Annotated in this window: 57 protein-coding genes (1 of these 57 only partly in view); 39 read left to right on the forward strand and 18 right to left on the reverse strand. The window is 64.0% G+C overall.

Annotated features, from left to right (window positions below; translation table 11 throughout):
• Positions 1–210: 210 nt before the first annotated feature.
• A complete protein-coding gene (locus DH08_RS32640) occupies positions 211–1,341 on the reverse strand; it encodes a hypothetical protein (protein ID WP_345892483.1) in 1,131 nt (376 codons plus the stop codon).
• A 472-nt stretch (positions 1,342–1,813) separates the two neighbouring features.
• Here DH08_RS32640 and DH08_RS37555 point away from each other — a divergent pair, with 472 nt between their 5' ends.
• A complete protein-coding gene (locus DH08_RS37555) occupies positions 1,814–1,948 on the forward strand; it encodes a YjiS-like domain-containing protein (RefSeq protein ID WP_428339707.1) in 135 nt (44 codons plus the stop codon).
• 217 nt (positions 1,949–2,165) lie between these two features.
• On the opposite strand, the gene DH08_RS32650 is transcribed toward DH08_RS37555, so the two are convergent.
• Both DH08_RS32650 and DH08_RS32655 read right to left on the reverse strand, forming a co-directional pair.
• Positions 2,166–2,600 carry a hypothetical protein gene (locus tag DH08_RS32650; protein ID WP_192183339.1) on the reverse strand — a complete coding sequence of 145 codons (435 nt, stop codon included), beginning with the start codon at positions 2,598–2,600 and terminating at the stop codon, positions 2,166–2,168.
• A 163-nt stretch (positions 2,601–2,763) separates the two neighbouring features.
• On the reverse strand, positions 2,764–3,948 hold the full coding sequence (locus DH08_RS32655; protein WP_192183340.1) for a Gfo/Idh/MocA family protein: 1,185 nt from the start codon (positions 3,946–3,948) through the stop codon (positions 2,764–2,766).
• Between the two features lie 121 nt (positions 3,949–4,069).
• On the opposite strand from DH08_RS32655, the gene DH08_RS32660 reads away from it, so the two are divergent.
• From DH08_RS32660 to DH08_RS32700, 9 genes are all read left to right on the forward strand, one after another.
• Positions 4,070–4,960, forward strand: a complete 891-nt coding sequence (locus tag DH08_RS32660; protein WP_192183341.1) for a MurR/RpiR family transcriptional regulator — start codon at positions 4,070–4,072, stop codon at positions 4,958–4,960.
• A 71-nt stretch (positions 4,961–5,031) separates the two neighbouring features.
• Complete coding sequence (locus DH08_RS32665) at positions 5,032–5,814, forward strand: SDR family oxidoreductase (protein WP_192183342.1); 783 nt, start codon at positions 5,032–5,034, stop codon at positions 5,812–5,814.
• Entirely contained in the window at positions 5,811–7,352 is a 1,542-nt protein-coding gene (locus DH08_RS32670; protein ID WP_345892484.1) for a mannitol dehydrogenase family protein, read from the forward strand. The genes DH08_RS32665 and DH08_RS32670 overlap by 4 nt, the downstream gene beginning before the upstream one ends.
• 39 nt (positions 7,353–7,391) lie before the next feature.
• Positions 7,392–8,306: a sugar phosphate isomerase/epimerase family protein gene (locus tag DH08_RS32675; protein WP_192183343.1), complete on the forward strand. Its 915-nt coding sequence runs from the start codon at positions 7,392–7,394 to the stop codon at positions 8,304–8,306.
• Positions 8,307–8,358: 52 nt separating this feature from the next.
• Entirely contained in the window at positions 8,359–9,393 is a 1,035-nt protein-coding gene (locus DH08_RS32680; protein WP_192183344.1) for an ABC transporter substrate-binding protein, read from the forward strand.
• 278 nt (positions 9,394–9,671) lie between these two features.
• Positions 9,672–11,222 carry a sugar ABC transporter ATP-binding protein gene (locus DH08_RS32685; protein ID WP_192183345.1) on the forward strand — a complete coding sequence of 517 codons (1,551 nt, stop codon included), beginning with the start codon at positions 9,672–9,674 and terminating at the stop codon, positions 11,220–11,222.
• On the forward strand, positions 11,219–12,205 hold the full coding sequence (locus DH08_RS32690; protein WP_192183346.1) for an ABC transporter permease: 987 nt from the start codon (positions 11,219–11,221) through the stop codon (positions 12,203–12,205). Before DH08_RS32685 ends, DH08_RS32690 begins: the two co-directional genes overlap by 4 nt.
• Entirely contained in the window at positions 12,202–13,188 is a 987-nt protein-coding gene (locus DH08_RS32695; RefSeq protein ID WP_192183347.1) for an ABC transporter permease, read from the forward strand. Before DH08_RS32690 ends, DH08_RS32695 begins: the two co-directional genes overlap by 4 nt.
• A gap of 130 nt (positions 13,189–13,318) precedes the next feature.
• A complete protein-coding gene (locus DH08_RS32700; protein WP_192183348.1) occupies positions 13,319–14,278 on the forward strand; it encodes a DMT family transporter in 960 nt (319 codons plus the stop codon).
• A gap of 588 nt (positions 14,279–14,866) precedes the next feature.
• Here DH08_RS32700 and DH08_RS32705 read toward each other — a convergent pair.
• The 3 genes from DH08_RS32705 to DH08_RS32715 all read right to left on the reverse strand — a co-directional run bounded on the left by DH08_RS32705 (position 14,867) and on the right by DH08_RS32715 (position 18,844).
• A complete protein-coding gene (locus DH08_RS32705) occupies positions 14,867–16,015 on the reverse strand; it encodes an amidohydrolase (RefSeq protein WP_192183349.1) in 1,149 nt (382 codons plus the stop codon).
• 249 nt (positions 16,016–16,264) lie between these two features.
• Positions 16,265–17,236, reverse strand: a complete 972-nt coding sequence (locus DH08_RS32710) for a hypothetical protein (RefSeq protein WP_192183350.1) — start codon at positions 17,234–17,236, stop codon at positions 16,265–16,267.
• A 105-nt stretch (positions 17,237–17,341) separates the two neighbouring features.
• A complete protein-coding gene (locus tag DH08_RS32715; RefSeq protein ID WP_192183351.1) occupies positions 17,342–18,844 on the reverse strand; it encodes a helicase HerA domain-containing protein in 1,503 nt (500 codons plus the stop codon).
• Between the two features lie 347 nt (positions 18,845–19,191).
• Between DH08_RS32715 and DH08_RS32720 the strand changes: the two genes are divergently transcribed.
• From DH08_RS32720 to DH08_RS32730, 3 genes are all read left to right on the forward strand, one after another.
• A complete protein-coding gene (locus tag DH08_RS32720) occupies positions 19,192–19,422 on the forward strand; it encodes a hypothetical protein (RefSeq protein WP_192183352.1) in 231 nt (76 codons plus the stop codon).
• 136 nt (positions 19,423–19,558) lie between these two features.
• A complete protein-coding gene (locus tag DH08_RS32725) occupies positions 19,559–19,819 on the forward strand; it encodes a DUF982 domain-containing protein (protein WP_192183353.1) in 261 nt (86 codons plus the stop codon).
• Between the two features lie 75 nt (positions 19,820–19,894).
• Complete coding sequence (locus DH08_RS32730; RefSeq protein ID WP_192183354.1) at positions 19,895–20,083, forward strand: DUF3606 domain-containing protein; 189 nt, start codon at positions 19,895–19,897, stop codon at positions 20,081–20,083.
• Between the two features lie 84 nt (positions 20,084–20,167).
• On the opposite strand, the gene DH08_RS32735 is transcribed toward DH08_RS32730, so the two are convergent.
• On the reverse strand, positions 20,168–20,653 hold the full coding sequence (locus DH08_RS32735; RefSeq protein WP_192183355.1) for a hypothetical protein: 486 nt from the start codon (positions 20,651–20,653) through the stop codon (positions 20,168–20,170).
• A gap of 231 nt (positions 20,654–20,884) precedes the next feature.
• On the opposite strand from DH08_RS32735, the gene DH08_RS32740 reads away from it, so the two are divergent.
• The gene (locus DH08_RS32740) at positions 20,885–21,250 is read left to right on the forward strand and encodes a RidA family protein (RefSeq protein WP_192183356.1); all 366 of its coding nucleotides are present in this window, start codon (positions 20,885–20,887) and stop codon (positions 21,248–21,250) included.
• Positions 21,251–21,281: 31 nt separating this feature from the next.
• Entirely contained in the window at positions 21,282–22,517 is a 1,236-nt protein-coding gene (locus DH08_RS32745) for an amidohydrolase/deacetylase family metallohydrolase (RefSeq protein ID WP_192183357.1), read from the forward strand.
• A gap of 18 nt (positions 22,518–22,535) precedes the next feature.
• Here DH08_RS32745 and DH08_RS32750 read toward each other — a convergent pair whose 3' ends face one another.
• Positions 22,536–24,326, reverse strand: a complete 1,791-nt coding sequence (locus DH08_RS32750) for an NAD(P)/FAD-dependent oxidoreductase (protein WP_192183358.1) — start codon at positions 24,324–24,326, stop codon at positions 22,536–22,538.
• 305 nt (positions 24,327–24,631) lie between these two features.
• Positions 24,632–24,814: a hypothetical protein gene (locus DH08_RS35920; protein WP_210328989.1), complete on the reverse strand. Its 183-nt coding sequence runs from the start codon at positions 24,812–24,814 to the stop codon at positions 24,632–24,634.
• Between DH08_RS35920 and DH08_RS32755 the strand changes: the two genes are divergently transcribed.
• The 7 genes from DH08_RS32755 to DH08_RS32785 all read left to right on the forward strand — a co-directional run bounded on the left by DH08_RS32755 (position 24,813) and on the right by DH08_RS32785 (position 33,116).
• Complete coding sequence (locus tag DH08_RS32755; protein ID WP_064992041.1) at positions 24,813–24,902, forward strand: K(+)-transporting ATPase subunit F; 90 nt, start codon at positions 24,813–24,815, stop codon at positions 24,900–24,902. The genes DH08_RS35920 and DH08_RS32755 overlap by 2 nt on opposite strands.
• A gap of 34 nt (positions 24,903–24,936) precedes the next feature.
• Positions 24,937–26,640 carry a potassium-transporting ATPase subunit KdpA gene (kdpA, locus tag DH08_RS32760; RefSeq protein WP_192183359.1) on the forward strand — a complete coding sequence of 568 codons (1,704 nt, stop codon included), beginning with the start codon at positions 24,937–24,939 and terminating at the stop codon, positions 26,638–26,640.
• Positions 26,641–26,647: 7 nt separating this feature from the next.
• Positions 26,648–26,863: a hypothetical protein gene (locus DH08_RS32765; protein ID WP_192183360.1), complete on the forward strand. Its 216-nt coding sequence runs from the start codon at positions 26,648–26,650 to the stop codon at positions 26,861–26,863.
• On the forward strand, positions 26,860–28,953 hold the full coding sequence (gene kdpB / locus DH08_RS32770) for a potassium-transporting ATPase subunit KdpB (protein ID WP_192183361.1): 2,094 nt from the start codon (positions 26,860–26,862) through the stop codon (positions 28,951–28,953). Before DH08_RS32765 ends, kdpB begins: the two co-directional genes overlap by 4 nt.
• A gap of 12 nt (positions 28,954–28,965) precedes the next feature.
• A complete protein-coding gene (gene kdpC / locus DH08_RS32775) occupies positions 28,966–29,535 on the forward strand; it encodes a potassium-transporting ATPase subunit KdpC (RefSeq protein WP_192183362.1) in 570 nt (189 codons plus the stop codon).
• Positions 29,536–29,691: 156 nt separating this feature from the next.
• Positions 29,692–32,427: a sensor histidine kinase gene (locus DH08_RS32780; protein ID WP_192183363.1), complete on the forward strand. Its 2,736-nt coding sequence runs from the start codon at positions 29,692–29,694 to the stop codon at positions 32,425–32,427.
• Entirely contained in the window at positions 32,424–33,116 is a 693-nt protein-coding gene (locus DH08_RS32785) for a response regulator transcription factor (protein WP_192183364.1), read from the forward strand. Before DH08_RS32780 ends, DH08_RS32785 begins: the two co-directional genes overlap by 4 nt.
• A 39-nt stretch (positions 33,117–33,155) precedes the next feature.
• Here DH08_RS32785 and DH08_RS32790 read toward each other — a convergent pair whose 3' ends face one another.
• Positions 33,156–33,404 carry an invasion associated locus B family protein gene (locus DH08_RS32790; protein ID WP_192183365.1) on the reverse strand — a complete coding sequence of 83 codons (249 nt, stop codon included), beginning with the start codon at positions 33,402–33,404 and terminating at the stop codon, positions 33,156–33,158.
• Here DH08_RS32790 and DH08_RS32795 point away from each other — a divergent pair.
• Together DH08_RS32795 and DH08_RS32800 are read left to right on the forward strand one after the other, a co-directional pair.
• Positions 33,403–33,672, forward strand: a complete 270-nt coding sequence (locus tag DH08_RS32795) for a hypothetical protein (RefSeq protein ID WP_246801174.1) — start codon at positions 33,403–33,405, stop codon at positions 33,670–33,672. The genes DH08_RS32790 and DH08_RS32795 overlap by 2 nt on opposite strands.
• 134 nt (positions 33,673–33,806) lie before the next feature.
• A complete protein-coding gene (locus DH08_RS32800) occupies positions 33,807–34,283 on the forward strand; it encodes an NUDIX hydrolase (RefSeq protein WP_192183367.1) in 477 nt (158 codons plus the stop codon).
• A 9-nt stretch (positions 34,284–34,292) separates the two neighbouring features.
• Here DH08_RS32800 and DH08_RS32805 read toward each other — a convergent pair whose 3' ends face one another.
• The 5 genes from DH08_RS32805 to DH08_RS32825 all read right to left on the reverse strand — a co-directional run bounded on the left by DH08_RS32805 (position 34,293) and on the right by DH08_RS32825 (position 39,513).
• Complete coding sequence (locus DH08_RS32805) at positions 34,293–35,144, reverse strand: citryl-CoA lyase (protein WP_192183368.1); 852 nt, start codon at positions 35,142–35,144, stop codon at positions 34,293–34,295.
• Positions 35,141–36,325: a CaiB/BaiF CoA transferase family protein gene (locus DH08_RS32810; RefSeq protein WP_192183369.1), complete on the reverse strand. Its 1,185-nt coding sequence runs from the start codon at positions 36,323–36,325 to the stop codon at positions 35,141–35,143. The genes DH08_RS32805 and DH08_RS32810 overlap by 4 nt, the downstream gene beginning before the upstream one ends.
• Positions 36,326–36,340: 15 nt before the next feature.
• Entirely contained in the window at positions 36,341–37,864 is a 1,524-nt protein-coding gene (locus tag DH08_RS32815; protein ID WP_192183370.1) for a tripartite tricarboxylate transporter permease, read from the reverse strand.
• 4 nt (positions 37,865–37,868) lie between these two features.
• Complete coding sequence (locus tag DH08_RS32820) at positions 37,869–38,405, reverse strand: tripartite tricarboxylate transporter TctB family protein (RefSeq protein ID WP_192183371.1); 537 nt, start codon at positions 38,403–38,405, stop codon at positions 37,869–37,871.
• 130 nt (positions 38,406–38,535) lie between these two features.
• The gene (locus tag DH08_RS32825; protein ID WP_192183372.1) at positions 38,536–39,513 is read right to left on the reverse strand and encodes a Bug family tripartite tricarboxylate transporter substrate binding protein; all 978 of its coding nucleotides are present in this window, start codon (positions 39,511–39,513) and stop codon (positions 38,536–38,538) included.
• Between the two features lie 204 nt (positions 39,514–39,717).
• On the opposite strand from DH08_RS32825, the gene DH08_RS32830 reads away from it, so the two are divergent.
• Positions 39,718–40,449: an IclR family transcriptional regulator gene (locus tag DH08_RS32830; protein WP_192183373.1), complete on the forward strand. Its 732-nt coding sequence runs from the start codon at positions 39,718–39,720 to the stop codon at positions 40,447–40,449.
• Between the two features lie 349 nt (positions 40,450–40,798).
• Positions 40,799–43,279, forward strand: a complete 2,481-nt coding sequence (locus DH08_RS32835) for an EAL domain-containing protein (protein WP_192183374.1) — start codon at positions 40,799–40,801, stop codon at positions 43,277–43,279.
• A gap of 31 nt (positions 43,280–43,310) precedes the next feature.
• Here DH08_RS32835 and DH08_RS32840 read toward each other — a convergent pair whose 3' ends face one another.
• Positions 43,311–43,850: a GNAT family N-acetyltransferase gene (locus DH08_RS32840; RefSeq protein WP_192183375.1), complete on the reverse strand. Its 540-nt coding sequence runs from the start codon at positions 43,848–43,850 to the stop codon at positions 43,311–43,313.
• A 231-nt stretch (positions 43,851–44,081) separates the two neighbouring features.
• On the opposite strand from DH08_RS32840, the gene DH08_RS32845 reads away from it, so the two are divergent.
• From DH08_RS32845 to DH08_RS32860, 4 genes are all read left to right on the forward strand, one after another.
• On the forward strand, positions 44,082–44,537 hold the full coding sequence (locus DH08_RS32845) for a DUF2214 family protein (RefSeq protein WP_192183376.1): 456 nt from the start codon (positions 44,082–44,084) through the stop codon (positions 44,535–44,537).
• Positions 44,538–44,721: 184 nt separating this feature from the next.
• Complete coding sequence (locus tag DH08_RS32850; RefSeq protein ID WP_192183377.1) at positions 44,722–45,699, forward strand: tripartite tricarboxylate transporter substrate-binding protein; 978 nt, start codon at positions 44,722–44,724, stop codon at positions 45,697–45,699.
• Between the two features lie 97 nt (positions 45,700–45,796).
• Positions 45,797–46,258, forward strand: coding sequence for a tripartite tricarboxylate transporter TctB family protein (locus DH08_RS32855; RefSeq protein WP_192183378.1), 462 nt, complete (start codon positions 45,797–45,799; stop codon positions 46,256–46,258).
• 10 nt (positions 46,259–46,268) lie between these two features.
• A complete protein-coding gene (locus DH08_RS32860) occupies positions 46,269–47,777 on the forward strand; it encodes a tripartite tricarboxylate transporter permease (protein ID WP_192183379.1) in 1,509 nt (502 codons plus the stop codon).
• Here DH08_RS32860 and nth read toward each other — a convergent pair.
• The gene (nth, locus tag DH08_RS32865) at positions 47,774–48,595 is read right to left on the reverse strand and encodes an endonuclease III (RefSeq protein WP_192183380.1); all 822 of its coding nucleotides are present in this window, start codon (positions 48,593–48,595) and stop codon (positions 47,774–47,776) included. The two genes, DH08_RS32860 and nth, sit on opposite strands and share 4 nt — an antisense overlap.
• A gap of 22 nt (positions 48,596–48,617) precedes the next feature.
• Here nth and DH08_RS32870 point away from each other — a divergent pair, with 22 nt between their 5' ends.
• Complete coding sequence (locus DH08_RS32870; protein ID WP_192183381.1) at positions 48,618–49,112, forward strand: DUF2244 domain-containing protein; 495 nt, start codon at positions 48,618–48,620, stop codon at positions 49,110–49,112.
• Between the two features lie 9 nt (positions 49,113–49,121).
• On the opposite strand, the gene DH08_RS32875 is transcribed toward DH08_RS32870, so the two are convergent.
• Entirely contained in the window at positions 49,122–49,484 is a 363-nt protein-coding gene (locus DH08_RS32875; protein WP_192183382.1) for a hypothetical protein, read from the reverse strand.
• A 114-nt stretch (positions 49,485–49,598) separates the two neighbouring features.
• Between DH08_RS32875 and DH08_RS32880 the strand changes: the two genes are divergently transcribed.
• The 8 genes from DH08_RS32880 to DH08_RS32915 all read left to right on the forward strand — a co-directional run.
• Positions 49,599–50,504, forward strand: coding sequence for a methylated-DNA--[protein]-cysteine S-methyltransferase (locus DH08_RS32880; protein ID WP_192183383.1), 906 nt, complete (start codon positions 49,599–49,601; stop codon positions 50,502–50,504).
• A gap of 233 nt (positions 50,505–50,737) precedes the next feature.
• Positions 50,738–51,208, forward strand: a complete 471-nt coding sequence (locus DH08_RS32885) for a hypothetical protein (protein ID WP_192183384.1) — start codon at positions 50,738–50,740, stop codon at positions 51,206–51,208.
• 22 nt (positions 51,209–51,230) lie between these two features.
• Complete coding sequence (locus DH08_RS32890) at positions 51,231–51,623, forward strand: PDZ domain-containing protein (RefSeq protein ID WP_192183385.1); 393 nt, start codon at positions 51,231–51,233, stop codon at positions 51,621–51,623.
• A complete protein-coding gene (locus DH08_RS32895; protein WP_192183386.1) occupies positions 51,590–52,102 on the forward strand; it encodes a hypothetical protein in 513 nt (170 codons plus the stop codon). The genes DH08_RS32890 and DH08_RS32895 overlap by 34 nt, the downstream gene beginning before the upstream one ends.
• Positions 52,077–52,559, forward strand: coding sequence for a hypothetical protein (locus DH08_RS32900; protein ID WP_192183387.1), 483 nt, complete (start codon positions 52,077–52,079; stop codon positions 52,557–52,559). Before DH08_RS32895 ends, DH08_RS32900 begins: the two co-directional genes overlap by 26 nt.
• Positions 52,560–52,637: 78 nt before the next feature.
• Positions 52,638–53,543, forward strand: coding sequence for a ribokinase (locus DH08_RS32905; protein ID WP_192183388.1), 906 nt, complete (start codon positions 52,638–52,640; stop codon positions 53,541–53,543).
• Positions 53,540–55,000, forward strand: coding sequence for an amidase (locus DH08_RS32910; RefSeq protein WP_192183389.1), 1,461 nt, complete (start codon positions 53,540–53,542; stop codon positions 54,998–55,000). Before DH08_RS32905 ends, DH08_RS32910 begins: the two co-directional genes overlap by 4 nt.
• Before the next feature lie 111 nt (positions 55,001–55,111).
• Positions 55,112–55,614, forward strand: the 5' portion of a protein-coding gene (locus DH08_RS32915; RefSeq protein ID WP_006200381.1) for a LysE family translocator. Its footprint extends 112 nt past the window's final position; only the first 503 of its 615 coding nucleotides appear in the window; it begins with the start codon at positions 55,112–55,114; its stop codon lies beyond the right edge, outside the window.

Genomic DNA, 55,614 nt, shown 5'->3' on the forward strand with positions numbered 1-55,614 from the left:
AGGGAACTAAAAAACACAAATATTTTCAATGCGTTGGCTAGGGATTCGAAAGACGCTCTCTCCGCCAACCCATCGACGTCGCATTTGCCGACGAGCGTAGCCGTGAGAGGCGAGCCCTTCACCTTCTCCTTCCGGAGAACTGGGGTACCTCAGGGACTCGGATAGCTAGCGCCAAACGAAGGTCCGAACCCAAGTCCCTTCGGCGTGCACCTAATTGCAGCAGACTTTGCGGATGTAGGTGTTGCCATTGGTCGCGTAGGAGTCACTAGGAATTGCGCCCCTCGCCTTCATCTCTGCGGCTAGGCTTTTGGCCATCGCATCGTCGTATGTGTCCTTGAGCGCAATTGCGAACCATCCATTGGTGACAAGGTACGCCGAAAGCGGAATTGACGCAGATCGCACATACGATTCCGCCTCTACTAGATTGTCAAAGCTCTTTACCTGGATGTGGAGCTTTCCGAAAGTGCCACTTTCATACTGGTCAACGTGGACCCAAGTGTCATGCATGTAGCCCACGTAGTTTCCCGTCTGGATACGATACCAGCGACCGGCCTTGCCTAGAATAGCAACGGCACTTCCATTCCTAAGCACCGCGACATTCGCCGTCTTTCCATCCGGCAGTGCCTTGACGGGGGCAGAGCCCCTAGGATGCACGATCCGACCGGACTGAGCCTCTGGGACCGCGAGCGATGGATTCGCTGCGGCGGGCGGTGTGGCCGCTAGGGATGGCTGCGACGGCGCTTGCTGAGGCGATGGCGTCGAAGACGGCTCCTGGTTTGCCAATGGCGGCGGGCTTGCCTGAGGCTCCAAAGTAACGACCCTGTATTTCGTCATCTCGCTCTTGGAGAGATATCGAATGTCGTCACTGTCGTATTGCAGCGAAAGCTGTAGCAAGGCGGGATCAACGCCCATCTCGATCATGTATGTGATTATGTCGGCGGTCATCTGCTGAACACCGGAAACTGCGTCCTTGGTGTTCAAGCCAATGTCATCGCTAAACGACGATTTATGTACACCGATGGACCCTGCTTCGGCGATGCGCATGACACCGCCCAAGAAGGCCAGCGAGCATGCCGAAGAGCACTCCACAGCTCTGAACTGGATCGTGGTGAGGCCTAGCCTGCGAATGAGCCGGCCAAGGTCCATTGCCTTCTGGATATTGCCGCCGGGCGACTGGAAGGTGACTGCGACTGAGGCGTTAGATCGCGCCAAAGCCTCGAATGTCGACAAGTCATCCTGATAGGCGAAATCACCTGAAACGACGATATAGCGGATGCCGGCATCAGTCTGTCCCGCCTGGAACTGCAAACCAGCACGAGCCGCAGGAGCTTCGAACAGCACCCACGCGATACACATAAGGACGCGGACGAAAGAGACGCGAGACATGGCCCAAATACAACCCCAAGCGAAGTCTAGCGTCACTCGGCCAAATCGTCGAATCAATTGTTTACGAAATTTATCAGCGCTCGGCTGTTTTGATGGCTACACTGGCAGCCGAATGCCGATAACCTCTCGCGACGATTGCCTCATGGTGTCCTCCGCCTGATTGAGCGCACGTTGAAGCCTGCAACATCTTGACCGCGCATCAATCGAAACACCACGAATTCTACGCCAGTTCCGACGGAGGCTCCCACGCTCCCTCCCTCGGTCGTCCTTCATTGTCCTCCTATCGATGGCGCGAATGGTCGCGTCGCAAGGGATGGAGACGACAATGACGACGATGGATCATGGACGTTACGAAACCGGCCGGAGGAAGTTCGACCTTCTCGGCTTTGCCGGCCGCGCTCTGGGCCTGGCCTATCATGCCATGAAGATGCGCAGCGAGCGCGCCGCGCTGCATGAAATGCCGGACTATATGCTCAAGGATCTCGGCATCAGCCGCTCGGACATCGACCGTTACACCTCCGTGCGCTACGCCCTTCCCCATGGCGAGAGGTTCGATGCCTGAAGGACCCGCTCCCTCGTCTATCTCTGCCTCGATCGCCTGCGTCTGTCGGCGGCACGCCGGGCAGCACCCACTGTGCAAACAGCCGGGATTGGCTCCAACGCGGACTTGATGGTGCCGGATATTCCTTGACGATTGCGCTCATCTGCCCCGTGAGGCGGTGAACTGTATCCATCGCCTCACGGATATGACCCCTTGCCGCTGCGCAAGAACCTGTTCGTCAAAGCATGAATACTCCCCGCAGCCAGGCGAAGAAACCGAACTTCCCGGACACTGCCGCGCGGACGCGCGTCGCCGCCCATCGAGCCGGCATCGTCGCGCCGACATGGCAATGGCAGACGATTTCGTGCAACTGCCAATCGGTCAGTTCGAAGAAGCGCTTGGCTTCACCGTAAGTATCCTCCTTCAGGCCTTGCGCGCGAAAGATCGGATCCTCGAATGCCACGGTGATGGGTGAGCCCGCGGAACGCATTCTGTCGCGGACCTCCGCGCTTATGTATTCGGTGCCGGCAAGCGCCCCAAGGCACCGGTCGGGATTTTGCTCCAGAAGTTGCGCCCAGCGCTCGAGGCGCTGGCCTCGAGTGGCAATCAGATGCGTTGCTTCGGCGTGAACGTCGGCAACGCTTTGCAGTTCGTCAAGTGTTTGGTGTTTCACGGCCGCCTCCTACCAGCAGGTGATTCACCCCAACCCCAGAATGGAATTATGGCACTCCGCGAGGTCGGCAAGACCCGGCATGCGCGATGCAAAAAGGATCATCGGATCAGGCCATGGAACCGTGCAGCCGACGCCTTCGAAACATGGCGATCGAGGGACAGATTTACCCAAACCGCGCTGGCGTCCACGCCCCGCCGCCGGCGTTCGATTCAACGGCCGCCGCGACGAACTTCACGCCACGCGCACCATCGACGACATCGGGCACCTGCGCCGCCCTCGCCGCATCGACGGCGGCACCCGAACGGTGGGCGCGGATGATGTCGGCGGCATCGCGGTAGAAGTTGGCGAAGGCCTCGATGTAGCCTTCCGGGTGGGCGGCCGGCATGCGCGACACACGGCAGCTTTCCTCGGTCGAGCCATGGCCGCCGCGCACCAGCGTGCGCGTCTCTTCGCCATAGCGCGAGAAACGCAGCTCCTCCGGCCGCGTGCCCGACCATTCGAGCCCGGCCTTGTCGCCATAGATGCGCACGGAAAGATCGTTGTAATGGCCGGGCGAAGTCTGGCTGGCGAGGATCGTGCCGCGCGCGCCGCCTGTCCAGCGCACCAGCACATGCGCATTGTCGTCGAGCCGTCGCCCAGGCACGGCGGTGAACAGATCGGCCGAAACCGCCTCGGCCTCGCAGCCCGAAATGAAGCTCGCCAGGTTGAAGGCGTGCACACCAATATCGGCGAGCACCGCGGACTGCCCTGCCCGCGCTGGATCGGTGCGCCATTCGGCCTGCTTCTGGCCCTGCGCGTCGATCGGCTGCGTCAGCCAGTCCTGGATATAGGCGCCATGCACGGAAACGATGCGTCCAAGCTCGCCCGCCGCCACCATCTCGCGCGCCTGCCTGACCATCGCGTAGCCGGTGTTGTTGAGGGTGACGACGAAGCGGCGGTTTTTCGCCCGCGCCAGCGCCACAAGCGCCTTGGCGTCGGCCAGCGTTGTCGACAGCGGCTTGTCGCAGGTGACGTCGATGCCGGCCTCGAGGAAAGCGGTCGCGATCGGCGCATGCAGATGGTTGGGCGTGACGATGACCACGGCCTCGATGCCGTCCGGCCGCGCTGCTTCCGCCTTGGCCATGGCACAATAATCGGCATAGCTCCGCTCCGGCGGGATGCCGATCTCTGCCGCGGACGCTGCTGCATTCCCGGGATCCGAGGACAGCGCGCCGGCAACCAGCGCGATCTGGTCGTCGAGGCGCATGGCGAGGCGATGCACCGCGCCGATGAAGGCATTGCGGCCGCCGCCCACCATCCCGACCCTAAGGCGTTGGCGCGTCGATCCGTCCGATGTTGCATAGACCATGACTTTTCAAACTCCTCCCGGATTTTCGATGGCGTGCACAGCCTGAAATGCCGCTAGCATTTTCGAACATGATTTCCAATTTCCATTTTGTAAAACGATCGTGCCGCGCTAGCGTGAAGCCATGAGCGGAGCGCAAAAATCATCGGAACGGTCCAGCATTGACGAGGCCGCGACCCGTAAGCGCGGACGCTCGCTTGCCGCGCTCGGCTACACCAAGCCGCAAACCTACGAGGAATTGCGCGCCGTGCTGTCCTCCGGCACCGTGCATTTCCCGAAGCGGCTGCGCCAGGTTGCGATCTTCCTGTGGCAGCATCCGAGCGATGTCGCGTTGGGCACCATCGCGCAAGTCGCCGAGCAGGCCGGCGTGCAGCCTTCGACGCTGGTGCGCTTCGCGCAGATCTTCGGCTATGCCGGCTTTTCCGATTTCCAGGGCCTGTTCAAGGATCATATGAAAGGCTCCTGGCCGGAGCGCGCGGGCGCCGAACGTACGGCCGAGCCCAACGCCAATCTGCATTTTCTAAACGGCATGGTCGGGGCGTCGCAGGCCTCGCTCGGCCGCATCGACAATAGCTTCGACATAGAGAGCTTCGACAGGATGGTCGCGCTGCTCGCCGAGGCCGAGCTGATCTATGTCATCGGCAGCAAACGCGCCTTTCCGGTCACCACCTATCTTTCGCTTACACTCTCGCAGCAGGGCGTGCGCAACGTGCTGGTCGACAATGTCGGTTCCACCGCGCTCGATCAGGTCGGTTGCATCGGCAAGCGCGATGCGGTGCTGGCGGTGAGTTTCAGCCCTTACAATTCGATCACGCCGGATCTGGTCGCTGTTGCGCATGAGCGCAAGGCGCGCATCGTCACCATCACCGACAGCACCTTCTCGCCGCTGGTCAAGCTGTCGGACATCTGGCTGGAAGTCGTCGAGTCAGACTTCGCCGGCTTCCGCTCGCTGGCCGCCTCGCTGGCGGTCGGCATGGCATTGGTCCACGGCGTCGTCGCGCGCCGGACAGAATGACCGGAACGATTGACTGAAAGGAATTGTCGTTCCATATTTGAAAAAATAGAAACCTTGTTCCGGGAGGAGGAATGGAGGTTCGGCTCGACGGCAAGGTGGTGCTGGTCACAGGTGCGACGCAGGGCATCGGCCTGGCGATATCAGAAACGCTGGCGCGTTCCGGCGCCGAAGGCCTGCTGATCACCGGCCGTGAGCCTACGCGCGGCAAGGCCGCGGCGGGATTGCTCTGCGAAATGGGCACGCCGACGGAATTCGTCGCCGCCGATCTCGCGGACCCCGAGGCGCCGGCTCAACTGGTCGCGGCATGCCTTTCCCGCTTCGAGCGAATCGACGGGCTGGTCAACGCCGCCGGCCTCACCGACCGCGCCTCTTTCGTCGATGCCGGCCTCGACGACTGGGAAGCGCTGTTTGCCGTCAACGCCCGCGCGCCGTTCTTTCTGATGCAGGCAGCCATCGCCGACATGATCAAGCGCGGACAGGGCGGCGCCATCGTCAACATCCTGTCGATCAACGCGCATTGCGGCTCGCCCGAGCTTGCCGTCTATTCCGCCACCAAGGGCGCGCTGGCGACGCTGACCAGGAATGCGGCCAACGCCCACCGCTTCGACTGCATCCGCGTCAACGGCATCAATGTCGGCTGGACCGACACGCCCGCCGAGCGCATCATGCAGGCGCAGACGCTCGGCCATGGTCCGGGCTGGCTCGATGCCGCCAATGCCGCGCAGCCTTTCGGCCGGCTGCTGACGCCGAACGACATCGCCAACCTCGCCGTCTTCCTGCTTTCCGATGCCGCTGGGCCGATGACCGGCGCGGTGATCGACCAGGAACAGTCGGTGATCGGGGCGAACCGGTGAGCGCCGCTTCCGCATCGCCGGAAATCCTTGGCCCGGACATGCTTAGCCGGCTTCCGACCTCCGTCCAGCGGCCATCCTATAACCGTGCTGCCCTGATGCCGGGCATGGCGCATATCGGCGTCGGCGCCTTCCACCGTTGCCACCAGGCCGAATACACCGACGATCTTTTGTCCCGCCATTTCTTCCGCTGGGGCGTGGTCGGCATCAACATCCGCCCGCCTTTGCTTGCCAAAACGCTCGGCAGCCAGGGCGGCCTCTACACGCGGCTCATCCGAAAGGACGACGAGGTCGAGCCGCGCGTCATCGGCAGCATCATCCGCGTTCTCGACAGCCAGCACAGCGCCGTGCCGGCGTTGGAGGTGCTGGCCTCGGCCGACATCGAAATGGTCACCATGACGGTCACTGAGAAGGGCTATTGCCACATCCCGTCGACCGGCGTGCTCGACCTCGATCACCCTGATATCGTCCACGATCTCGCCAACCCGCATGTACCGCGCAGCGCGCCCGGTATCCTGGCGCGGGCGCTGGAACTGCGCAGGACCTCGCATGGGCGGCCTGTGACGCTGCTCTCCTGCGACAACATCCCGGCCAATGGCGTTAGCCTCGGGAATGTCGTGCGGGCGATGGCCGAGCGGAGTGGCAACGGGCTTGCGGACTGGATCGCCGCCAATGTCGCCTTTCCTTCGGCCATGGTCGACCGCATCGCACCGGCGACCACACAGGCCGACCTTGACACCGTCGATCAGCGCTTCGGCTATCGCGATGCCGCCGTGGTCGTCGGCGAACCGTTCCGGCAATGGGTGATCGAGCAAAAATTCGCCGGTCGCGTGCCGCGCTGGGATCTTGTCGGCGCGAGTTTCGTCGACGACGTCACGCCCTTCGAACATCTCAAGATGCGGGTGCTGAACGGTGCGCAGACGACGCTTGCCCAGATTGGTGTGCTCTGCGGCTTCGAGCACACGTCGGATGCCATCGCCGACCCGCTGCTCTCCACCTTTGTCCGCCGCATGCTGACCGAGGAGACGCTGCCGACGCTCAAGGCAGTGCCGGGCATTTCTGCACCTGCCTATATCAAGCAAAGCCTGGCGCGCCTCACCAACACCGCGATCCGCCATCGCAACCACCAGATCGCCACCGACGGCTCGCAGAAGATCGTGCAGCGTCTGCTCAACCCGATCCGCGACCGGTTGCGGCACGGTGGGAGTATCGCGCTGCTGTCGGTCCCCGTCGCCGGCTGGATGGCCTATCTGATCAAGGCCGCCCCGCGCTTCGGCAAGTGCTGGCAGGTGTCCGACCCGTTTGCCGGTAGGATCTCGGCCGTCGCCGACCGCATCGGCGCCGACACCAAGGGGCTCGCCGACGCCATTCTTGCGATAGACGCGATTTTCGATCCGTCGCTGGCCGCCAACACTATGTTCCGCGCAAATGTCATCGCCGGCCTCGATGGTCTGCTGTCAGACAATCCGCTGGCCTTTGTCAGACATGCCTGCACTGAGCCAATAGATGCACGGTTGAAGCGACCGACACGATCTGCATAGTAACGCTATGTCGTGAGGTTCACGACCAGGGGAAGCATCATGAAGCTTGGACTGCTCACAGCACCATTTCCGGATACTCCACTCGCCGAAGTCACCGACTGGGCAAGCTCGGCCGGCTTCGAGGCGCTGGAGATTGCCTGCTGGCCGAAATCCTCGGGCGACAGTCGCCGCTATGCCGGCACCAGCCATGTCGACGCCGCCGCGACCTCGGCCTCGCAAGCCAAGGAGATCGCCGCCGCGCTCGCCGAGAAAAAACTGTCTATCTCGGCGCTCGGCTACTATCCCAACCCGTTGCACCCCGATGCGGCGCACCGCGAGGCTGTGATCGATCATCTGAAGAAGGTGATCGTGCTGGCCGGGCGGATGGGCGTTTCGCTGGTCAACACCTTCTGCGGCGGTGATGCCTCCAAGCCCGTCGACGTCAATTGGGAAGCGGCGCTCAAGGTCTGGCCCGACATCATCGCCCATGCGCGCGACCACGGTGTCAGGCTCGCCTTCGAGAACTGCCCGATGATCTTCAGCTACGACGAATGGCCGGGCGGCCACAACATCGCCTATTCGCCGCAGGTCTGGCGCCGCATCCTCGAAGCCTTCGGCGGCGATATCGGCATGAACTTCGACCCGTCGCACCTGGTCTGGCAGATGATCGACCAGGGGCGTTTCATCCGGGAGTTCGGCCCCTACATGCTGCATGTCCATGCGAAGGACCTGATGATCGATCATGATGGACTCTATGAGCGCGGAGTCCTCTCGGCCGGCATAGGCTGGCAGGTGCCGCGCATGCCGGGGCTCGGCGATGTCGACTGGAAGGTGATCTTTTCCGGCCTCTACCGCGCCGGCTACGACGGACCCGTCATCATCGAGCACGAGGACCGGCGGTTCGAGGGCAGCGACGACAAGGTCAAGCGGGGCTTCCTGCTTGCGCGCGACGTGCTGCGCCCCTTCGTGAAGTGAGGGACAAACGGCTTTAAGACTGAACCAAAAATCAATGTGGAGGAGTACTGAAATGAAGAAATACCTGACCATGGTCCCGTTGCTCGCCAGCGCGGCCTTCCTGGCCTCGGTGGGCGTATCGTTCGCCGAGGGCAAATACACGATCGGCATCTCCAACACCGTGCAGGGCAATGGCTGGCGCGAGGAGATGATCTGCGCGATGAAGGCGCAGGCGCTGGCATCCGGCGAGGTGACGAAACTCAACATCGCTCACCGCAACACCGACGCCGCCGGCCAGTTGGAAGACATCCGCAACCTGATCAGCGCCAAGGTCAACGCCATCGTCGTCAACCCGGCCGACCCGGCCGGCATCAAGGCTGGCCTGGAGGAGGCCACCAAGGCCGGCATCGTCGTCGTCGCCGTCGACCAGGCGGTCACCGAACCGTCCGCCTACATCATCTCCAACAACCAGGAACAATACGCCTATCTCGGCGCGAAATGGCTGTTCCAGCAGATGGGCGGCAAGGGCGAGGTGGTCTATATGCGCGGTGCCGCCGGCGCTTCCGCCGACAGCGACCGCGACAAGGGCTTCAAGAAGGCGCTTGCCGAATTCCCCGATGTAAAGGTCGCGCAGGAGGTGTTCACCGGCTGGCAGCAGGACCAGGGCAAGCAGCAGATCCTCTCCTTCCTTGCCACGGGCGCACCCTTCAACGGCATCTGGACCTCAGGCATCGACAACGTCATCGTCGACGCACTGGTCGAATCGCAGGCACCGCTGGTGCCGGTGGTCGGCGCCGACAATGCCGGCTTCGTTGGCCAGCTCAGCTCGGTCAAGGGTCTCGTTGGTGCCGCGGTCACCAACCCCGGCTCGATCGGCGGCGCCGGTGTCACGCTGGCCCTGCAGATCCTCAACGGCAAGAAGCCGGCGCAGCAGACCGTGCTGGTCGAGCCGCAGCTGTGGGAGAATGCCACCGAGGAAGGCAAGGCCAAGCTCAAGGCCGCCGCCGATCCGTCGCTCAGCCCGGAATGGCCGGTCTCGATCTCGATCCCGGACTGGACGACCTACACGAAAGAGCAGATCGTCGCCTGCAAGGGTCCGGGCGAGTAGGCGCTGATGCGAATTGCATAGCGAGGATGGCAGGCTGCCGTCCTCGCTATGCCAGGTTTGATAGATTTGCGCTCTACGGCGCCCCCCTCTGTCCTGCCGGACATCTCCCCCACAAGGGGGGAGATTGGATGTCGCGACCGCTTCGCCAATTTTCAGCGTTGCAAGACGAGAGCCGGCGCCGCAACTGCCAATCTCCCCCCTCGTAGGGGAGATGTCCGGCAGGACAGAGGGGGGCGCCGTAGAGTGCCAGCAAGAGAATTTCTGATGCGGACAGCGATTTGACCACCAACCCGCTCCTTGACGCCACCGGCGTCGCCAAGAATTACGGTGCGGTTGCAGCACTTCGCAACGCTTCGCTGTCGGTGCTGCCGGGCGAGGTGCACGCGCTGATGGGCGCCAACGGCGCCGGCAAGTCGACGCTGGTGAACATCCTGACCGGCGCCATCCACGCGGACGCCGGCCGCGTCCTGATCCGCGGCGAGACGCGCGACATACGCTCGCCCGCCGCCGCGCGCCGCGCCGGCCTGCTTCCCGTCTACCAGGAGCCGTCGCTGATCCCCGATCTCGACGTCCTCTCCAACCTTCGTCTCACTGGCACGCCGGTCGAACCGTTCCGCGCCTGGGTGCGCGAGCTCGGCATTCCCGACCTCGACCTGCGCGACACCGCGCGCGACATCCCGCTCGCGGTTTTGCGCGTGCTCGACCTGGCGCGCGCGCTGGCCGTCGAACCCGACGTGCTGCTGCTCGATGAGATGACGGCGGCGCTGCCCGCCAACCTCGCCGAAAAAGTGCTGGAGGTGGTGCGCCGGCAGGGCGACAGCGGCCGCTCGGTGATCTTCATCTCCCACCGCTTCGTCGAGATCTCGGCGCTGTGCGACCGCGCCACCGTGCTGCGCGACGGCGAGACCGTCGGCGTCGTCGACATCGTGCCCGGTGTCGAGGAGAAGATCGTCGAGCTGATGCTCGGCGCCAGGATCGTCAAGACCCAGATGACAGCGCGCCCCGCCGGTCAGGCCGCTTCGACCGCGGCAAGCCGTCCGCGGCTGAGCGTGCGCAATCTGCGCGTCGGCACCAAGCTCAACGACGTCTCCTTCGACCTCGCCAATGGCGAAGTCGTGGGCGTCGTTGCGCTCGAGGGCCAGGGCCAGGACGAACTCTTTGCCGCGCTGGCCGGCTCGATCCGCCCCTCCGGCGGCACGATCGAAGTGGACGGCCAGGGCGTAAAATTTACCCACCCGAGCGACGCCATTCGCGCCGGCATCGCCTATGTGCCGGGCGACCGCACCGAGGCGCTCGCGATGCAGCGCTCGGTGCACGAGAATATTGCGCTGCCCTTCAGCGCGGCACTGCGCAAGTGGGGACCGATCCGGGTGCACAAGGAGCGTACGGTGGTCGCCAGCGCCATTGCCCGCCTGCAGATCGACACCCGCGCGCAAGGCGAGGTGCAGCGCCTCTCCGGCGGCAACCAGCAGAAGGTGACGATCGCCCGCTGGATTGCCGCCAACGCCCGCACCATCCTGTGCTTCGACCCGACGCGCGGCATCGATGTCGGCACCAAGCAGGAGATCTACAAATTGCTGCGCGAGCTCGCCGGCCTGGACAAGTCGGTGCTGTTCTACACCTCCGAACTGGAAGAGGTGCAGCGCGTCTGCGACCGCGTCATCGTCATCTTCGGCGGGCAGGTTGTCGACATCTTCCCGGTCGAGGAGGCCGACGAGCCGGCGCTGATGCGCGCCGCCTACGGCCTGCCGCGCGGCGTCACTGTCGATGTCGGCATCATGGCCGACCCGACGTCGCATCCGTCACAGACCCCGGAGGCGGCCCCTTGACCCGCTTCTTCCGCAACCAGGGCTGGGTCGCCGGCCTGTTCGCCCTCTTCGTGCTGCTGTTCGTGCTCACCAAGCTGATCCAGCCGGGCTATGGCAGCGGCGATTTCGGCTCGCTGGTGCGAGCCGTGCTGCCCTACGCCTTCGCTGTGGCTGCCCAGACCGTTGTCGTCATCGCCGGCGGCATCGACCTTTCGGTCGCCGCCATGATGGCGCTGACCAGCGTCACCGCCGCCTCGATGATGAACGGCGCCAGCGAGGAATATGCGCTGTTCGTGGTGCCCTTCGTGCTGGCCATGGGCCTGGTGCTCGGCGCGCTGAACGGCATCCTGATCGTCGTCACCCGCGTGCCCGACATCGTCGTCACATTGGCGACGCTGTTCGTGCTGCAGGGCGCGGCGCTGCTGGTGCTCGGCGCACCTGGGGGTGCTGCCGCCGATTGGCTGAAGGCCAGTATCGTCGGCACGCTGCCGATCCCTGGCCTGCCCGACAGCATTGACGCCTGGGTGCCGAAGGCGCTGGTGCTGCTGGTCGTCTGCCTCTGCATCATCTGGATACCGCTCAGGCGCTCGAAGCTCGGCCTTTCCATCTACGCCATCGGCTCGAGCGAGCTGGCCGCCTTCCGCAGCGGCGTGCCTGTCGCGCGCACCCGCATCATCGCCTACGCGCTGTCGGGTCTGTTCGCAGCCATGGGCGGGTTGACGCTGACGATGAGCACCGGCATCGGCGCCCCCATCCCCGGCCCCTATCTGCTGGCCAGCGTCGCCGCGGTGGTGCTGGGCGGCGTAGCCCTTGGCGGCGGCAAGGGCGGCCTGCTCGGCCCGATCGTCGCCGTCTTCGTGCTGCGGCTGGTGCGCACCGATCTGACGCTGCTCGCCATCGATCCCAACGTCACCGCCATCATCGAGGGCGCCATCATGGTCGCCGTGGTGATGTTCGGCGCCTTCATCACGATAAGAGGCCGCCCGGCAGGAGCAATGCCATGAGCAGCAGCGCGACAATGCCCCAGCCGGTGTCGCTCGGCCGCCGCGTAAAACGCTTCATGGCCGACCGGCCGCTGGTGCCGCTGATCATCCTGCTCGTCATCCTGGTGGTGATCCTGCAGATCCTGCGGCCCGGCATCGTCAACGAGCGCTGGCTCGCCAACACGGTGAAATTCGCCATCCCGCTGGCGATCCTCGCCGGCTGCCAGACCATGACCATGTTGACCGGCGGCATCGATCTCTCGGTCGGCACGGTGGCGACGATGAGCGCCTTTATCATGGCCACGCAGATCGTCAGCCAGGACCCGGCGGTGGCCTTTCTGCTGGCGATGATGCCGGCGATACTGATCGGCCTGATCAACGGCATCGGCGTCGGCGTCTTCCGTGTCCATCCGCTGATCATGACGCTCGGCACCAGCCTGATCGGCACCGGCTGCCTGCAGGTCTACCAGCGCACGGTGATCGCTTCCGGGGCCAAGATCCCGGATTTCCTGAACTGGCTGGGCACCGGCCTGACCTACGGCTTCCCCAACGCGCTGCTTTTGTTCGTGCCGCTGGCGGTGCTGATCGTCTTCACGCTGCGCCGCACCGGCTTCGGCCGCCTGCTCTACGCCGTCGGCGACAATGAACGCGCGGCGCGCTTGTCGGGCGTCCGCTACTGGCAGGTTATCACCGCGCTCTACGTCATCTCCAGCCTGCTCGCCGGCATCACCGGCCTGCTCTATATCGGCCTGATCAAGGCGCCGTCCCTGTCGCTCGCCGAACCGCTGGTGCTGCCTTCGGTGGCGGCCGCCGTGATCGGCGGCACCTCGATCTTCGGCGGCCGCGGCGGCTACACCGGCACCATCATCGGCGCGCTTATCCTCACCGTGCTGACAACACTGCTGACCATCCTGCAGATGCCCGAGGGGGCAAGGCGGATCTTGTTCGGGCTGATCGTGCTGTTTGTGACGGCGGCTTATTTGCGGATTGTGGAAGAGAGGTAGGGGAAGCGCTGACGCGGCATTCAGCGGGGTTATTCTTCCGGCCTCACGATTTTCAGAACCGGATGTATCCAACACGGGGATATTGCGGGCACGTCCTTGGGCACCGTTCACTGAAGAGAGGGGGCATGACATGCAGGCAATGCCGATAGCACATCACGCGGAGCAAGCTGCCGCTGGCCCTATGTCCTCTATGACCGGTTATCCGGCCGCCGTCCTATGCTGGCTTCTTTCGGCTGGTGTGTATATCGCGGCCAAATGGGTTGCGCCTGAAATGCCGCCCTGGGGCCTCTGCTTCTGGCGGTTGACCCTGGCCTGCGCCATCCTGCTGCCGATCGTGCACCGTCATCACGACGCGATGATAGGGCTTGTACGATCCCGGGCCGTGGAAATCGTCGCCGTCGGAGCGATCGGCCTCACGCTGTGCCAGGGCATGATCTACCACGGCCTCAGTGACACTGACGCAACCACGGCGGGCATCATCATGGCGCTATCCCCTGTCATGACGATGGTGCTCGCGCGTTTTGTGCTTGGCGAGCCGCTCGGGCTTTGGAAGTCGCTTGGCGCGCTGCTCGCTTTGGCCGGGATGATGATCATCGTCGCGCACGGGAACCTGACGGCGCTCCTTCAACTCCGGTTCAATCCCGGCGAGTTGTGGATTGTCGGCAGCGCCTTCTGCTGGGGTCTGTACACCGTGCTTTTGCGCCGTTCCAAATTCGGCCTCGAACTCCTGCCCCTGGTCGTGCTCCTGCTCGGAGCCGGCGCGCTGGTCGCTTTGCCTTTCCACCTGTGGGAACTGTTCAACGACGAACGCTCCGCCATGAACATCAATGGCTTGCTCGCGCTCGCCTATCTAGCAGGCCCGGGCGGCGCCTTGATGTACTACCTCTACAACCGAAGCGTGGAAACGCTTGGCGCGAGCAGGGCCAGCATGCTGCTCTATCTGCAAACGATGTTCGTCGCCATACTCGCCTATCTGTTGCTCGGAGAGAGCTTGCACGATTACGATCTGATTGGCGCTGCCTTTATCGTTGCGGGAATCGTGCTCGCCACTGTGCTCAAACCTAAGGCGAGTCACGCCCGCATCTCTTGAAGCGGTGGCGCAGGGCCGCAGGAATTGTGACGGCGTGGAAGTTGCGCGGCCCGGTCGACGGGTCAATACAGCTATACAGATACGGAAAGCCCCATGCTCCTGAAAAACCAGATCGCGGGCTCGGCAAACATCAAGGCTGTTACGACAATCAGCGAAATCCAACAGAAGGTCATAAGTGACGTCACGGGTATCTGAAGGTGCTGCGTGCCCCTGGGGCGAAAGATCGCGCGACCAGTCCACAAGAACATCCGCCATATATCGAACAAGCCCGGAATGATCTTGTACGCGAGGACTATCGAAAACAAGATGCTGAAAATCAGCCCGAAAATTGTCTCCGGGGCGCCAACAGGCCCTCGCCAAACGACCACGGCGACCATCGTGGCAAGCGTTGTCCCTACAGTCTTGAAGATGAGGGCCTTGGCAAGACTCAGAAGCCGCTGCGTTCGGTTGTTGTGCCACTTTACTGTTTCGGGAAATCTCTGGCACTGCGAAGGCGCCCACGCAATGCTCAGATGCAGGTTGGACCAGCTTGTTTCAGTTTGGCTGCCGAACCTGCGCCAAGGTGTCGTGAGGCACCCGCGTCCGGGTTCAGCCCAGAAGATTGCGCGCCGTGCGCATGAATATTCTGGATCCGATCGGGATCAAATCGTCTGGAAAGTCGTAGTCGGGATTGTGCAGCGCCGGGTAGCGCTCGCCGGCACCGAGGAAGAACATCGCCGACTTGGCCTTGTGGCCAAAGATGCCGAAATCTTCCGAAGCGCGCATCGGCAGGGCTTCCTCCGTGCGCGGCACGCCTTCCTCATCCAGCGCGCGCTGCAGATGGTCCACGGCATCCGGCGCGTTGACGCTGGCAACGAAGATCTCGTGATAGTCGTAGCGGGCCGAAAGGCGATGCTCTCCCGCGATCCTTGCGGCCAGCGCTTGCGCGGCGGCGCACAGGTCCGCCATGCGCTCGTCGCGCTTTGTGCGCAGCGTCGCCCACACTTCTGCATTTCCCGGCGCAATGCCGAACACGGCTTCGCCCATCAGCGCATGGGTGACGGTCACCATGCTGAAGTCGTTGTCGGCAAAGGTTCCGTGCCCGAGCACAGGCAGCGCCGGCATCAACTGGCTGACCGCCAGCACTGGCGAGACGCCCGTTTCGGGCATCGACGAATGCGCGGTCTTGCCTTCCAGCACGATCCGCATGCCGCGTGAAGCACAGTTGACCACGCCGGGCTTAATACGCACCTCGCCGAACGGCACACCGGGCAGATTGTGCAGCGAGAAGGCGAAATCCGGCGCGATCTCGGAAAAGCGCGGATCGGCGACGACGCCGGCCGCGCCATTGCCGGTTTCTTCGGCCGGCTGGAACATCAGCACGACGCGGCCGCGGGCCGGTCTCTCGCGCCCGAACTGGCGGCCAAGTGCGGCGAGGATCGCGGTATGTCCGTCATGGCCGCACATATGCGACTTTCCCGGCACCAGCGATGCATGAGAAACGCCTGAAAGCTCGTAGATCGGCAGCGCATCGAGTTCCGACCGGAACAGGACTGTCGGGCCGGCCTTGCCGCTTTCGTAGACTGCCGCCACACCGTGGCCGCCCAATCCGGTCAGCACTTTGTCTGGCCCTGTGTCGGCAAGGAAGTCGACAACCTCGCTCGCGGTCTTCTCTTCCTCGTTGGAGATTTCCGGATGCTGGTGCAGCCTGCGGCGCCATGCCGTCAGCTCGACAATGTCTCGATTGGTCAAGGTCATTTTTTCCTGCTCCGCTTGGCGCAATTCCAGGAAAAGCGCGTAGCGGTTTTCCGTCCGGAATTGCTTCAAAACAAATAGTTAGAGCGGGTCGGCGATTCTATCAAAGCTGAACCGCTCCAGCGCTGCCGTCTCCATAGTATGCGCAACTTGACAGTGCGCCGGAACACACGATGCCATCAACGGCAATCTCGAACCAGGAGGGCAGCCCCATCCGCCTGTCGGCCATGCCGGCAGGCAAGCGGCAAAAAATCACGGCCCCTTGCAGATCGGCAGCGGCTGCGGCGGCGGTGCCGGATGGTCCTTCCTGTATTGGGCGATGATCGGCTCGAGGGTTTTCCGCGGCCAGAATTTCGGCGTGCCGATGTCCTTCAGGCAGGATGCATTCCAATAGGCGCCTGCTTTCGCGACGGCGGCGATGTCGCGCGATTCTGGGTAGATGTAGAGCGTCGTCGGGTTGTTCTTCACCATCGCGATGATCTGCTGGGCATCCGCCGGCGACCAGCTGGTGCAGCCATTGCTGCGGCCCCCGGCGTAATCCACCAGCTTGCCGAACGGCACGAAGCCGTCATGGTCGGCGTAGGAACTGGTCGGGTTCTTGCGAAGACACATTCCCCTCAGCAGCCGCGCCGCGTGCCCGCCGATCACCCGCTGCCTGGCGTTGGCGGCCTCGCCTTCGCCGTCGAATTGTATGAAGGTGCGCAGCAACACCGCATCCTGTTTCGCGCCGACGCGGTAATAACCTTTGAACGAGGTTTTCGCCTCGCCGGTCATGTAGGCGCCGCCGGCCGTCAATGACGAGTCCAGCGCATTGCCGAAGTTTTTCGCACAGCGTTTTCCGTTCGAGAAATTCACGACGCCCTTCAAATTGCGGCCGCTGCCGTGACCCGACGAAATCGCCCGAAACGACTGCTCGGCTTCGCAGATGACGTAGTACCGGCGCCCCAGCACGCCGTTGCCCATATCGCCAGGGCGCGTCGCATCCATGGCGAAGTAGCAGGGGTTCTTGACGGCGCCCTGGCCCACCTTCTTCAGGTAGAGCGCGCGGGCCCGCTCCAAGACCACTTGTGAGATTTGCCCGTCGCCGGCGCCGACATGGGCCTGCAGCCAGGCGGGAACATCGGATCGCGCGGCGAAAGACCGGGCCGACGCGGTCAAGCCGATGACGGCGACGAGGAGGCCGAGGATACTGACGACACCCAGCGGAATAGATCTCAACCGCACCGGATCAATTCTCCTGCCAAAACCGCTCTGCGAATCATCGCGGTGTTAGCATAAAAGGCCTCACGCCAATCGGCGAAACACTTCTGGTTTAGCGCGCGTCACCGATCACAGCGCCAGGCTTCCCTGCTCCGCCTCCTCGGCATTGGGGTCGCCCGGCGCCGTGGCCCAGGCGAGTTCAACCAGCGTCACCGTGCGCCGGCCAGTGCCGTCGAGCTGGCAGACGATGAGGCCCTGCTCCTCAATATAGGTCAGCAGCCGCCGGGCGCGGCGCAGCGAGTGCGAGCCATAGGCGCGGGCGATCGCGGCGTCGCTGGGACAAGGCCAGCCCTCTTTCGCCGCACGCGCGATCATCATGAACACGCCCTGCATATCCTCTGGCAGCAGCGAGGCGCGGACCGAGACGTCCTGCCAGGCGTCATCCTGCGCCACATCCGAGCCGAGCCCGGCGCGGGCGCGCGTCAGCATGCGGCGGAACGCCGGCAGATCGGGCACGACCGAGGCGAGGCCCTCGATGCGGCAACGGACGACGAACTCCTGATAAAGCACGCCGATCACGCGAAAACCCGCATCAGGCTCCGCCAGCACGGCACGCAGAACCCGGTCCACCCGCTCGCGGCGCTCCGCCAAATCCTCGGCGCTGATCGGCGCCTCCGCCGGTTCGGGACGGATGTCCAGCGCCGCCGACTTCGCCGCCATCAGCTGGTCGAGCAGGTCCGGCGACGCCGCCCGGCGCTGCGGCCGCACAGGCTCGGGCGGCGGGGCCGCCAGGATAATGGCGCGGGCGTCCTCAAGGGCTGCCTCCGGTAGCGGCATCAGGCGCGGCGTGCCATTGCGCGGGCTTGTATCGGTCGGGCCGATACGCAAGCCCAGCGGCCGGCGCGACAGCGCCGGGCCGAGCGCCATGAACTGCCCGCGCTCCAGGTCGCGAAACGCCTCCGCCTGGCGCCGCTCCATGCCGAGAAGATCGGCCGCGCGCGCCATGTCGATATCGAGGAAGGTGCGGCCCATGAGGAAATTAGAAGCCTCGGCCGCGACGTTCTTGGCGAGCTTGGCCAGCCGCTGGGTGGCGATGATGCCGGCAAGCCCGCGCTTGCGGCCGCGGCACATCAAATTGGTCATGGCGCCGAGCGAGAGTTTGCGCGCCTCGTCCGAAACCTCGCCGGCGACGGCCGGCGCAAACAGCTGCGCCTCGTCCACCACAACCAGCATCGGGTACCAGTGGTCGCGGGCGACCTCGAACAGCCCGCCGAGGAAGGCGGCGGCTCGCCGCATCTGGTTCTCGGCGTCGAGCCCTTCGAGATTGAGCACCGTGGAGACGCGATGGATGCGCGCGCGCTCGCCGGCGCTCTGCAGGCCGCGCTCGGTATGCTCCTCGGCATCGATCACCAGATGGCCGAAACGCTCGCCCAGCGAAACGAAATCGCCTTCGGGGTCGATGATGGTCTGCTGCACCCAGGGCGCACTCTGCTCCAGCAACCGGCGCAACAGATGCGACTTGCCGGAGCCCGAATTGCCCTGCACCAGCAGGCGGGTCGCCAGCAGTTCCTCAAGGTCGAGGGCCGCCGGCGCGCCCGCAATCGTGTGTCCCATCTCGATCGCAACGGTCATATCGACTCAAGGCTCTCCTTCGCAGACGGGCTTATCAACCGCATGGCAGCCCGTCGAGCGTGCAGAGCCGGCCGCTCCGTGTTGCGCACAAGATGGGCGGAGAGTGCGCGCCACCGCGACCGCGAGGCGAGGATTTGGATTGCGGCTGAAGAACAATTTCATCTCGAATGACGGTCCTGGATGGGTATCGGCTCGACCTTATCACACGCAGAATTGCACCTGCCTTCCTCGCTTGTTCGGCCAGCCGACAACGTGCCTTGCCAACTGGTCGGACCACCATTTCGCTGGCGGAAATTGCCGTTCGGCGTATCATCCTTTTCGGGAGGGTTCATGGCAGGAGGAGGCCAATGAACGTCGTGCTGAACGTGCCTGTCATCGACATGACAACGCAAGAACTTGTTTCTTCTGCGCTTTCAAAATTCCGCGCCGGCGACACCATTTCGACCAGGGCGGCAATCGAGGCGATCCGCCGGATCAGCCCGGCCTGCGAGGACAGCGACGACGATCTCGTCGAACTCATCGTGATGGCGGCAATTGGTAAGACCATGGGGGTGGTGTTCGATCACCGGACCCACTGAGCAATTCCGGGAAAAGTGCGAAGCGGTTTTCCGTCCGGAATGCGTCAAAGCATATGGCGGGAGCCGCAGTTTCGACTGCATGGGAACGAATAGCCTGTTGCGCCGTTCGATTCGTTGGAATCGAGGAGTGGCATCAATGCGTGATGAACAATTCGACGTTCCCGTGATCGTCGAAAATGAACGAACAGGTCGGTTCCTGACCGTAACCGGCACAGTCCAGGCCGCCTCGTTGCTGGTCGACAAATGGCCGCAGGCAAAGCGCGGCCCGAAATACCGCTCGGCCTTGAAAGCGATGATGGATGCAATGGAACAGCGGCGGGCGGTTGGCACCGCGCGGCGGGCATTCACCGCCGCCGCCAGGGAGGCGCATGTCTTCGTCGGCGAAGGCCGACACTAGCCTGGGTCGGATTGCGCATGGGAACTCCTGGAAATCTTCGCCGTTATGCTCTTGGTTGAAACGAGGGACGCAGTCATGGCCGATGACAAGACCAAGACCGACAACCGCGACCGCTCGCAAGTGGCCCGCGACGAGGACTACGAGGTCCGGCATTTCGCCGAGGAGGCGGGCATCACCCCAGAGCAGGCTCGCACGCTGATCAAACGGCATGGAACCGACCGCAAGGTGCTGCACGAATTAGCCGAGAGCATCAAGGGGTCGTAGGGCTGATCGGCGGCGACGCTGCAGAGCAATTCCAGGAAAAGTGTGAAACGGTTTTCCGTCCGGAATTGCGTCAAAACAAAGAGTCTAGCTGCCCAATGGATGCGGCATATAGCCGACAAAGCCCGCTATCTTCCAGCGGCCGCTGACTTTCGTGCAGAAATAGAGGGTCTGCCATTTCAGCCGGTCGACGCTGCCGTCGGCCTTGGCGACCGTGCCGTTGAACTTCTTGTGCAGCACCGCGCGGTCGCCATCGACATCGATGTCGCGCATGTTGGTGACCCGAAACAGCGCCTCGCGCAGCGGCTCGGCGAACTTCGTCGCCGCGGTCTCCCTGGCTTGGCGCATCCACTCGTCGCGATAGGCGGCAAGCGTCGGGAACTGCAGCCGCCAGGCGTCGGCATCGCTGAGGAAATGCGCATGCATGCCGAAGAAGCTTTCGGCAACAAAGTCGTCCTCGACCATCGACCAGTCCTGGCCAAGGAAAGCGTCGATGTCGCGCCGCACCAGCATCTCCCACAGCGCGTGGCGATCGGCGTCGCCGGCCGGAAACGGGTTCTTGTCGAGAGTCATTTTTCTTCTCCTGGCTGGGAAACGCGTCTGCACGCACCGACCTGTTTCGCCAAGGCGATCGCAATCGGCAGCGGCGGCGCAAGATGCTGGGCCGCCTGCAGCAAAGCAACATGGGATTTCGAAAATGTTGCTTTCCAATCGGGCCTCTATGAGGATCGCGCCGATAGGCGTAGAGGGTCCGCAACGGCGCGACCACGAACAATCGTGCCATGTCTGAACAGGAGTTTTTTCTTGCCCAAGCAGTGTTTTGGAACATCCCATGTGCCACTCTCGCCAGCCGTGCGGGCCGGCGATTTCGTCTATGTCTCGGGCCAGGTGCCGGTCGGCAGCGACGGCGTGGTGGTCACAGGCGGTATCACCGAGCAGACCGAGCAGGTGCTTTCGAGCATCCGGTCGGCACTGGCGCTGGCCGGCTGCACCATGGACGACGTCGTCAAGACCACGGTCTGGCTTGAGGATGCGCGCGATTTCGGCGCTTTCAACACCGTCTATGCCCGGCATTTTCCAAAGGATCCGCCGGCCCGCACCACGGTCGAATCGCGGCTGATGATCGACATCAAGATCGAGGTCGAAGCCGTCGCCTACCGGCCGCTCTGACCAGACAGTGCAACGCGAAGGAGGCTGGCCGATGCAATTCGATCTCCTGATAAAAGGCGGCCGCCTCATCGATCCGGCCTCCGGCCTCGATGCGCCACGCGATCTTGCGATCGCCGATGGCAGGATCGCGGCGATCGATGCGGCCATCGATGCCGAACACGCCACTCGAATCATCGATGCCAGGGATTGCATCGTCACCCCCGGCCTCATCGACCTGCATAGCCATGTCTACTGGGGCGGCACCTCGCTCGGCGTCGACGCCGACCGCCTCGCCGCCAAGAGCGGCACCACCACCTTCGTCGACGCCGGCAGCGCCGGCGCCGGCAATTTTTTGGGCTTTCGCCGCCACGTCATCGAGCGCTCGAAAGTCCGCATCCTCGCCTACGTCAACATCTCCTTCGCCGGCATATTCGGCTTTTCTCAGACGGTTTCCGTCGGCGAATGCAGCGACCTCAGGCTCTGCGAGCCGCGCGAGGTCGTGGCGGCGGTGGGCGAGCACGCCGACGTGGTGGTCGGCGTCAAGGTACGCTCCGGACGCCACGCCGGCGGCACCAGCGGTATCGCCCCGGTCGATCTCGCACTCGAGGCCGCCGACAAATCGGGCATGCCGCTGATGGCGCATATCGACGAGCCGCCGCCCGGCCGCTCGGAAGTGCTGCCGCGCCTGCGCAAGGGCGACATCCTGACCCACTGCTTCCGGCCGTTCCCCAATGCGCCGGTCTTCGCGTCGGGCGCTGTGCGGCCCGACATGCGGCTGGCGCGCGAGCGCGGCGTCATCTTCGACATCGGCCACGGCATGGGCTCGTTCGACTTCGAAGTAGCGAAAGCGATGCTCAGGGAGGGGTTGGCGCCCGATGTGATCAGCAGCGACGTGCATCTCTACTGCGTCGACGGTCCCGCCTTCGACATCCTGGTCTGCATGTCGAAATTGCTGGCGCTCGGCATGCCGCTGGTCGAGGTGCTGCGCGCCGCCACAGAGCGGCCGGCCGAAGCGATCGCCAGGCCCGATCTCGGCGCGCTGAAAGTCGGCGGCATAGGCGACGTCGCGGTGCTGCGGCTCGTTTCGGGCCGCTTCACCTTCGTCGACGCCGTCGGCGCCTCGCTGGTCGCCGAGCAGCGGCTGGTCTCGGATGGCATCGTTATCGGCGGCACATGGTGGCCGAACGAGGCGGCCGGCGATGTCAGTGAGACCGAGCGTTTCGAGGCACATAGCCACCACACCCATGTCGAGGTTGCTGCCAGGCATTTCGGCCACAGCCACGAGTAACGCTCGGAGTCAGGCGCGTCAGGTGCCGAAGTTACTCGGCGCCCCATAAACCGGCGTTGCAATCCCTTCCATCCGCGCCTTGATCTGCAGCGCCACATATTTCGAATAGAACCGCGACAGCGCCAGATTGCCGCCGTGGAACCACAGTGCTTCCTGCGCGGTAGGCTTCCACATGTTGCGCAATTCGCCTTGCCACGGTCCGGGATCGCCTTTCACGCCGGAACCTAGGCCCCAGCACGGGCCGACCTTGTCGGCAACCTCGCGCGAGACGATGGCGGCAACTGTCTCGTTCATCGACTGGTAGCCGGTGCAGGAGATGATCGCGTCGCATGCAAGCTCGCTGCCGTCGTCGAACAGGATGCCGCTCGGCGTCAGCGACTTGATCCCGACACCGCTGCGCACGCCGATCTCGCCATTGATGATCAGCTCGCAGGCGCCGACATCGATGTAGAAGCCCGAGCCGGTGCGATAGGCCTTCATCAGCAGCCCGGTTTCGTCCTCGCCGAAATCGATGGCGAAGCCCGTGGCTCGCAAGCGGTCGTAGAATGCGGCATCACGCGCCCTGATGACGTCGTAGAGCGCCCGCTGGCCCTTCGGCACCAGCGCGAACGGCGTCGAGGCGACGATCATGTCGGCCTTGTCGGTGGTAATGCCGCGTGTCAGCGCCTTCTCGGAAAAGATCTCGAAGCCGACCTCCATCAGCGTATCGGATTTAACCACAGTCGTCGGTGAGCGCTGGACCATGGTCACCTCGGCGCCGCTCTCCCAGAGGTCGACGCTGACATCATGCCCGGAACTTGCCGCGCCGATGACCGCGACCTGCTTGCCGCGGAATTTCTCGCCGCTGGAATATTGGCTGGAATGCAGCAGTTCGCCTCGGAAGGTCTCTGCGCCCGGCAGCGCGATCTGCCGGGGCGGACCATAGGCGCCGGTGGCGAAGACGATATGCTTCGGCTTCAACGTGATGCGCTGGCCGACACGATCGACCACGACCGTCCAGACCTTCTCGGTTTCGTCATAGCTGGCGCTGACGCATTTGGTGGCAACCCAGTAATTGAGCTCCATGATCCGCGTATACATCTCCAGCCAGTCGCCCATCTTGTCCTTGGGCGTGAACACCGGCCAGTTTTCCGGAAACGGGATGTAGGGCAGATGGTCGTACCAGACCGGGTCGTGCAGCACGAGCGAGCGGTAGCGGTTGCGCCAGGAATCGCCGGGGCGTGCGTTCCTCTCGATGATGAGTGAGGGCACGCCGAGCTGCCTCAGCCGCGCGCCCAGCATGATGCCGCCCTGGCCGCCGCCGATAACCAGGCAATAGGGCTGCTCGCGCACGCCGAGGTCGCGCGCCTCGCGCGCCCGCGCCTCTGCCCAGGTCTCGCGATCGGGATCGGCCTTGTGGCGGATGCCGAGCGGACGCGCCGGACCCTTCTGCTCCTCGAAGCCCTTCAATTCGCTCATCGCCGTGAACAGCGTCCGGCAGCGGCCGTCTTGCAGGCGCACAATGCCCTCGCCTCGCGCCACGGTCGTCTCGAAGCTGAACCAGGCCTCGACAACGCCCTCGTCCGCGCTCGCCTCGCCGGACAGATGCCAGTGAGACGGCTTCGCGGTCGCCAGCGTCGCCTCCAGCATCTCGCGGATCGCCGCCTGGCCCTCCATGGTCTTGATGTTCCAGGTGAAGGTCAAAAGATCGCGCCAGTAGCAATCTTCGGCGAAAAGGTTGGTCGCGGCGTCGACATCGCCCGCTTCGAGTGCCCGGCCAAAGGAGCCGAGCCAGGTGGCAGCCTGTTGCGATGGTGCGATGTCGAGCATCTGTCTTCCTTCGTCAATTCCCGATGCGCCGACAGGATGCTCGGTCGCCGCGTCGTCGCAAGGTAGGATAATTGGAGCCGACCTGTCACGCTGCAGCTCTGATCACGTTCATGGCCGACTGACAGGATGACAATCCCATTCGGGCCGCGAAACGGCGCGTGGCGATTTTCGACACCAGCCCTGAAATCAGGGCACCAAAACCTTTATAAGATTCCTATTTCTTTCCTCCCGGCCCCGTCTCGAACCTTTATGGCTGTCGGGTCCATATTCCAACGCAAGCAGAACGCTCCGGACGCCGTGATCCTCTAGGGCACGGCGGGCTGTTTTCGTGGAATTTCCGGATCGCCAGCCTCTGGCGCCAAGTACAAACAAAAGCAAGGAACAACACAATGGACGTCGTCGTCATCGGGATCGAGGTTTTGTTTTTCGCCCTTTCCCTCGCCTACATCAAAGCCTGCGACAATCTTTAAGCGGAAGGAAGTCAACATGCTTCTCGACTATATCCTCGGCGGCGGCGTGACCTTGTTCCTGCTCGTCTACCTGACATACGCCCTCGTTCGCCCAGAACGCTTCTGATCGCTCCTGGTGCAAGGCACGGAAAGCTACTCTCATGACCCTCATCGGATGGATACAGATCCTTCTCTACTGCGTGATCGTCGTTTTGCTGGTGAAGCCGCTCGGCGGCTACATGTACCGCGTCTTCAACGGCGATCGCACATTCCTGTCTCCCATACTCGGCCCGGTTGAACGCGGCCTCTACCGTATCTCGGGAACCAGCGAACGCGAGGAGCAGCACTGGACCGCCTATGCTGCCGGCATCATCTTCTTCAGCCTTGCCAGCTTCCTGGTGCTTTACTTTCTGCAGCGCCTGCAAGGCGCCCTGCCCTACAATCCGGCTGGGATGACCGCGGTTGAGCAGAACCTCGCCTTCAACACCGCCGTCAGCTTCGTCACCAACACCAACTGGCAGAATTACGGCGGCGAAAGCACGATGTCCTACCTCGTGCAGATGGCCGGCCTCACCGTGCAGAATTTCGTGTCGGCAGCGGTCGGCATTGCCATTGCGGTGGCGCTGATCCGCGGCTTCGCCCGGCATTCGGTCAAATCGATCGGCAATTTCTGGGTCGATATGACCCGCTGCACCCTCTACATCCTTTTGCCGCTCTGCATCGTGCTCACACTTGTCTACGTCTGGCTGGGCATGCCGCAGACCCTCGGGCCTTATGTCGACGCCACCACGCTTGAAGGCGCCAAGCAGACCATAGCACTCGGCCCGGTCGCCTCGCAGATCGCCATCAAGATGCTCGGCACCAATGGCGGCGGCTTCTTCAACGCCAACGCCGCGCATCCGTTCGAGAACCCCGACGCGATCTCCAACCTGATCCAGATGGTGACGATCTTTGCCCTGGGTGCGGCGCTCACCAACGTCTTCGGCCGCATGGTCGGCAACCAGCGTCAGGGCTGGGCGATCCTGGCCTCGATGGGCGTTCTGTTCGTCGCCGGCGTCGCCGTCTGCTACTGGGCGGAAGCCGCCGGCAATCCGCTTGTCCATGCGCTGGGCATCGACGGCGGCAACATGGAGGGCAAGGAGACCCGCTTCGGCATCGCTCTCTCGGCCCTGTTCGCCGTCATCACCACGGCCGCGTCCTGCGGCGCCGTCAACGCCATGCATGACAGCTTCACCGCCATCGGCGGCCTGATCCCGATGATCAACATGCAGCTTGGCGAGGTCATCGTCGGCGGCGTCGGCGCCGGCCTCTACGGCATCGTGATGTTCATCATCGTCGCCGTCTTCGTCGCCGGCCTGATGGTCGGCCGCACGCCCGAATATCTCGGCAAGAAGATCGAGGCCAAGGAGGTCAAGATGGCAATGCTCGCCATCCTCGCCCTGCCTCTGGTCATGCTGGTCTTCACGGCCATCGCGGTCGTGCTGCCAAGCGCCGTGGCCTCGATGGCCAATGGCGGTCCGCACGGCTTCTCCGAAGTTCTCTATGCCTACACTTCAGCGGCCGCGAACAACGGCTCGGCCTTTGGTGGTCTTACGGGCAACACGCCCTGGTATAACCTGACGCTTGGCATCACTATGTGGGTGGGTCGCTTCTTCGTCATCATTCCAGCGCTTGCCATCGCCGGCTCGCTGGCGACGAAGAAGACGGTCCCGGCTTCCGCCGGAACGTTCCCGACAGATGGTCCCCTGTTCGTGGGCCTGCTGGTCGGCGTCATCCTGATCGTCGTCGGCCTGACCTTCTTCCCGGCGCTGGCGATCGGACCGATCGTCGAGCATCTGGCGATGATCCATGGGCAGACATTCTGATACCGTCATGTCCTGGTTCAACATCATGCGTCGGAAGGCTCGGCCCCGGGCCGACAATGAGGGGGAGGCAACTCCCCCTCCCTTCCCGACCTTGTCCACCTTCTTCGGCATTGCGGCAGTCATGATTGTCATCTGGCTGCTGGTCTACGGGCCGCCGCATCTTCCTTCGGCATCCGATCGATCGGTGCCTGCCAACAACATCGATACTGGAGCCACCAAATGAGCCAGTCCAAATCCGCTGTTATCATGGATGCCCGCATCCTGTGGCCCGCCATCGGCGGAGCCTTCAAAAAACTGAACCCGCGCACCCTGATCAAGAATCCGGTGATGTTCGTCGTCGCTATCGTTTCGCTGCTCACGTCGGTCCTGTTCCTCAGGGACCTGGTGACCGGCGGCGGCGACTTCGGCTTCACGCTGCAGATCATCATCTGGCTGTGGTTCACCGTGCTGTTCGCCAACTTCGCCGAAGCCGTCGCCGAGGGGCGCAGCAAGGCGCAGGCCGACTCGCTGCGCAAGGCGCGCACCGAGACCCAGGCCAAGCTCTTGAACGGCGAGGGCCGCACCAAGTTCAAGCTGGTGCCCGGCACCAGCCTGAAGGTCGGCGACATCGTGCTCGTCGAGGCCGGCGACATCATCCCGTCCGACGGCGAGGTGATCGAGGGCGTCGCCTCCGTCAACGAGGCTGCGATCACCGGTGAATCCGCGCCGGTCATCCGCGAATCCGGCGGCGACCGTTCGGCTGTCACCGGCGGCACGCAGGTTCTGTCCGACTGGATCCGCGTGCGCATCACCGCCGCTTCCGGCCACACCTTCCTCGACCGCATGATCTCGCTGGTCGAGGGTGCTGCGCGCCAGAAGACGCCCAACGAGATCGCGCTCAACATCCTGCTCGTCGGCATGACGCTGATCTTCGTGCTGGCCACCGCAACGATCCCGAGCTTCGCCTCCTATTCCGGCGGCTACATCTCGGTGACCGTTCTCGTCGCGCTGTTCGTGACCCTGATCCCGACCACCATCGGCGCACTGCTGTCGGCCATCGGCATCGCCGGCATGGACCGCCTGGTGCGCTTCAACGTGCTGGCCATGTCGGGTCGCGCCGTCGAGGCGGCCGGCGACGTCGATACGCTGCTGCTCGACAAGACCGGCACCATCACGCTCGGCAACCGCCAGGCCACCGAGTTCCGCCCGGTCAAGGGCGTCACCGAGCAGGAACTGGCCGATGCCGCACAACTAGCCTCGCTTGCCGACGAAACGCCGGAAGGCCGCTCGATCGTCGTGCTGGCCAAGGAGAAATATGCCATCCGTGCTCGTGACATGGCGACCCTGCACGCTACCTTCGTGCCCTTCACCGCGCAGACCCGCATGAGCGGCGTCGATATAGACGGCTCATCGATCCGCAAGGGCGCGGTCGATTCGGTGCTCGCCCATGTAAATCAGTCGACGCTCGCCAGCAGCGGCACGCGGCCCGGCAGCGACGCCGTCCGCGACCTGCAGGCGATCGCCGATGAGGTCGCCAAGTCGGGCGGCACGCCGCTGGCGGTGGAGCGCGACGGGCGCCTGCTCGGCGTCGTCCACCTCAAGGACATCGTCAAGGGCGGCATCAGGGAGCGCTTTGCCGAACTGCGCAAGATGGGCATTCGCACGGTGATGATCACCGGCGACAATCCGATGACGGCAGCGGCGATCGCGGCGGAAGCCGGCGTCGACGACTTCCTCGCCCAGGCGACGCCCGAGGACAAGCTGAAGCTGATCCGCGACGAACAGGCCAAAGGCAAGCTGGTCGCCATGTGCGGCGACGGCACCAACGACGCCCCTGCCCTTGCCCAGGCCGATGTCGGCGTCGCCATGAACACCGGCACGGTCGCCGCGCGCGAAGCCGGCAACATGGTCGACCTCGACAGCGACCCGACCAAGCTGATCGAGATCGTCGAGATCGGCAAGGCGCTGCTGATGACGCGCGGTTCGCTGACGACCTTCTCGATCGCCAACGACGTCGCCAAATACTTCGCCATCATCCCGGCTATGTTCGCTGTCTTCTACATCGCACCGGGACAGACCACCGGGCCGCTGCAGGCGTTCAACATCATGCATCTGGCGACGCCGCAAAGCGCCATCCTGTCGGCCATCATCTTCAACGCGCTGATCATCATCGCGCTGATCCCGCTGTCGCTGAAGGGTGTGAAATACCGCGCCATCGGGGCCGGCGCGCTGCTCAGCCGCAACCTGCTCGTCTACGGCCTCGGCGGCATCATCGTTCCGTTCGTCGGCATCAAGGCGATCGACATGATCATCACCGCCATCGGCCTCGCCTAAGGAACCACGTCCATGCTCACGCAAATCAGACCCGCGATCATAATGATCGTCTTCTTCACCGTGCTGACCGGCCTCATCTACCCGATCGGCATGACCGGCATTGCCCAGGCGCTGTTTCCACGCCAGGCTAATGGCAGCATGATCGAGAAGGACGGCAAGGTCGTCGGTTCCGAACTGATCGGCCAGGCCTTCGCCAGCGACCATTATTTCCACGGCCGCCCGTCGGCCGCCGGCGACGGCTACAACGCGACCTCCTCCAGCGGCTCGAATCTCGGCCCGACCAACCAGAAGCTGATCGACCGCATCAAGGGCGACGCCGAGAAGCTGAAGGCGGAAAACCCGAACCAGCCGGTTCCGATGGATCTGGTGACGACCTCCGGCAGCGGCCTCGACCCGCATATCAGCCCGGAAGCGGCCTACTTCCAGGTACCCAGGGTGGCCAAGGCCCGGGGCATCGACGAAGCGAAGATCAAGGTGCTGGTCGATAGCCAGATTGAGAACCGCGAGCTCGGCTTCCTGGGCGAGCCCGTGGTCAACGTGCTGGCCCTCAACCTTGCGCTGGATGCGGCCACGAAGCAGTGAACTGCAGCGGCCGGGGTCGACAGCCTCCCCGGCGCCGTCCATATCTAGAGCAATTCCAGGAAAAGTGCGCAGCGGTTTTCCGTCTTGAATTGCGTGAAAACAAAGAGATAGAGCGGTTCTGCGTTTCCGTGAAACGTTGAACCGCTCCAGAGTCAAATGCCTGAGGACAGAAGCAACGACACCAGACCCTCTCCAGACGCCCTGCTGGAGCATGCGGAGCGGGAGGAGCGCGGCCGCCTGAGGATATTCCTCGGCGCCGCACCCGGCGTCGGCAAGACCTACGAGATGCTGATGGCGGGCCGCGCCAGGCTGGCCGACGGCATGGACGTGGTGATCGGCGTCGTCGAGACGCATGGCCGCAAGGAAACCCTGGCGCTGGTGGCAGGCTATGAGGTCATCCCGCGCCAGAAGGTCGACTACAAGGGGCGCTTGCTGGACGAGATGGACATCGATGCCATCCTCGCACGCCGCCCCAAGCTGGTTCTCGTCGACGAACTCGCCCACACCAACGCGCCGGGCAGCCGCCACCCCAAGCGCTATCTCGACGTCCAGGAAATCCTGGCGAACGGCATCGACGTCTACACGACGCTCAACATCCAGCATGTCGAGAGCCTGAACGATGTCGTGGCGCAGATCACCCATGTCAGGGTGCGCGAGACGGTTCCCGACTCCATCATCGACCAGGCCGACGACATCGAGATCATCGACCTCACCCCCGACGACCTGATCCAGCGGCTGAAGGAAGGCAAGGTCTATTTCCCCAACACCGCCCAGCGCGCCATCGAGAATTATTTCTCGCCGGGCAATCTGACCGCGCTTCGGGAACTGGCGCTGCGGCGCACGGCACAGCGCGTCGACGAACAGCTGCTCAACCACATGCAGGCGCACGCCATTCCGGGGCCATGGGCGGCAGGCGAAAGGGTCCTCGTCTGCGTCGACTCGCGTCCGGGCGGGGCGGCACGCGTTCGCTATGCGCGCAGGCTGGCTGACCGGCTTCGCGCGCCCTGGACGGCGCTCCATGTCGACACCCCTCGTTCGGCCGCCATGTCCGAGGAGGACAAGGATCGGCTGGCGACATTGCTGCGCCTTGCCGAGCAGCTCGGCGCCGAGGTGACGACGATTCCTGGTCAGTACGTCGCGCAGGACATCGTCCGCCACGCGACTGCGAACAATTTCACCCATATCGTCATCGGCAGGCCGACCCGATCGCGCTGGCGCGAACTGATCGAAGGTTCGCTCACTTACGATCTCATCCGCAATGCCGGCGACATCAGCGTCCATGTCATTTCGGGAACCGAGCGCGGCATCGAGGCCAACGCCAGGAGCGTAAAGGCGGCGGACGAGCAGTGGCAGTTCGAGATCTGGCCCTATCTCAAGGCCACGGCCTTCGTCACCGGCTCGCTCGCCTTTGCCGTGCTTCTCGACCAGTTTCTCGACGTCCGCAACCTCGCGATCATCTTCCTCATCGGGGTGTTGACCTCGGCGGTGACCGGCGGGCTCTGGCCGGCGCTGTACGCCTGTTTCGTCAGCGCCCTTGCCTTCAACTTCTTTTTCCTGGAGCCGCGCTACACGCTGACGATCCGGGACCCGGAAAGCATCGTCGCGCTTGCTGTCTTCCTCGTTGTCGCCGTCATCGCCAGCAATCTGACCGCGCGCGTGCAGCGCCAGGCGATCGCCGCCCGCTCCCGGGCACGGGCCACGGAAGATATCTATCTCTTTTCAAAGAAGCTCGCCGGCGCCGGCACGCTCGACGACGTGCTGTGGGCCACCGCCTTCCAGATCGCCTCGATGCTGAAGCTGCGGGTCGTGCTGCTCCTGCCCGAGAACGGCACGATCACCGTCAAGGCCGGCTATCCGCCCGACGACACGCTGGCCGAGGCCGACATCGCGGCCGCCCGCTGGGCCTGGGAGCACGACCGCGCCGCGGGGCGTGGCGCCGACACGCTGCCCGGCGCAAAGCGCCTTTACCTTCCCCTGCGCACGGGGCGCACGGCCGTCGGCGTCGTCGGCCTCGACAATGACAAGCAGGGGCCGCTGCTGACACCGGAGCAGCAGCGTCTGCTCGACGCGCTCGCCGACCAGGCAGCCGTCGCCATCGAGCGCATCCAACTTGTCGCCGACGTCGACCGCGCCAAGCTCGCGGCGGAGGCCGACCGTTTGCGCTCGGCGCTGCTGACCTCGATCTCGCATGACCTGAAGACGCCGCTCGCCGCCATCATGGGCGCCGCCGGCACGCTCCGCGAATTCGCGCCGGCGCTGCCCGAGAAGGACCGGGCCGAGCTGTTGTCGACCGTGCTCGATGAATCCGAGCGGCTGAACCGCTTCATTGCCAATTTGCTCGACATGACCAAGATCGAATCCGGCGCCATGGAGCCGAACTACGCCTTCCATTTTGTCGGCGACATCGTCGGCTCGGCCTTGAGCCGGGCGCACAAGATCATCGAGGAGCACAAGACCGAGATAGACATCCCCTCCGATCTGCCGATGCTGCGGCTCGACCCGGTCCTGTTCGAACAGGCGTTGTTCAATCTCCTAGACAACGCCGCGAAATATGCGCCGCCCGGATCGACGATCCGGCTGCAGGGCTGGGTCGACAATGGCTTCGTCATCCTGCAGATCATGGACGAGGGTCCGGGCATTCCACCTGCCGACCTGGAGCGGATTTTCGACAGCTTCTACCGGGTGCGCAAACGCGACCAGGTGCGCGCCGGCACCGGCCTTGGCCTGTCGATCTGCCGTGGTTTCATCGAAGCGATGGGAGGCACCATCTCGGCGGCAAACCGGACAGACCGCCCGGGCGCGATCTTCACCATCCGCATGCCGGTGCCGACGGACCTGCCTGAGGTGACCGAACCCAAATCGGACGACCAGACTGTTGGTGATTTGGCATGACGCATCAGAACGTCACCATATTGGTCGTCGACGACGAACCGCCTATCCGCAAACTGCTTCGCGTCGGCCTCGGCAGCCAGGGCTATTCGGTCTCGGAGGCGCCAAACGCAAAGGCGGCGATCGAACTCGTGGAAACCGAGCAGCCTGACCTGATCCTGCTCGACCTCGGTCTGCCCGGCATGACCGGCCACGAGCTGCTCGGCAAGTGGCGCGACGACGGCCTCGATATTCCGGTGGTCATCCTGTCCAGCCGCACCGACGAGACCGGTATCGTCCAGGCGCTCGAGCTCGGCGCCGATGATTATGTCACCAAGCCGTTCGGCATGAACGAGCTCATCGCGCGCATCCGCGTGGCGCTGCGACACAAGTTCCAGCAGCAGGGCGAGAAGCCGGTGTTCCACACCGGCGACCTCATGGTCGACCTGGTCAAGCGCATCGTCAAGGTCGAAGGCAAGGAGGTAAAACTCTCGCCGAAGGAATACGACATATTGCGCATCCTGGTGCAGCACGCCGGCAAGGTGCTGACCCACCATTTCCTGCTGAAACAGGTCTGGGGCGATTCCACCGATGTGCAATATCTCAGGGTCTACGTCCGCCAGCTCAGGCAGAAGATCGAGAAGACGCCCGACCAGCCGCGCTACATCACCACCGAGACCGGCGTCGGATATCGCCTGCGCGAGGTCGACTGAGCGCGGTCAAACACGCCCTGAGCGTTCGCGCGGCGGCGCTCAGTCGGCCGAGAGTTCGGCAGTCCTGGCCGGCGCGCCGCCGCCGTTGAGCGAGATGGCGAAGCTGATCGGTTGTCCCGAATCCACCGCGACCGCATTGATCTTCAAGGTGGTGCCGTTCTGCAGCAGTGGCATGATGTCGGCGTTGAACGCCACCATGGCACCGCCGGTCAAATGCCCTATATAAATGGCAGGTTCTTCACTCGGGAGCGGATCGATGCCGCAGCTTCGTCTATCGACGGTCTTCATGTCGGCCATGCTGGCAACAGTCATGCTGCCGGTCGCAGCCCCGTATGCCTTGGCGCAAGCCGTTACTCCAGCAAATCGTAATATTCTGATCCAGCAGAACGACTTGCAGGCCTTGCAAAACAGGATGCAGCGGCGGCAATTCCAGCAACAGCAGCAGCAATATCGCGCCGAGGATCGCCAAATCGTGCCGCAGCCTCGACCGCAGGTGCCGATGGTCAAGCCGCCTTGCCAGGTGCTGGGCAACGCAATTCTGACGGGTTGCCGCTGACAAGCCGGCATTTTCGATTTATTTAGCCGACTTATCTGCCGGAATGTCACATTGCATCGAGGGCGGATTTGGGGTTTGCACGGGCAGCATCTCTCTCGCGCAACGGAGATGCTGTCTCGTCCGGGTTTTCGCACATGGCAACGACCAACAAAAAAGTGGTACGCAAGGCAAAGCGAGGCGAACGCATCCGCCAGGTCGCGGCCATTCCCTTCCGGCTGGGCGCGGATGGCGATATCGAGGTCATGCTGGTCACGTCGCGCACGACCAGGCGCTTCATCGTGCCCAAGGGCTGGCCGATGAAGGGCAAGAGCGGGCGCAGGGCAGCCACGATCGAGGCGCAGGAAGAAGCCGGCGTTCTCGGCAAGACATTGAAAGAACCGGCCGGCACCTATTCCTACTGGAAAAGGCTGGAGAACGGCTTCATCCGTGTCGACGTCGTTGTCTACCTGCTGGAGGTGACCGAGGAACTGGCGAACTGGCAGGAGGCCGAAAGCCGGCAGCGGGCATGGCTGGCGCCGGAAGACGCGGCGCTGCTCATCGACGAGCCGGATCTTTCCACGCTGCTCAGGGATTTGAAGCTCCCCCAGGCTGAGCCCGCCGGCGGGCTCTGACGCGTCGCCTCAGTTGCTTTCCTCGTCGCGCCCGGGAAATGGCCGCACAGGCGTGCCTGTATAGGCCCACAGCCATTCCCGTGGCAGCGGCCCCTTGTTGCGGTCGCTCTGCTGCGATTGCTCCCACGCATGCGCCAATATGCCGACCGAGCGCGACAGCACGAACAGGCCGCGCGTCAGCGCCGGCGGAAAGCCGAGCTCGCCATAGATCACGGCGGTAGCGCCATCGATGTTGAGCGGGATAGTTTTGCCCTTGCGCCGCGCAAGCTCGACCTCAATCGCTTCGGCGATGTCGGCGAAGCGCCCGCCGATGACGCCGCGCGCGGCAAAATCGCGGGTCACTTCGATGAGGCGCGGGGCGCGTGGATCGACGGGATGGAAGCGATGGCCGAAACCCGGCACATAGCCCTTTTCCTCGGCGAGGAACCGATCGAGCCGCGCCGTGACGGCATCGGCAAGCGCCGTGCCTTGATCCATCGCCGCGGCAACATCGCCATAGAAGGAAAGCGCCTGTTCGCCGGCGCCGCCATGCACGTCGCCGAGCACATTGATGGCCGAGGCCATGGCGCTGTTGATGCCGACGCCGCAGGTCGCCGCCATGCGGGCAATGGCGATCGATGGCGCCTGCGGACCGTGATCGACGGCCGCGCCCAGCGCGATGCCAAGCAGCGCCGCCTGCTCCTCGCCTGGCAGTTCGCCGCGCAGCATCAGCCAGATCATCGCCGGAAAGCTGACGCCGCCGATCAGCTCCTGGATTTCATAGCCGCGCAGCCGGATCACGCCTGGCCGCATCTCGATGATATCGGTCTGCCACCACTCCTCGCCGCGCTCGCGGCCGGTCTTTTTCTCCGGACCGCTCATGCCCGCGCCCTTGTCTTGGCGCGCGGCGGCAGGTCGGCGAAAATCTCGTCCATGTGCTCGCCCAGCACCGGTGGCGCCCTGGTCGGCAAGGGGGCCGCGCCGTCGACCATGAAACCGCCGCGCACGACGGTCAGCGGCGTGTCCAGGCCTGGCAGGCCGTCGAAGCGCGTGGTCATGTTGCGTTCGATGACTTGCTTTTCGTCGAGCACTTGCGGAATCGTCAGCACCCGCCCCGCCGGCACGCCGGCGCGGTTGAGCTTCGCTTCCCAGGCGGCTGCCGAGGCGCCCGCCAGGGCTTCCTCGATCAACCCCTTTAGCGCGGCGCGATTCTGCTTGCGCGTCTCGCGCTCGGCAAAGCGTGGATCCAACGCCAGTTCCGGCCGCCCGATCAACTGGCAAAGCGTAACGAACTGCTCCTGCTTGTTGGCGGCGATGTTGAGCAGGCCGTCGCCAGTGCGAAACGCTCCCGACGGTGCCGCCGTCATATTCTCGTTGCCCATCGGCTGCGGCTCGACGCCGGCCGTCAGATAGTTGGACACCGGCCAGCCCAATGCCGAGAGCGTGCATTCCAGCATCGACACGTCCAGGAAGGCGCCCTCGCCGGACACTTTCTGCTTCACCAGTGCCGCGGCGATCGCAAAAGCCCCGACCAGCCCGCCCAGCGTGTCGGCGACCGGGTAGCCGACGCGCAATGGCGCCGTCTCCGGCGTGCCGGTGATGCTCATGATGCCGGAAAGGCCCTGGATGATCTGGTCATAGGCTGGATTGTCGCGCATCGGCCCGGTCTGGCCGAACCCCGATATGGCGCAATAGACAAGGCCGGGGCGGACCTCTTTCAGCCTCTCATAGCCGAGGCCAAGTCGGTCCATGACCCCCGGCCGGAAATTCTCGACCAGTGCGTCGGCGGAGGCGACCAGATCGAGGAAGCGCTCGCGATCGACTTCCTTCTTCAGATCGAGCACCACCGATCGTTTGCCGGCGTTCTGCGCCAGGAACGAGGCGCCCATGCCGGCCTGGTTAAGTTTCGGCGAGGCACCGAGCTGACGCGCCAGGTCGCCGCCTTGCGGCGTCTCGACCTTGATCACATCGGCGCCGAGCAGTGCCAGCTGGTAGGCGCAGTACGGGCCGGCCAGCACATTGGTCAGATCGAGGACGCGGATGCCGGAAAGCAGATCGGTCATGATGCTCCAGACAGGTCAGGCATCGCCGGGCACATTCTCTGGCCCGCGCCGCCGGCGATGCTCGATGAAGGCCCAGATATGCGGCCCCGCCAGGCCGATGAAGGCCAGCGTCAGCAGCGTCAGCGACAGCTTGTGCGTGTAGAACACCGACCAGTCGCCATTCGAGATGGTCATCGCCCGACGGAACTGCGTCTCGGCCAGCGGCCCGAGGATCATGCCGATGATCACAGGCGCGGTCGGGAAATCGAAGCGCCGCATCAGGAAGCCGGCAGCACCCAGCAGATACAGGATCACCAGATCGATCGGCGATTGCGAGATGCCGTAGGTGCCGACGGTGGCAAAGACCAGGATGCCCGCATAGAGCTGCGGCGCCGGGATTTTCAACAGCCGCACCCAGAGCCCGATCAGCGGCAAATTGAGGATGACCAGGATGACGTTGGCGATGAACAGGCTGGCGATCAGGCCCCAAACCAGATTGGCCTGCGTCGTCAAGAGCAGCGGCCCTGGATTGATGCCGTAGCTCTGGAAGGCCGACAGCATGATCGCCGCGGTCGCCGAGGTCGGCAGGCCGAGCGTCAGCATCGGCACCAGCACGCCGGCGGCCGAGGCATTGTTGGCCGCTTCCGGACCGGCAACGCCTTCGATGGCGCCGACCGTGCCGAACTCCTCCTTGTGTTTCGAAAGCTTCTTCTCGATGGCGTAGGACAGGAAGGTCGGGATTTCGGCGCCGCCGGCCGGCATGGCGCCGATCGGAAAGCCGATCGCCGCACCGCGCAGCCACGCCTTCCACGAGCGTCCCCATTCGGCCGCGGTCATGTAGAGCGAGCCTTTCAGTGGCACGATCTCGTCCTTGCCGGCGTAGCGGCGCGACGCCATGTAGAGCGTCTCGCCGACCGCGAACAGGCCGACCGCAACGATGATGACGTCGACACCGTCGAGCAGTTCGCCCATGCCGAAAGTGAAGCGTGGCTGGCCCGTCTGCAGGTCGACGCCGATCATGCCAATGACGAAGCCGGCGAACAGGCTGGTGAGCCCCCGCACCGACGACGAGCCGAGCACCGCCGACACGGTGATGAAGGCCAGCACCATCAGCGAGAAATACTCGGCCGGCCCGAATGCCAGCGCGAACTTGACCACGATCGGCGCCAGGAAGGCGACGCCCAGAGTGCCGATGGTGCCGGCGACAAAGGAGCCGATCGCCGACGTCGCCAATGCCGCGCCGCCGCGGCCGGAGCGCGCCATCCTGTTGCCTTCCAGCGCCGTGACGATGGTGGCGCTTTCGCCCGGCGTGTTGAGCAGGATCGACGTCGTCGAGCCGCCATACATAGCACCGTAATAGATACCGGCGAACAGGATGAAGGAGGCCTCCGGCGCCACCTGGTAGGTGATCGGCAAGAGCAAGGCGATGGTCAGCGCCGGCCCGAGGCCGGGCAGCACGCCGATCGCCGTTCCCAATGTCGTGCCGAGCAGGCACCACATGAGGTTGACCGGCGTGAAGGCGACCGAAAATCCATGGGCGAGCTGATTGAGAGTTTCCATCGCTTCAGCCCCTCGCCATGCCGATGATCGCGTTGATGACCGTGTTCAGCGGGTTCTCGATGAAGCCGGCGCCGATGTTGACACCAAGCGCTCTGGCGAAACCGAAATAGGCCGCGAGCGCCAGGATCAGTCCAAGCAGTGCATCGCGCAACGGATGCTTGCTGCCGAACCCGTAGCAGATGAGGACGAACATGATCACCGAGGCGGCGGTGAAGCCCAGCGGATGGATCAGCAGCAGGTTGGCGACCAGTCCGGCAGCCACGAAGCCCATCGCCTTCCAGTCGGTCGGCGTTTCCTTTTCCTCCGCCGGCTGCCAGCCGCCCCTCAGCGCGGCGACGATGAGGAGCAGGGAAAGCACCAACATGCCTGTCATGGTGAGATAGGGAAAGACGGTCGGGCCGACCTTGGAGTAAAGCGGCGATACCGGGATCGCCAGCGTCTGCCAGGCCACGGCCGCGGCGCAGGCGAGAAGCCCGATGCCGATCAACAGTTCGGGCATTGCAAGGTGCCGCGGCGGCTCCTGCTGGTCGCTGGTGCTCATGAATGTCCTCCCAAGATGGCCGGCCTCCCACGGCCGGCCCTGACCGCAGTCTTACCCGCGATGGATCACATGTCCATGCGGTTGCGGAGCCTCCAAAAAGGGGCGGCGCGGGCCGCCCCCTTGGAAAGCATCAGGCGAGGCCGAGATCCTTGAGGATCGCAGCGATACGGGCCGTGTCCTCGGTGAGGAACTTGGCATAGTCGTCACCGGTGAGCAGGATCTGCGTCCAGTTGCGGTTCTTGCACTCCGTTGCCCAGGCCTCGCTCTTGGCCATGGTCTCGATCAGCGTGACCATGGCGGCCTTGTCGGCGTCCGAGACACCGGGCGGTGCAAAGACGCCGCGCCAGTTGAACAGTTCGACATCGATGCCGGCCTCCTTCAGCGTCGGCGCGTCGATGCCATCCTGGCGCTTGTCGGCGGAGATCGCGAGCAGCCGCAGCGCGCCCGCTTTGACCTGTTCGGCGAACTCGCCATAGCCGGAAATGCCGGCAGCGACCTGGTTGCCGAGCAGAGCCGAAAGGGCCTCGCCACCGCCGGCGAACGGCACGTAGGAAAGGTTGGTCGCCGGCACGCCGGCCGTCTTGGCGATCAGGCCGAACAGAATATGGTCCGAGCCGCCGGCGGAACCGCCGGCCACCGGCACCTTGGTCGGATCCGCCTTCAGCGCGGCGACGAAATCGGCGGCCGTCTTGAACGGCGAGGCGGCCGGCACCACCAGCGCTTCGAATTCGCCGGTGAGGCGCGCGATCGGCGTCACCTCGGTGAGGTTGTTGGCCGACTTGTTGGCGATGATGGCACCGACCATGACCATGCCGGCCACCATCAGCGAATTGCCCTTGCCGTTCCACTGGTTGACGAACTGCGGCAGGCCGACCGTGCCGCCGGCGCCGCCGACATTGGTGATCTGCGAGCCGGAGATCAGCTTCTCGGAACGCAGCACCTGGTCGATGGTGCGCGCCGTCTGGTCCCAGCCGCCACCGGGCGCCGCCGGCACGAAGATCTGGATCTGCGGTGCGTCCTGTGCGAAAGCGGGTGTGAAGTGCAGTGCGGCGAAACCGGCGGCGCCTGCCGCGGCGGTGCTTGTCAGGAATTTACGTCTGTTCAGCATGGGATTCCTCCAAATCGCGACACCTCCTCCGGTGCCTGCCAAAAACGTGGCCTGAATTCAGACCCGCCATCAAGTTCAAGCAGATGTTACCGCGTTCTGTCAACAGGAACAGCATTCTACTAGACAGAACGCATGGTATCCGGCATAGTTTGCCCGGTTGGGGTCTTCGTCCGAACCGGGAACCGAAACGAAATCGTCAAGCAGATGAATGACATACGGTCCAGATCCGCACCGGCGGTCGGCGTTGCCGCACTCGATCGCGCCATCGCCATTCTCGACGCCTTCGCCTCGGTTGACAAGTCGCTCAGCCTTGCAGAAATCGCCGCACGCACCGGTCTCTACAAGAGCACGATCCTGCGGCTGGCGGGCTCGCTGCTGCGAGGCCAATTGCTGGAACGTCTCGACGATGGCCGCTACCGTGTCGGCCCCGCCACCTTCCGGCTCGGCGCGATCTACCAGCGTTCGGTGGCGGCGGCCGACATCCTGCTGCCGATCATGCGCGATCTGGCCGAGCAGAGCTGGGAGAGCGTCGCCTTCTACGTCCGCTCGGGCGATGTCCGCACCTGTCTCTACCGCGTCGAATCCAAGCATCCGATCCGCTACACGATCAGGGAAGGCGACGTGCTGCCGCTGCGACTGGGTTCGGGAGGCCGCGTGCTTGCGGCGTTCTCCGGCGAGCCGGGCGAGCCCTACGAAACCATCCGCGCGACCTATCATCATCTGTCGTTGGGCGACCGCGACCCCGAAACGGCGGGCGTGTCCGCACCGGTGTTCGGCCCGGGGCGCACCCTGCTTGGCGTGCTGACGCTGGCCGGCCCGAGCGCGCGTGTCGATGCCGCCTTTCTGCGGCGCATGACGCCATCCCTGCTGGAGGCGGCAGCCCGCGCCACGCGCGCTTTCGGGGAAGACGCATCAATGCTCGAACATGCCCTATAGAAAGCCGATCCCCACGCGTAAAGCGCCGGCGTGTCCACGGTTTCTGGTCTGCGCCTGCTCTCCTGCATTACAGACGTCAGACAGTTAAGAGCATTCAAAACCAATCGAATGCAACGAAATTTATCAGAAAATCATAGGCAAAACGCTACGCAATCTGTTTTTGCTGCGATATGCAAATCTCGAAACGAAATATACGAAGAGTTTATTGGCTGTTAAGGCCAATATGCTAATCGAACTGCTGTCGCCGACTGCAGCGCGACCTGGGGGGAGAACGCGACACCTGGCCGGCATATGGATCAGCCGGCAGGGCAAATCAACGGGGGGCCATGGCTATTCCCATGGAAGCTTGATGAGGCTGTCACCGGCAGATACCAGCCCCCGTCTGCTCGGGCTGGTCTGGCCCTTCATCCTCGTGGTTCTCGTCCAGGCCCTGCTGGCCAGCGGCAGCCTCTACACCCTGTCGGCGGTTCGCGCCTATGTCGGCGGCGAGAGCCACTGGTCGAAGGGACAGAAGCAGGCCATCTATTTTCTCAGCCTCTATGCCGACACCGGCAGGCAAGAGTTCTTCGATGAATACCGCGCAGCCATTGCGGTTCCGCTCGCCGATCATTCGGCGCGGCTTGCCCTCGAGCAGCCCGAACCCGACATCAGCGTGGCGCGCGCCGGCTTCCTGCAAGGCAGAAATCACCCCGACGACGTGCCGGGGATGATCTGGCTGTTCCAGAACTTTCGTGATGTGAGCTACCTCGACATCGCCATCCAGCACTGGACCGCCGCCGACGGCATGATCCTGGCGCTCGACCGCCTCGGCACCGAGATACACCAGAAGTATGAGGAAAGTCCGCCAACAGCGGCGCAGATCGCCGTCTGGAAGGCGGAGATTCACCGCTTCAACCATCAGATCGGACCGCTGTCAAAGTCCTTCTCCGACAGCCTCGGCGAAGGCTCCCGCTTCATCAAGATGGCACTGACGCTGGCGAACCTGGTTACCGCCGCCTTGCTCATCCTGCTTGCCGTGTGGCGCACCCGCAAACTCCTGGCGCAGCGTCAGGCTTTCCAGATCGCCCTCAACGCCGAACGCGAGCGCGCCCAGATCACGTTGGCCTCGATTGGCCAGGCTGTCATCAGCACGGGTGCGGACGGGCGGCTGGATTACATGAACGCAGTCGCGGAACGTCTGCTGGAGCGGCCGTTCAGCGAAGCAAGAGGCCAACCGATCGCATCACTGTTCAGGCTGGTCGACAGGGACAGCGGCATCGAGGAGCACCGGCTGATGGAACGCCTCCTGGCAGGCGAGCCACTGCACTCCAATGAACGGCCGCAATTGTTGCGACGCGCCGATGGCTCCGTCGTTCCTGTCGCGCTGACAGGCGCGCCGCTGCTGGTTTCCGGCCAGATCGTCGGCGCCGTGCTGGCCTTCCACGATATGACGCGCGAACAGGATTACATCGAGCGGCTGTCATGGCAGGCATCGCATGACGGGCTGACCGGGCTCACCAACCGACGCACCTTCGAGAGCAGCCTGCAAAAGGCGATCGCGGACCTGCACCATCGGCCGCGCCAGCACGCGTTGATGTACCTGGACCTCGACCAGTTCAAGCTCGTCAACGACACCTGTGGTCATGCGGCCGGCGACCAACTCTTGCGGCAGGTTTCCATGCTGCTCGGCAATGAGCTGCGGCCCGACGACATACTGGCTCGCGTGGGCGGCGACGAGTTCGGCGTCCTACTCTTCGATTGCGATCCGGATCTCGCGTCCGAAATCGCCGAACGGCTGCGCGCGACCGTTCAGGACCTGCATTTTGCTTGGAGCGGCAGGCCTTTCAACATGAGCGTCAGCATCGGCATGGTCGAGATCACCGATGCCGAAATCACGCTCAAGGATACCCTGCAGGCAGCCGATGTCGCCTGCTACATCGCCAAGGAGAAAGGCCGCAACCGGGTCCAGCTGCACAGTGACAGCGACACGGCCTTGCGCGATCGTTTCAGCGAAATGGCCTGGGTTCAGCGCCTGCATGCCGCGCTGGAAGAAGACCGCTTCAAGCTTCACGCCCAGGAGATCTGGCCGCTCAACGCCGCCGCGGCCGAGGCCGGCGCCCATATAGAAATACTGCTGCGGTTGACCGACGAGGATGGCCTCATCGTTTCGCCGGCCAGCTTCATCCCGGCAGCCGAGCGTTATGGCCTGATGCCGTCGATCGACCGCTGGGTCGTGCGCAACACTTTCGGCGTTCTGGCTGCCCGCCTTGCCAACGCGCAGGCCGCTCCCATTGCCACCTGCGCGATCAACCTATCCGGCGCAAGTTTCGGCGACGACACCTTCCTCGCCTTCCTGCGCGAACAATTCGACGTCCATGGCATTCCGCCCGGCATGATCTGCCTGGAGATCACGGAGACCAGCGCGATTGCCGACCTCACCAACGCCATGCGTTTCATAGCCGACCTGCGCGAACTGGGCTGCTGCTTCGCCCTCGACGACTTTGGCGCCGGCATGTCGTCCTTCGCCTATCTGAAGCACCTGCCCGTCGATTATCTGAAAATCGACGGCAGCTTCGTCAAGGACATGCTGGAGGACCGGATCGATCGTGCCATGGTCGAGATGATCCATCATATCGGCAAGGTGATGGGCAAGCGAACCATCGCCGAGTTCGTCGAAAACGACGGCATCGTCGAGGCTTTGAAGACGATCGGTGTCGACTACGCCCAGGGCTATGCGATCGCCCGGCCGCAACCTTTCGACGCTTCGACGCCCCTGCTGAAAACTGGTGCAGGACCGGGCATCGACGACCCTTGGAGCGACCTTGCGCGCAAGTTGCGCAAGCTCGGATAACGGAGCCGCCGCGCCCTTTCCTGGAATTGCGCTAAGCCTGCCGCTCCAGGAGGATCGTCGCACCATCGTGATAGGTGGTCCTGAGCACTTCAATATAGCCGCACTTTGCCGCGACATTCAGCGAAGCGGTGTTTTCGGGATCGATGATGCAGACGGTTCTTGCGCCCTGGAACGTCTCGTCGCCCCAGGCCAGGATCCGTCTCACGACTTCGCTGGCCAGCCCTTGGCCGTGCGCCTGCGGCGCCAGAGCCCAGCCGGCCTCCGGCACGCCCTCGATCGACGGCTCGATGTCGCGCTTGAGGTCGTGGAAGCCGGCCTCGCCGATGAAGCGGCCGGTGGCCTTGTCCTCGATCGCCCAGAAGCCGTAGCCCAGAAGCGACCACAGGCCGGCATGGCGCAGGAAGCGCATCCAGCTTTCCTCGCGCGTGCGCGGCTTGCCGCCGATGAAACGGGTGACGCCGGGATCGGCCCACATGGCGACATAGGCGTCGAAATCATCCAGCCGGTGCGCCCTGAGAATGGTGCGCGCCGTTTCGATGACAGGTACGCTGGCTGCCTTTGGACTGACCATGGAATTTGCCTCGGTTGAGTTGTCCTGCGCCTAGCAAATGGCTTGCGTGGAGCAAGGGCCACGACAGCATGGATCATCCTCCAGGACGACCGGACTGCAGATGGCGTCAATAGCGCCGACGGTCAGGTGCCCACCACCGGCGTATCTGGGAATTTCGCCCGGCGATGCTACTCTTCGCCCGGTGCCGCTTCAGGCGTTCCTTGCCGCGCCGTCCGATCGAAGGGAGAAAGCATGGATACCACCGACCTTGTGCTGGCCATCGTCCATCATCTGCTGGTGTTTTCGCTGGCCGGCATTATCGGCGCCGAATTTGTGCTGATCCGCGGCGACTTGCCTGCCGCGACGCTCAAGCGGCTTGCCGGCATCGATCGTCATTACGGCATCATTGCCACGCTCATCATCATCGTCGGCATCGGCCGCGTCTTCTATGGCCTGAAGGGCTGGGAGTTCTACGTCTACAACTGGATGTTCTGGGCCAAGATGGCGGCCTTCGCCATCGTCGGCCTGCTGTCGATCATCCCGACCATCCGCTTCATCTCCTGGAACAGGCAGGCCGCCGCCAGCCATGGCTTCCAGGTGCCGTCGGCGGAACTGACATCCGTGCGCACCTATGTCCGGGCGGAAGCCGTCGTCTTCCTGCTCATCCCGGTCTTCGCGGCGGCAATGGCGCGCGGCTACGGATACTAGACCGAACCGCATCCCGCCAAGGCATCTTTCCCCACAGAGCGCGGACGGTTGCGGATAATCGCAGTTTGCTGTTTGAGTCCGATTGCAATCTGCTAGCTTGCGCTAGTTGTTGCCGCATCCGCAGCCGGTGTTGAGAGGAACGCCGCGCAGTGGTTGGAGGTTCATATCCTGGGAGGAAATCACGATGAGAAAATTTGTCGCCGCTCTGGCCGCCGCCGCGGCCGTTACGCTTTATCCGTTCGCTGCGGACGCGCAGACCTATCCTGAACGCACCATCACCGTTGTTGTGCCGTTTGCGGCCGGCGGCCCGACCGACACGGTCACACGCCTCGTCGCGGAAGCGATGTCGAAGGATCTCGGCCAGCAGGTCATCGTCGAGAATGTCGGCGGCGCCGGCGGCACGTTGGGCGCCGGCCGCGTCGCGAAGGCGGAGCCGGACGGCTATACGCTGCTCCTGCATCATATCGGCATGGCGACCAGCGCGACGCTTTACCGGAAGCTCGCCTACGACACGCTGAACGCCTTCGAATATGTCGGCCTCGTCACGGAGGTGCCAATGACGGTCGTTGGCCGCAAGGATCTCGAGCCGACCGATTTGAAGGGGTTGGTCGAGTACGCCAAGGCCAACAAGGATACTGTCACCGTCGCCAATGCCGGCATCGGTGCGGCCTCGCATTTGTGCGGCATGCTGTTCATGAGCGCCATCAAGACGCCGCTGGTCACCGTGCCCTACAAGGGCACCGGCCCGGCCATGACCGATCTTCTCGGTGGCCAGGTCGACATCATGTGCGACCAGACGACCAATACCACGAAGCAGATCCAGGGCGGCACGATCAAGGCCTACGCCGTGACCTCGCCGGAACGCCTCGATGTGCTGCCTGACGTCCCGACAACGACGGAAGGCGGCCTTGCCGAGGTGCAGGTCGGCATCTGGCACGCCATCTACGCCCCCAAGGGCACGCCGGCCGAGATCACCGAACGCCTGTCGAAATCGCTGCAGGTCGCGCTGAAGGACCAGAACGTCGCCGCCCGCTTCGCCGAACTCGGCACCAAACCGTCGCCCGAGGCCGACGCGACGCCGGCCGCGCTGAAGGCCAAGCTGGAAGGTGAGATAACGCGTTGGAAGCCGATCATCGAAGCCGCCGGCCAGTACGCCGACTGAGGTTTTGAACGGGGCGCCACCGGCGCCCCATTTTCGCTTCGGCCCCCGTTTTCGCATTGCATCGTCGCGCCCGCGGCGCGGGTCTGGGAGGAAAATCATGAAGCCTTTCGCAATCGACAGGACCAACGGCCTATGCGCCGCCCTGTTCATCGCTTTCGGTGCATTTTTCGCGGCTCAGTCGCTCGGCCTCGAAATCGGCACTGCCTTCCGCATGGGTCCGGGCTATTTCCCGCTGATCCTGGCGATCGTGCTGATCCTGCTTGGTGTTGTGATCCTGGTCCAGGCGGTGCGCTTCGAGAGCGAGCCAATAGGCCACATTGCGTGGCGCGGCATGTTGTTCATCCTTCCCGCTCCGATCTTCTTCGGCCTGACGGTGCGCGGCCTCGGCTTCATCCCTTCGATCTTCCTGACGGCGCTGATCGCATCCTTTGCCAGCGGCCGCATGAAGCCGCTGACCGCGCTCGTGCTGTCGGCCGGGCTGACGCTGTTTGCGTTCGTCGTCTTCAGCTACGCACTCGGCCTGCCGTTCCAGCGCTTTGGCCCGTGGCTACCATTGTGAGGAGATGACCATGGAACTCCTCGCCAACCTGGCGCTCGGCTTCTCGACGGCCACATCGCTGACAAATCTCGGTTTCTGCCTGATCGGCGTCCTTCTCGGCACGCTGATCGGCGTCCTGCCCGGCATCGGCGCCACCGCAACCATCGCCATGCTCTTGCCGATCACCTTCCAGATCGGCGACCCGGTTTCCTCGCTCATCATGCTCGCCGGCATCTATTACGGCGCGCAATATGGCGGCTCGACCACCGCCATTCTCATCAACATGCCCGGCGAATCCTCGTCAGCCGTCACCGCAATCGACGGCTACCAGATGGCCAAGAACGGCCGCGCCGGGGCGGCACTCGCGATCGCGGCGATAGGCTCGTTCTTTGCCGGCACGGTGTCGACCTTCCTTGTCGCCATCTTTGCCCCGCCGCTGACGGCGATAGCGCTGGAGTTCGGCGCGGCCGAGTATTTTTCGCTGATGATCGTCGGCCTCGTCTCGTCCATCGCGCTCGCCCACGGCTCGATCGTCAAGGCGCTGGCGATGGTCGTGCTCGGCCTGCTGCTCGGCATTGTCGGCACCGACATCTACACCGGCACGCCGCGCTTCACGCTCGGCATCACCGAGTATGCCGACGGGCTGAATTTCGTCGCGGTGGCGGTCGGCGTCTTCGGCGTCGCCGAGATCCTGCGCAACCTCGAGAACGAGCACGAGCGCTCCGTGCTGATCCGCAAGGTCTCCGGCCTGATGCCGACCCGCGAGGACTTTCGCCGCATGGCGGCGCCCATCGTGCGCGGAACCATCATCGGTTCGGCGCTCGGCATCCTGCCGGGAGGTGGCGCGATCCTTGCGGCCTTTGCCTCCTACACGGTCGAAAAGCGCGTATCGAAAAACCCCGGGGAGTTCGGCAAAGGCGCCATCGAAGGCGTCGCCGGACCGGAATCGGCCAACAATGCCGGCGCCCAGACCTCCTTCATCCCCATGCTGACGCTCGGCATTCCGGCCAATCCGGTCATGGCGCTGATGATCGGCGCGATGATCATCCAGGGCATCGTGCCCGGCCCCAATGTCGCGACCGAACAGCCGGCGCTGTTTTGGGGCATCATCGCCTCGATGTGGATCGGCAATCTGATGCTGATCGTCCTGAACCTGCCGCTGATCGGGCTTTGGGTGAAGCTTCTCACGATCCCTTATTACGTGCTCTTCCCGATCATCATGGCGTTCTGCTCGATCGGCGTTTACAGCGTCAATACCAACGTCTACGACCTCTACGCGGTCGCCTTCTTCGGCGTCCTCGGCTACCTCCTGACCAAACTGCGCTGCGAACCCGCGCCACTGCTGCTCGGCTTCGTGCTCGGCCCGCTGCTTGAGGAAAACCTGCGCCGCGCCATGATTCTCTCGCGCGGCGACCCGAGCACGTTCGTGACGAGACCGATCAGTGCCGGTCTTCTCTTCATTGCGCTCGCCGTGCTCGTCATCGTCTTCCTGCCCGCGGTCAAGAAGAAGCGCGAAGAGGTGTTTGTGGAGGAGAATTAAGCCACTTCGTCCGCCGGGCCGAGCGGCCCGATCGGCACCAAAGGCGCCGGCATGTCGGTCGTCTTCTCCGCCGCCTTGCAGATATCGGCGATGACGCAGGCCGGGCAGTCCGGCTTGCGCGCCTTGCAGACATAGCGGCCATGCAGGATCAGCCAGTGATGCGCGTGGCGCATGTACTCGTCCGGAATAATCTTAAGCAGCCCCTGCTCGACCTGCTCCGGCGTCTTGCCGGGCGCCAGGCCGAGCCGGTTGCCGATGCGCAGTATATGCGTGTCGACCGCCATCGTGTGCTGGCCGAAGGCCATGTTGAGCACGACATTGGCGGTCTTGCGCCCGACTCCCGGCAACTTGACCAGTTGCTCGCGGTCGTCGGGCACCTCGCCGTCATGGTCGGCGATCAGCGCCTGCGACAGCGCAATCACGTTCCTGGCCTTGTTGCGCCAGAGCCCGATCGTGCGGATGTAATCGCCGACCTTTGCCTCGCCCAGCGCCAGCATCTTTTGCGGCGTGTCGGCGACCTTGAACAGCGCCCGCGTCGCCTTGTTGACACCGGCATCGGTAGCTTGAGCCGAAAGCACCACCGCCACCAGCAGCGTGAAGGCGTTGACATGCTCGAGCTCGCCTTTTGGCTCCGGCCGCTGCACGGAAAAGCGCCGGAATATCTCATGCACCTCGGCTTGGCTGTAGATCGAACGGGGCCGCGCGGGCCGCGGTCGCGGCTTGGCGTTCGAGCCGTCGCGCCGGCCGGGCGGCAATTCCTTCTTGGGCATCGGGGAATTTTCGGGCATCGAGGATTTTTTGGACTTGGGGCTCGCCATACCCTTCCTATAATATCCCGGCATGAGCGACACAAACGCCTCTTTCCAGGCCGACGAGCCCTTCTTCCACGCTTTGCTGACACCGCACCGCTCGCTCGGCCGCACCGGCTTTTTCGTGCTGATGGGCGCGCTGCTGTTCGGCTCGCTGGCGACCGGGGCGTTCTTCCTGTCGCGCGGCGCCTGGCCGGTGTTCGGCTTCTTCGGCCTCGACGTGATCGGCGTCTACATCGCCTTCCGCGCCAACTACCGCGCCGCCCGCGCCCGAGAAGAGGTGTCGGTCTCCCGAACCAGCCTCGACATCCGCAAGACGGCGCCGTCAGGCAAATCGGAAGCGCATCGCTTCAATCCGTTCTGGTCGCGTTTCTCGATCGCCCGCCATGCCGAGATCGGCATCACCAGGATGGCGGTGGAGGCTCAAGGGAAGACTGTTCCGATCGGCGGTTTCCTCAATCCCGACGACCGCGAGAGCTTTGCCGCGGCCTTTTCACGCGCGCTGGCAACCGCCAAGGCGCGCTGAACAAGCACTTCAGAGCCGATAGCGCAAAAGCCTGCCGATCTTGCGCAGTGCGGAAATGTATTTCCAAAGGCGAACGAACAGTTTCGCTACCCTGCTCATACGGGCCGCTTGTTCCGGCTTGTAGGCCGAGATGTCCTCGACGAACCGGTCCTGAACGTGGACGTCCAGCGTCTTTGCTCTGATCGCCAGCCCGATGCCGAGATTGCCATCAACCTTGAGTCTGGAAAAATCATAATCGATCTTGCGCACCGCCTCGTCGGCGAACCGATTCTCAAGCAGCGAATGGGGTAGCCGGCTCTCCAGCGCCTTGCCGTACGGCGTCAACAGCAAGGTCTCCCTTGCCTCGGTCAGATTTACCTTCTCGCCGGCCATGATTGTCCACTTCCGTTCGAGCCGACTCTATCTGGGTACGGGCGGCGGGAAGGCAAGTTTCGGGTGGTGGCAAAGGGCGAGAGGAACGATATTCGCGGTCAAGGAGATATTGCCATGAACGCCCAGATGACCATGAATACCCGGATGAAACCGTCAGCCATTCTGCAGAACGACATCACGCCCGAAGGCAGCGACTATGAGGTGGTCCGCCGCGCCATCGAGAAGATCAGTCTCGACTATCGCGACCAGCCCTCGCTGGAGGTTCTGGCCGAGGAGGTCGGCGAGACCCCGACCGGCCTGCAAAAACTGTTCACGCGCTGGGCCGGTCTGTCACCCAAGGCCTTCCTGCAGGCGGTTACGCTCGACCATGCGCGCAAGCTGCTCGATTCCGGCATGCCGCTGCTCGAAACCTCGTTCGAGCTTGGCATGTCAGGACCTAGCCGGCTGCACGATCTCTTCGTCACCCACGAAGCGATGTCGCCGGGCGACTACAAGACGCGTGGCGCGGGCCTCACCATCCGCTACGGCTACCACATCTCGCCCTTCGGTATTGCCCTGATCATGGTCACCGACCGCGGGCTCGCCGGCCTCGCCTTCAACGATGCGGGCGGCGAGCGGGCGGCCTTCGCCGACATGTCCAGCCGCTGGCCGAACGCCAACTATGTCGAGGACATGAGCGCCACCGCGCCCTATGCGGCGCGCATCTTCGATCCGACGCTGTGGCGCGCCGACCAGCCGCTGCGCGTGGTGATGATCGGTACCGACTTCCAGCTGCGCGTCTGGGAAGCCCTGTTGCGCATCCCGATGGGCAAGGCCTGCACCTACTCCTCGATCGCCGAAAGGATCGGCGCACCGAACGCCAGCCGGGCGGTGGGTGCGGCGGTCGGCGCCAACCCGATGTCTTTCGTCGTGCCCTGCCATCGCGCGCTTGGCAAATCCGGAGCGCTCACCGGTTATCACTGGGGCCTGACGCGCAAGCGCGCTATCCTCGGCTGGGAGGCTGGGCAGGTCGCGTCCTGAAACGTCGATTTTTTCCGTTCCAATTGCATAAAACCGCATATATCAGTATCAACAAGTATTCCTATAATTATTCTCCAGCGACTAGAAGCGATACAACCGGCGACAACCTATGGTTTCGCCGGTTTTCTTTGCTACGCCGAAGCAATTCTATTTAAGTTTACCCTAAATTAACCACGATAAAGCGAGGATACCTTTGGGTTAGGTCGGACTGTCCGGCTTGATAGGAGGTTTCGATGAAGCTCTTCCGCACCGCCATCGGTGCAGCTGTTCTGGTCGCCTGTATCGACCAGACCGCATCGGCCGCCACTGGAAACGTCCTGTTCAACGGCACCATAACCGCGACCTGCACGCTGACGGTGAATTCCAACGGCACGATGACCGTCAGCACCAACCTTCAGTCGCTGAGCTCCCACAATGCCGGCGGTTCGGCCGGCAGCGTCCAGGTGGACACCACGGGCGGTGTCTCGCTCAGCGTCGATCCGGTCACATCCACCACCGTGCCTGCCTCTGATGTCACGGCCACCACCTGGACGCCGACCTTGGCCTCCACCGGCGCCCACACCATTGCGGAAACCGGCACCACGACCGCGCTTGCCGCGCCCGGCACTTCGACCGTCGCGGTCAATCTCGCCGGCACCAAGGGCGGCAGCAACCGCTTCTCCGCCGGCAACTATCAGGCAACGGTCACGCTTCGCTGCGAATGACCCCTCGCGAAAGGAGGGAGCTTTGACTCAAGGTGGAATTCTTGCGGTGGCGCTGGCTGTCGCCCTCGTTCCCATTGCCGCGTCGGGCCAGTCGATGACGCCGATGCGCGGCGAGGTCAGGTCCTTTACCGACGCCTTCGCCGTGCGGGTCTTCCCGGGCAACCCGTATGACCAGCGCATACGCGTCGAAATCCATGTCTATGACCAGAATTTCCAACCCGTCGATGCCAGGATCACGCCGAACGCCTTCCTGCTGGCTGGCCAGGCATCGCGCCCGGTTCTGGTGGTCGTGCCGTTCGACGGCGCGACCGAGCGTAAAGTGCGTATCTGTACCGAGAGTATCCCCTTTCCAAGCGAGCAGACGCAAATAAGGGCACAGATATGCGGAAAGTTTTTCGGGCATCGCAGGTTCTGACCCTCTCCTTTCTGCCCGCTTGGGCGGTCGTAAGTCAGGGGTTTGCCGAGGATATACTGAACCTGAACCAGAACCAGACCGGCTTCACTCTGCCCGGCGTCACCTTGCCCCAGGGCCAGGACGAGGTTCACGCTTCCGACGGCACCACCTGCCGCTCCGCCGTTTCCGGCAGCGGCGCTTATCTCGACGTCGGTGTCATCAGAGGCAACAGCAACAGCCAATCGAACAGTGACCTCGCCACTTACGGCCGCGTCGTGGTCCCGATCGGGCGGAAGCCGAAGCGCATCGATTGCAGCCGCCTCTACGAACTCGAGGTCGAGCGCCTGCAGCTGGAGCTGAAGCTGCTGAAGATGGGCCTCGGCGCCGATGGCCAGACAGCAAGCGTGACCGCCGCCGCACCCCCGGCCACATCACCAGCATGGGCCAATGAAGGCTGGAGCATCAGAGACGGCAGTGGCAAGAAAAAGAAGAAGAAATAGCAGCGCGCTGCTTGCCTTCGCCGCGCTCGCCGGCTTCTGCCTGCCGGCACAGTCGGCGATCATCGGCACCTGCACGATCATGATCGGCGCCTCGGGAACGATGACGCCGAACCCCGCCATCAACATATTCGGCTCCAAGCAGGCGGGCGGGTCGAGCGCAGGCGCCACCATCACCGCAAGCTCCCTGCTCTGCACCATACTTAATTTGCTCGATTGCTTTTCCGTTTCGGCGCCGCCACCGATCGCCTTCACCTCCGCGCCAAGCGGCGGCGACACCAACACCACCTTCGCCACCGTCTTCCGCCTCGATGGCTCGGGCACCGACATCCCAGGCAGTTCGCCGCAGCGCGTCACCAACGGCACCCACACCATCCAGGTCGACCTCACAGCAACCAAATCTTCAGGCATCTTTCCGGCCGGCAACTATCAGGGCATGGTCACAGTGCGCTGCGAATGACGAGACGCGGCACCTGGATGGACTGGCAACCGGCATTCTTACAGGTTAGCCTCCCGCGCATTCAGCAGGAGGCATTTCTTGATTATCGTTGTCGGCTCGATCAACCTCGACCTCATCGCCAATGTCGACCGCTTGCCGGCACCTGGCGAGACGGTGCGCGGCTCCAATTTCACGACGGCACCCGGCGGCAAGGGCGCCAACCAGGCATTGGCTGCCGCGCGCGCCGGCGCCAACGTGCGCATGGTGGGCGCGGTCGGCAAGGATAGTTTCGCCGCCGAGGCAACCGCATTGCTCAGGGATGGGAAAGTCGATCTGTCCGGCGTCGGAGAGAGCTTCGCCTCGACTGGCACGGCGCTGATCCTGGTCGGCGCCGACGGCGAGAACGTCATCGCCGTGGTGCCGGGCGCCAACGATTCGGTGCTGCCGGCCGACATTGCCAAAGCCCTGCTGAAGAAGAACGATGTCGTGCTGCTGCAGCACGAGATCCCGCTGCAGACCGTCGAGGCCGCGCTCGACGCGACCCGGGCGGCCGGCGCGATCAGTGTGCTCAACACCGCGCCGTTTCGCGCGGAGGCGTCCGACCTGCTTGCCAAGGCGGACTATGCCGTCGCCAACGAAACCGAATTCGACCTCTATGGCGAGGCGTTGTCGCTCGCCGGCCGCGACCGCCCGGCGCGGATGCGCGACTATGCCGGCAAGACCGGGCGCACCATCGTCGTCACGCTCGGCGGCGACGGCGTGCTGGCCGCGACGCCGGACAATTTCCTGACGGTGCCGGCGCTGAAGATCACCCCGGTCGACACCGTCGGCGCCGGCGACACCTTTTGCGGCTATTTCGGCGCCGGCCTGTCGTCCGGCCTGCCGCTCGAACAGGCGCTCGTCCGCGCCGCCGCCGCCGGCTCGCTTGCTTGCCTGAAGCCCGGCGCCCAGCCGGCGATCCCGCTGGCAAAAGATGTCGACGCCGCCCTGACCGGTGCGCGATGACAGGCCCGCGCCCGGCCACCAAACATGCCGTGCCGGCGGCCGGCGAGATCTGCCGCCTGTCCGCGGTGGAGCTGGCTGACCGTATCAGACGCCGGCAGCTTTCCGTGCGCGAGGTGGTCGCGGCCTTCCTCGACCGCATCGAGGCCGTGAACCCGCAGGTCAACGCCATCGTGTCGCTGCGCGACCCCGCGGACATCCTGGCTGAAGCCGCCACGGCCGACGCCCATCTGGCGGGCGGTGGGGAGGCGGGAACCCTGTTCGGCCTACCGATCGCCATCAAGGACCTTGCGCTGACCAAGGGTCTCAGAACCACCTTCGGCTCGCCGATCTTCGCCGATTTCGTCCCCGGGGAAGATGATTTCTTCGTCGAGCGCGTGCGCAAGGCCGGCGCGATCGTCATCGGCAAGACCAATGTTCCCGAATTCGGACTGGGCTCCAACACCTACAACAGCGTTTTCGGTTCGACGCACAACGCCTTCGATCCTGCGCTGACCGCCGGCGGCTCGAGCGGCGGCGCCGCCGTCGCACTGGCGCTCGACATGCTCCCCGTCGCCGACGGCAGCGACCTCGGCGGCTCGCTGCGCAATCCGGCCGCCTACAACAACGTCTACGGCTTCCGCCCCTCGCAGGGCCTTGTCCCGGCCGGTCCCGACATCGATGTCTTCCACGCGCAGATGGGCGTCGAGGGCCCGATGGGCCGCAATGTGCGCGACATCGCACTGCTGCTCGACGAGCAGGCCGGCTACCACCCGCGTGCGCCGCTCTCGCACGACAAGCAGGGCTCTTTCCTGGAAGGACTGCAAACGCCGGCGGGCGGCGGCCGCATCGCCTGGTTCGGCGATCTCGGTGGCCATCTGCCGGTGGAAGCAGGCATTCTCGATCTTTGCGAGGCAGCTTTGGGCAGGATCGCCGGCGCGTCGTTCCAAAGCGAGGCGCTGGTGCCGGATGTCGACTTCGAAGCGCTGTGGCAGGCGTTTGTCACGTTGCGCCAGGCAAGCAGCGGCTGCGCGCTGAAAGCCCACTACGACGATCCGGCAAAGCGCAAACTTCTCAAGCCCGAGGCCGTGTGGGAAGTGGAGCAGGCGCTGCACCTCACCGCGCCGCAAATCCACGCCGCAACGGTGCGGCGCTCGTCGTGGCACAAAACGCTGCTGTCGCTGTTCGAGCGCTTCGACCTCGTCGCGCTGCCGACCGCGCAGGTCTTTCCCTTCGCGGTCTCCACCCACTGGCCGAGCCAGGTGGCCGGGCGCGGCATGGACAGCTATCACCGCTGGATGCAGGTTTCCGCCTTCGCCACGCTGGGCGGCTGTCCGGCTCTCAACGTACCGGTCGGCTTCGACGGCAAGGACCGGCCGATGGGCATGCAGCTGATTGGACGGCCGCGCGGCGACCTTGCCGTGCTCAAGGCGGGAGCGGCCTATGAGGCGACGCTGCCGTGGCAGGCCGGCGCCTGCTGAAGCCAGCCTGGTTCTACCGGTGCCAATTCCACCGGCTTGCGCCGGCGGCGATCCCATGCATTGATTTGACATGGCCGCGTCGCGCAGCGGCATTCTGTCGAGGGAATCCCCATGTCTCTGGAACTCTACGCCGCCTATCTGCTTGCCTGTCTCGTCATCATCCTGGTACCCGGACCGACGGTGACGCTGATCATCGCCAACAGCATCCGCCACGGTTCGCGTGCCGGCCTTGCCAATGTCGCCGGCACGCAGGCTGGGCTTGCCATCATGATCGCCATTGTCGGCATCGGCCTGACCTCGCTGATCGCGGGCATGGGCCACTGGTTCGAATGGGTGAGGCTGATCGGCGCCGCCTATTTGATCTGGATGGGCGTGCAGATGTTCCGCTCGAAGGGCACGCTGAACGCCGACGGGACGGCGAGGAAGCCGCGTGGCGGCTTCTTCCTGCAGGGCCTGCTGGTGGCGCTGAGCAACCCGAAGACGCTGGTGTTCTTCGGCGCCTTCTTCCCGCAATTTATTTCCCCGGAAGGCAACTATGCGCTGCAGATCACGGTCATGGGCCTCACCGCGATGATCTTCGCCGCCGTGTCGGATTCGACCTACGCACTCGCCTC

Source organism: Mesorhizobium amorphae (assembly GCF_014843845.1).
GTDB lineage: Bacteria > Pseudomonadota > Alphaproteobacteria > Rhizobiales > Rhizobiaceae > Mesorhizobium > Mesorhizobium amorphae_A.

Excerpts from the sequence above, each read along its gene's own strand:
- DH08_RS37555 (WP_428339707.1), top strand. The coding sequence starts at position 1,814 with ATGCGCAGCGAGCGCGCCGCGCTGCATGAAATGCCGGACTATATGCTC.
- DH08_RS32835 (WP_192183374.1), top strand. The coding sequence starts at position 40,799 with ATGAGGCTGTCACCGGCAGATACCAGCCCCCGTCTGCTCGGGCTGGTC.
- DH08_RS32700 (WP_192183348.1), top strand. The coding sequence starts at position 13,319 with ATGCAGGCAATGCCGATAGCACATCACGCGGAGCAAGCTGCCGCTGGC.
- DH08_RS32680 (WP_192183344.1), top strand. The coding sequence starts at position 8,359 with ATGAAGAAATACCTGACCATGGTCCCGTTGCTCGCCAGCGCGGCCTTC.
- DH08_RS32910 (WP_192183389.1), top strand. The coding sequence starts at position 53,540 with ATGACAGGCCCGCGCCCGGCCACCAAACATGCCGTGCCGGCGGCCGGC.
- DH08_RS32860 (WP_192183379.1), top strand. The coding sequence starts at position 46,269 with ATGGAACTCCTCGCCAACCTGGCGCTCGGCTTCTCGACGGCCACATCG.
- kdpC (WP_192183362.1), top strand. The coding sequence starts at position 28,966 with ATGCTCACGCAAATCAGACCCGCGATCATAATGATCGTCTTCTTCACC.
- DH08_RS32825 (WP_192183372.1), bottom strand. The coding sequence starts at position 39,513 with ATGCTGAACAGACGTAAATTCCTGACAAGCACCGCCGCGGCAGGCGCC.
- kdpB (WP_192183361.1), top strand. The coding sequence starts at position 26,860 with ATGAGCCAGTCCAAATCCGCTGTTATCATGGATGCCCGCATCCTGTGG.
- DH08_RS32705 (WP_192183349.1), bottom strand. The coding sequence starts at position 16,015 with ATGACCTTGACCAATCGAGACATTGTCGAGCTGACGGCATGGCGCCGC.
- DH08_RS32750 (WP_192183358.1), bottom strand. The coding sequence starts at position 24,326 with ATGCTCGACATCGCACCATCGCAACAGGCTGCCACCTGGCTCGGCTCC.
- DH08_RS32720 (WP_192183352.1), top strand. The coding sequence starts at position 19,192 with ATGAACGTCGTGCTGAACGTGCCTGTCATCGACATGACAACGCAAGAA.
- DH08_RS32830 (WP_192183373.1), top strand. The coding sequence starts at position 39,718 with ATGAATGACATACGGTCCAGATCCGCACCGGCGGTCGGCGTTGCCGCA.
- DH08_RS32840 (WP_192183375.1), bottom strand. The coding sequence starts at position 43,850 with ATGGTCAGTCCAAAGGCAGCCAGCGTACCTGTCATCGAAACGGCGCGC.
- DH08_RS32810 (WP_192183369.1), bottom strand. The coding sequence starts at position 36,325 with ATGACCGATCTGCTTTCCGGCATCCGCGTCCTCGATCTGACCAATGTG.
- DH08_RS32795 (WP_246801174.1), top strand. The coding sequence starts at position 33,403 with ATGTCGGCCATGCTGGCAACAGTCATGCTGCCGGTCGCAGCCCCGTAT.
- DH08_RS32660 (WP_192183341.1), top strand. The coding sequence starts at position 4,070 with ATGAGCGGAGCGCAAAAATCATCGGAACGGTCCAGCATTGACGAGGCC.
- DH08_RS32855 (WP_192183378.1), top strand. The coding sequence starts at position 45,797 with ATGAAGCCTTTCGCAATCGACAGGACCAACGGCCTATGCGCCGCCCTG.
- DH08_RS32815 (WP_192183370.1), bottom strand. The coding sequence starts at position 37,864 with ATGGAAACTCTCAATCAGCTCGCCCATGGATTTTCGGTCGCCTTCACG.
- DH08_RS32875 (WP_192183382.1), bottom strand. The coding sequence starts at position 49,484 with ATGGCCGGCGAGAAGGTAAATCTGACCGAGGCAAGGGAGACCTTGCTG.
- DH08_RS32675 (WP_192183343.1), top strand. The coding sequence starts at position 7,392 with ATGAAGCTTGGACTGCTCACAGCACCATTTCCGGATACTCCACTCGCC.
- DH08_RS32870 (WP_192183381.1), top strand. The coding sequence starts at position 48,618 with ATGAGCGACACAAACGCCTCTTTCCAGGCCGACGAGCCCTTCTTCCAC.
- DH08_RS32665 (WP_192183342.1), top strand. The coding sequence starts at position 5,032 with ATGGAGGTTCGGCTCGACGGCAAGGTGGTGCTGGTCACAGGTGCGACG.
- DH08_RS32800 (WP_192183367.1), top strand. The coding sequence starts at position 33,807 with ATGGCAACGACCAACAAAAAAGTGGTACGCAAGGCAAAGCGAGGCGAA.
- DH08_RS32820 (WP_192183371.1), bottom strand. The coding sequence starts at position 38,405 with ATGAGCACCAGCGACCAGCAGGAGCCGCCGCGGCACCTTGCAATGCCC.
- DH08_RS32695 (WP_192183347.1), top strand. The coding sequence starts at position 12,202 with ATGAGCAGCAGCGCGACAATGCCCCAGCCGGTGTCGCTCGGCCGCCGC.
- DH08_RS32755 (WP_064992041.1), top strand. The coding sequence starts at position 24,813 with ATGCTTCTCGACTATATCCTCGGCGGCGGCGTGACCTTGTTCCTGCTC.
- DH08_RS32845 (WP_192183376.1), top strand. The coding sequence starts at position 44,082 with ATGGATACCACCGACCTTGTGCTGGCCATCGTCCATCATCTGCTGGTG.
- DH08_RS32765 (WP_192183360.1), top strand. The coding sequence starts at position 26,648 with ATGTCCTGGTTCAACATCATGCGTCGGAAGGCTCGGCCCCGGGCCGAC.
- DH08_RS32730 (WP_192183354.1), top strand. The coding sequence starts at position 19,895 with ATGGCCGATGACAAGACCAAGACCGACAACCGCGACCGCTCGCAAGTG.
- DH08_RS32745 (WP_192183357.1), top strand. The coding sequence starts at position 21,282 with ATGCAATTCGATCTCCTGATAAAAGGCGGCCGCCTCATCGATCCGGCC.
- DH08_RS32780 (WP_192183363.1), top strand. The coding sequence starts at position 29,692 with ATGCCTGAGGACAGAAGCAACGACACCAGACCCTCTCCAGACGCCCTG.
- DH08_RS32805 (WP_192183368.1), bottom strand. The coding sequence starts at position 35,144 with ATGAGCGGTCCGGAGAAAAAGACCGGCCGCGAGCGCGGCGAGGAGTGG.
- DH08_RS32735 (WP_192183355.1), bottom strand. The coding sequence starts at position 20,653 with ATGACTCTCGACAAGAACCCGTTTCCGGCCGGCGACGCCGATCGCCAC.
- DH08_RS32715 (WP_192183351.1), bottom strand. The coding sequence starts at position 18,844 with ATGACCGTTGCGATCGAGATGGGACACACGATTGCGGGCGCGCCGGCG.
- kdpA (WP_192183359.1), top strand. The coding sequence starts at position 24,937 with ATGACCCTCATCGGATGGATACAGATCCTTCTCTACTGCGTGATCGTC.
- DH08_RS35920 (WP_210328989.1), bottom strand. The coding sequence starts at position 24,814 with ATGTTGACTTCCTTCCGCTTAAAGATTGTCGCAGGCTTTGATGTAGGC.
- DH08_RS32895 (WP_192183386.1), top strand. The coding sequence starts at position 51,590 with ATGCGGAAAGTTTTTCGGGCATCGCAGGTTCTGACCCTCTCCTTTCTG.
- nth (WP_192183380.1), bottom strand. The coding sequence starts at position 48,595 with ATGGCGAGCCCCAAGTCCAAAAAATCCTCGATGCCCGAAAATTCCCCG.
- DH08_RS32850 (WP_192183377.1), top strand. The coding sequence starts at position 44,722 with ATGAGAAAATTTGTCGCCGCTCTGGCCGCCGCCGCGGCCGTTACGCTT.
- DH08_RS32880 (WP_192183383.1), top strand. The coding sequence starts at position 49,599 with ATGAACGCCCAGATGACCATGAATACCCGGATGAAACCGTCAGCCATT.
- DH08_RS32655 (WP_192183340.1), bottom strand. The coding sequence starts at position 3,948 with ATGGTCTATGCAACATCGGACGGATCGACGCGCCAACGCCTTAGGGTC.
- DH08_RS32725 (WP_192183353.1), top strand. The coding sequence starts at position 19,559 with ATGCGTGATGAACAATTCGACGTTCCCGTGATCGTCGAAAATGAACGA.
- DH08_RS32785 (WP_192183364.1), top strand. The coding sequence starts at position 32,424 with ATGACGCATCAGAACGTCACCATATTGGTCGTCGACGACGAACCGCCT.
- DH08_RS32885 (WP_192183384.1), top strand. The coding sequence starts at position 50,738 with ATGAAGCTCTTCCGCACCGCCATCGGTGCAGCTGTTCTGGTCGCCTGT.
- DH08_RS32790 (WP_192183365.1), bottom strand. The coding sequence starts at position 33,404 with ATGAAGACCGTCGATAGACGAAGCTGCGGCATCGATCCGCTCCCGAGT.